Raw genomic sequence first — 56,484 nt, forward strand, 5'->3', positions numbered from 1 at the left:
GTGTTGAGGATGGTCAGCGGCGAGACGCGCTGGAAGATCCGCGAGTTCTGGCGCAACGAGAGCCGCCACAGCGAGGGGCGGATCACGACCTCGTAGTGGCTGCGCCGATGGCCGCGGTCGCCGCGACCGAACTCGGCGACGATGCCGTGAACCCGCCGCTGGGCCACGCCGTCCTGCCACATGGTGAGGCTCGCCGGGCGGTCGAGCAGCGCTTCCGGCGAGAGGTCGGCGGCGCGGCTGGCAAAGCGCACGTGAAGATGAAACGGCGACGACAGCGCCTCTTCATGGGTGAAGTCGACCACCGCCAGGTCGGCCTGACCGGCGCCGGTTAGGCTCAGGGTGAACTGCAGTCCGTTGGCCTGGGTCATGGCATCCCTCCTGGAGGCCGAATACGTTCCTGGGTTCGCCGACGCGGCATAGTCGGCGGGACAGGTAGGTTACGCGAGTTCATCACCGAGGCAAGTCGTCGGCGGCATGCGTAAGTGATCGCCTACCATACAGCCAAGCAAACACTGACACATGCCGCCGCCAGGGCCGAGGCCCTGGCGGCGAAGACGGTGCCCGCCGAGCGCGAGCATTGGCAGGGGCACCGCCGGTGGCGCGGCGTCTTAGCCTTCGATCGGGGCGCGCCAGTCGTCGGAACCGGAAGTGCCGGCGACGGTGTGCTCCCAGTCGATCTTGCGGTAGGCCAGGGAGACGTCCATCAGCTGAGTGAACTCGGCGCTGTTGGAATCCTGGGCATGGGGCATGCGCAGGTTGATGTCGACGATGGTGGCATCGGTCAGGGCGGTGGTGAAGAAGTGCTCCTGCTTGCCTTCCACGGAGGTGCGGTACCACTTCAGCTCGACCGTGGGCAGCATCTCACCGGACGCCAGGGCGTTGTACAGCAGCGGCACGGCCTTGTTCAGGGCCACGGTGAAGATGAACGGCTTGTGAGCGCGCTGACCGGACGGCTGACCGGACTGCGGATCCGTCGGCACAGTGACGATGTGCTTGAATTCCTGGACGAGCATCTCGTCTTCATGGCCTTCGACGTAGATGTTGCCCACGGATTCGGGCGTGAAGGCGCCAGCGGTGATGTTGCCCTGAGTCTGGCCTTCGATGCTGATATAACATGGGGTTGGCATGAGTCGCTTCCTTGACGATGAATTCGAAAAATCTTGCGCAATGTCCAGCGGACACCCCATATAAGGCACTTTATGTACCAAAAACAAAAATAGACAACTTAATCAAAGAGATACATAAAAACGGCACGGCATGACGTCAAGCGATCGAGCAAGATCTTGCCTGAAAGCGGGCAAAAAGTTGCCCAGCGGGCAAGATCTTGCCTGCCCCGCCCCTCTCGCTCCAGATGGATATCGAGACGCCTCGGGCCGGTTCAACTCGCCGAACGCAAACGCGTCATCAGGCCGGAGAGCGCTGCCTCGAGCTCCAGTTCGGGCACGGCCTGCCGCAGGGCGATATGGGCGTTCGGCTGGAACCGCTGCGGGTCGTCGACGACCTCCTGGAAGGCATTGACCACCTCGACCAGCATCGACGGTTCCCCATCGACCTGCATGGCACCATGCACCAGCAACGCCATGTCGCGGCTACCCTTCACGCGGCGCCAGCGCTGGGCAGTACCGACCAGCTTGCGGCCGGCGATGCGCACGTTGAAGCGACCATCGCAATAGGCACCGGCCACCTCGCCGAGATCCGCCTCGGCCACGCCCAGAGAGGCCAACCAGTCACACCAGGGGTCGCCCAGGCGGTGATAGCCCCACTCGAGATGCGCCGCCGAACTGCGTACCTCGCAGCGCACCACCAGAGCCAGATTGACCACCATCGGCCCCTGAGGCACCGGCGTACCCCCGGTGGCACGGAACAGCACCGGCCAGCCCTGCCCCTCCAGGCGTGACCGCGCCTCGGCAAAGCCTTCGAGACGAGCGTGACGACGCGGCATCACCAGAGCCCGGTCATGCGGCGACCATGCCAGGCACGCCAGATGGCTCTCGCCCCGACACACCGCCTCCAGCAACGCTTCTTCGGCGGCGAGGCCCTCTTGCACCGAGGGGCGGTACAGAACCGTGTCGCTCGTCATCATATCGCTCGCTCCAGGGTGAAGCGCCCAACTTACGTCGTCGCTTGCACGTGGCGCCATCGCTGCCCAGGCAAATTGCTGCTATCCGCAGGGTCCGAGCTCACCACCTTGGTCGAACCTCATCCCCATGACCTTTACGTTAACGTAAACCTGTCTTAGTCTTGGCATCATCACCTCGATGAATGATCGGGTGCGCCTCGTGGCGCGCCATCAGACCAGCGGAGTTCACCATGCACGCGCCCTACCAGCCCCTCGACTTCGGTCTCGATGACGAACTGAACATGCTGCGCGACCAGGTTCACGCCTTCGCCCGCGATGAGATTGCACCGCGCGCCGCCGAGATCGACGCGAACAACGCGTTCCCCGACGACCTCTGGCAGAAGTTCGGCGATATGGGCCTGCTCGGCATCACCGTGCCCGAGGAGGACGGCGGCAGCGGCATGGGCTATCTCGCCCACTGCATCGCTATGGAAGAGATCTCGCGGGCCAGCGCCTCGGTGGCGCTCTCCTACGGCGCCCATTCCAACCTCTGCGTGAACCAGATCAAGCTCAACGGCAACGCGCAGCAGAAAGCCAGATACCTGCCCGGCCTGATCAGCGGGGAGCACGTCGGGGCACTGGCCATGTCCGAGCCCGGCGCCGGTTCCGACGTGGTCTCCATGAAGCTCAAGGCCGAGAAGCGCGGTGACCGCTATGTGCTCAACGGCAACAAGATGTGGATCACCAACGGCCCCGATGCCGACGTGCTGGTGGTCTACGCCAAGACCGACCCGGACGCCGGCTCCAAGGGCATTACCGCTTTCATCATCGAGAAGGGATTCGCCGGCTTTTCCACGGCACAGAAGCTCGACAAGCTGGGCATGCGCGGCTCCAACACCTGCGAGCTGGTGTTCGAGGACTGCGAAGTGCCCGAGGAGAACGTCCTCGGCGAGGTGAACAAGGGCGCCCGGGTGCTGATGAGCGGCCTCGACTTCGAGCGTACCGTGCTGGCCGCCGGACCGATCGGCATCATGCAGGCGGCCATGGACGTGGTGGTACCCTACCTTCACGAACGCAAGCAATTCGGCCAGTCCATCGGCGAATTCCAGTTGGTGCAAGGCAAGGTAGCCGACATGTACACCACCCTGAACGCCTGCCGGGCCTATCTGTACGCCGTCGCCGGCGCCTGCGACCGTGGCCGCACCTCACGCAAGGATGCCGCCGGGGTGATTCTCTACTGCGCCGAAAAGGCCACCCAGATGGCACTCGACGCCATCCAGCTTCTCGGTGGCAACGGCTACATCAACGAATACCCCACCGGGCGATTGCTGCGCGACGCCAAGCTCTACGAGATCGGCGCCGGCACCAGCGAGATCCGCCGCATGCTGATCGGCCGCGAGATATTCAGCGAATCGGCGTAACCCCAGCCACGAGTAACGAGCCACGGGCTACGGGCCGCTCGAAGCTCGAAGCTCGAAGCTCGTCAGAGGATATTCCATGGCAGTCCTAACGACCCAGATCAACCCACGCAGCGAGGGTTTCCAGGCCAACGAGGCGGCGATGCGCGCCGAAGTGGGCCGGTTGCGCGAGCTGACCGCGGCGGTTCACCAGGGGGGCGGCGAGAAGGCGCGCGTCCGGCATGAGTCGCGCGGCAAGCTGTTCGTCCGCGACCGTGTCGATCACCTGCTCGACGAGGGCTCGCCCTTTCTCGAGTTCTCGGCGCTGGCCGCCCACGAGGTCTACGACGGTCCGGTGCCCGCCGCCGGTGTGGTCACCGGCATCGGCCGGGTCTCCGGCGTGGAATGCGTGATCGTCGCCAACGACGCCACGGTCAAGGGCGGCACCTACTTCCCGCTGACCGTGAAGAAGCACCTGCGCGCCCAGGAGATCGCCCGCAAGCATCGCCTGCCCTGCCTCTACCTGGTGGACTCCGGCGGTGCCTACCTGCCGTGCCAGGACGAGGTCTTCCCCGACCGCGACCATTTCGGGCGCATCTTCTACAACCAGGCCACCCTCTCCGCCGAGGGCATTCCGCAGATCGCCGTGGTCATGGGCTCGTGCACCGCCGGCGGCGCCTATGTACCGGCCATGGCCGACGAGTCGATCATCGTCCGCGAGCAGGGCACCATCTTCCTCGGTGGTCCGCCGCTGGTGAAGGCCGCCACGGGCGAGTCGATCAGCGCCGAGGACCTGGGCGGCGCCGATGTGCACGCCAAGGTCAGTGGCGTGGCCGATCACTACGCCGAGAACGACGCCCATGCCCTGCAACTGGCGCGACGCTGCGTGGCTCGGCTCAACTGGCAGAAGCGCGGTCAACTGGCCATGGCCGAACCCAGGCCGCCGCGCCTCGATCCCGAGGAGCTCTACGGCATCGTCGGCACCGATCTCAGAAAGCCCTTCGAGGTTCGCGAAGTGATCGGCCGCATCGTCGACGACTCCGCCTTCGACGAATTCAAGCGCACCTACGGCGACACCCTGGTCACCGGCTTTGCGCATATCCACGGCCACCCGGTGGGCATCGTCGCCAACAACGGCGTGCTGTTCTCGGAATCCGCCGTGAAGGGCGCGCATTTCATCGAGCTGTGCGCCCAACGCAAGATCCCGTTGGTCTTTCTGCAGAACATCACCGGCTTCATGGTCGGCTCCAAGTACGAGCACGAAGGCATCGCCAAGCATGGCGCCAAGCTGGTCACCGCCGTGGCCTGCGCCCGCGTGCCCAAGTTCACCGTACTGATCGGCGGCAGCTTCGGCGCCGGCAACTACGGCATGTGCGGCCGTGCCTATGATCCCAACCTGCTGTTCATGTGGCCCAACGCGCGCATCTCGGTGATGGGCGGCGAACAGGCGGCCGGCGTGCTGGCCCAGGTCAAGCGCGAGCAGCTGGAGCGCGAGGGGCGCGAGTGGTCCGCCGAAGAGGAAGCTGCCTTCAAGCAGCCGACCCGCGACCAGTACGAGCACCAGGGCCATCCCTACTACGCCAGCGCGCGACTCTGGGACGACGGCGTCATCGACCCCGCCCAGACCCGCGACGTGCTCGGCCTCTCGCTCGCCGCCGCCATGAACGCCGAGATAGAAGACACGAAGTTCGGCGTGTTCAGGATGTAGGCGCGCTTCGCGCCAGAAACGAGTATCGAGCGACGAGATACGAGCAGCTCGAAGCTCGAAGCTCGAAGCTCGAAGCTCGAAGCTCGAAGCTCGAAGCTCGAAGCTCGAAGCTCGAAGCTCGAAGCTCGAAGCTCGAAGCTCGAAGCTCGAAGTCAGCAGGATACCGATATGACCACAGAGACCTACTCCACCCTGAACATCGACCCCCACGCCGTTGCGTGGCTGACCCTGGATCGCCCCGAGGTCCTCAACGCCTTCGACGATGCCTTGATCGGTGAGCTCAACGAGCACCTTCAGCATGTTCGGGAGGCCGCCGAGCGTGGCGAGATTCGCCTGCTAGTGCTGGGTTCCGAAGGCAAGCATTTCTCCGCCGGGGCGGATCTGGGCTGGATGAAGCGCATGGTCGACTACGACCTCAAGGACAATCTGGCCGACTCCCGCCAGCTCGCGGCGCTGATGCACGGGCTCGACACCCTGCCCTGCCCCACGCTCTGCCGGGTGCAAGGTGCAGCCTTCGGTGGTGCCGTGGGCCTGGCCGCCTGCTGCGATATCGTCATCTCCTCGGAGAAGGCTAAATTCTGCCTCTCCGAGGTCAAGATCGGCCTCTCGCCGGCGGTGATCAGCCCCTATGTGCAACGCGCCCTGGGCGAGCGACAGATGCGCCGCTACGCGCTGACCGCCGAGGTCATTGATGCATCCACCGCCGAGACCCTGGGGCTCGCGCACCGTGTGGTCGAGCCGGATGCCCTGGACGAGGCGGTCGACGCTATGGTCGAGACACTACTCGCCACCTCGCCGCAATCCAGCCGCGCCACCAAGGCGCTGCTCGCTGAGGTTGCACGCGAGCCCGACAGCGCCGCGACCCGCGAGCGTACCTGCCAGGTGATCGCCGAGCTGCGCGTCAGCGACGAGGGCCAGGAAGGCCTGGCCAGCTTCTTCGACAAGCGCCGCCCCCGTTGGGCGCCCGAACCACCCTCCACCACGGAGCGCTCCTCATGAGCCACGCCTTCGATACCCTACTGGTGGCCAACCGCGGTGAGATCGCCTGCCGCGTGATGCGCACCGCCCGCCGCATGGGCCTGCGCACCGTGGCCGTCTATTCCGACGCCGATGCCGGCGCCCGCCACGTGCGCGAGGCCGATGAAGCCGTACGCCTCGGCCCGGCCGCCGCCCAGGCCAGCTATCTCGACATCCAGGCGGTGATCGCCGCCGCCCGGCGCACCGGCGCCGGTGCCGTGCATCCCGGCTACGGCTTCCTCTCCGAGAATGGCGATTTCGTCGCCGCCCTGGCCGAGGCCGGCATCACCTTCATCGGCCCGCCTGCCTCGGCCATCGCCGCCATGGGCGACAAGTCCGCCGCCAAGGCCCGCATGCATGACGCCGGCGTACCGCTGGTGCCCGGCTACCACGGCGACAGCCAGGACGACGCCCTGCTCAAGGCCGAGGCTGACCGCATCGGCTACCCGGTGTTGCTCAAGGCCAGCGCCGGCGGTGGCGGCAAGGGCATGCGCGTGGTGGAATCCACCGAGACCTTCCAGGCCGCGCTGGATGGCTGCCGTCGCGAATCCCGCGCCGCCTTCGGCGACGATCGCATGCTGATCGAGAAATACCTGACCCAGCCGCGCCATGTAGAGGTGCAGGTGTTCTGCGACAGCCAGGGCAACGGCGTCTATCTCTTCGAGCGCGACTGCAGCGTGCAGCGCCGCCACCAGAAGGTGCTGGAGGAGGCCCCCGCCCCGGGCATGACCGAGGCCCTGCGCCGCGAGATGGGCGAGGCCGCCGTGCGCGCCGCCCGCGAGATCGGCTATGTGGGCGCCGGCACGGTCGAGTTCCTGCTGGATGCGGATAACAGCTTCTTCTTCATGGAGATGAACACCCGCCTCCAGGTAGAGCACCCCGTCACCGAGATGATCACCGGCCAGGACCTCGTCGAATGGCAACTGCGCGTCGCCATGGGCGAGGCGCTCCCCATGGCGCAGGAGGCGTTGACCATCACCGGCCACAGCTTCGAGGCACGTCTCTACGCCGAGGACCCGGCGCAGGACTTCCTGCCCGCCACCGGCACCCTCAGTCGCTTCGAACTGGATCTCGCCGGCGCCGGGCTCGAGCCGGCCCAGGTACGCCTGGACAGCGGCGTGTCCAGCGGCGATGCCGTCTCCATGCACTACGATCCGATGCTGGCCAAGCTGATCGTCCACGGTGATGACCGCGAACAGGCGCTCGCCACCCTCAACCGCGCCCTGGCCGCCCTCGATATCCAGGGCGTGACCACCAACCGCGACTTCCTGCAACGCCTGGCGACACACCCTGCCTTTCGCGCTGCCGAGCTGGACACCCGCTTCATCGAGCACCACGAAGCGGAACTGTTCGCGCCACGGCACTATACGGCCGAGGAATACGCCAGCGCCGCCCTGGTCGGCCTCCACCAGCTCGGCCAGGAACGCGAGAGCGACTCCCCCTGGGACCGCCACGACGGCTTCCGGCTCAACGCCGAGCACACCATCCGCATCGCCCTCTGCGACCCCAGCCGAATCGACGACGGGGACGCCGTGGTCACCGTCGAGGGCAAGCGGGCGGCCCCCGGCGCCCCCTGGCGCCTGCGCATCGGCGAACAGACCTTCGACGCCACCCTGCAACCGCTCGACGGCGACGCCGTGGCGGTAACCCTGGACGGCCACCGCCGCCGCCTGCAGACTCGACTGGTCGGCGAAGGACGAGAACGCAACCTGGTGGTGATGGTCGACCCACGGCGCGAAACCCGGCTGTTCTGGCGCCGCATCGACGCCATCGACCACGGCCGCCAGGAAGCCGAATCCACCCTCACCGCCCCCATGCACGGCACCGTGGTGACCCTGCTGGTGCAACCCGGCGAACGCGTCGAGAAAGGCATGGCGCTGATGGTCATGGAAGCCATGAAGATGGAACACACCCTGACCGCCCCCGCCGACGGCCAGGTCGAAAGCTTCCACTTCCAGGCCGGCGACACCGTCGGGCAAGGCGACGTGCTGCTGGAATTCGCGGCAGACGAGTAACCACCGTGCCCCTGGCAAGCAGCGTCCAAGGTAAGCGGCGCCGGGAGGCAGGCCGTAGCGAAGGTCATTCGCCATGGATGGCGAATGTAGCGTCCAGGGAAGGATTCACAGCGCCTTCGCCAAGGCCTGCCGCCGGCCGCCGGATCAGCCGCTGCTCTGGATTCTCTCGAATGATTGGAGCTCTGCAATGGCATTCCCCAAGCAAATCCGCCTCGTCGACGTCGCCCCCCGCGACGGGCTGCAGAACGAACCCGAAGCCATCGACACCGACACCAAGCTCGAACTGATCGACCGCCTCGCCGATGCCGGCCTGCGACATATCGAAGCCGCCAGCTTCGTCTCCCCCAAGTGGGTGCCGCAGATGGCCGATCACCGCGAAGTGATGACCGGACTCAAGCGCCGCCCCGGCATTACCTACTCCGCCCTCACCCCCAACCTCAAGGGGCTCGAGGCAGCACTGGAATGCGGCGTCGAAGAAGTCGCGGTATTCGGTGCCGCCAGTGAGGCCTTCTCGCACAAGAACATCAACTGCTCCATCGCCGAATCCCTGGAACGCTTCGCCCCGGTGCTCGAGCGCGCCAAGGAAGCCAATGTTCGCGTACGCGGCTACGTCTCCTGCGTGCTCGGCTGCCCCTACGAAGGCGAGATCGCCCCCGCCAAGGTCGCGGAAGTCGCCAAGGCCCTGTTCGAGATGGGCTGCTTCGAAGTCTCGCTGGGCGACACCATCGGCACCGGCACCCCGCTCAATGCCAAGCGCATGCTCGAGGCCGTCGCCCGCGAGGTTCCCATGGACAAGCTCGCCGCCCACTTCCACGACACCTACGGCCAGGCACTCGCCAACCTCTACGCCGTGCTCGAGGAAGGCATCGCCGTGATCGACAGCTCCGTCGCCGGCCTGGGTGGCTGCCCCTATGCCAAAGGCGCCGCCGGCAACGTCGCCAGCGAAGACGTCGTCTACCTGCTCGACGGCCTGGGCATCGATAGCGGCGTCGACCTCGACAAGCTCGCCGCCACCGGCGACTGGATCATACAGGCCATCGGCCGACCCAACCGCTCCAAGGCTGGCGTTGCCACTGCCACGAAGCTATCTGACACATCCGGCTGACTACCAAAAGCACACATTGTGCTATCCTCACCTTATGAAGCCGATCACATGGAACACCGTGAAGAACCAACGCCTACAGGAGGAAAGGGGTATTTCCTTCGAGGCGGTGGTCTTCCACATGTCGGCGGGTGATCTTCTTGATACACTGGAACATCCAAACCAGAAGCGTTACCCAGGCCAGCAGATCCATGTGATCGACATAGAGGGGTACGCATACCTCGTACCTTTTGTCGAGTCGGATGATGAAATCTTCCTGAAGACCATTATCCCGAGCCGAAAAGCGACAAAGGCCTATCTGGGAGGTGGCAAATGAGCAAATTGGACAAGGAAGAGCGCGAGCTACTGGAAGCTTTCGAAGAAGGCGAGCTAAAACGGGTGCCGGACGCCGAACGTACACAGCAACGGCATCAGCAGTATGCAGAGGCCATGTTCAAGAAAGATGCACGCATCAACATTCGCCTTTCCTCCAGGGACCTTCGAGGCCTCCAGAAAAAGGCGCTGGCAGAGGGTATTCCCTACCAGACACTGGTTGCCAGCATCCTCCACAAATATGTGGAAGGTCGCCTGCACGAGGACTGATCGCCAGCGCCAAAACGCAAAGCCCCCGAGCCAGGTTGCTGGCTCGGGGGCTTTTCACTGTGGGTGCCTATGAAGTTACCTAATGAACATCAAGCCTCGGCGACCGCCATCTCCGCCTTGGCGGCCCGGTGGGCATGCAGCTTCTTGTAGCTCTCGATCAAACGCTGGTGCCGCTCGAGACCTTCCAGCCGCATATTGGTCGGCTCCAGGCCATGGAAGCGCACCTCGCCGTTCACCGAGCCGACCACGGCGGCCATGGTCGCTTCGCCGAACATGCGCGTGAAGTTGTAGAGGTAGTCGTCCAGCTCGAGTTCGTCGTTCAGGGCGATTTCCAGCACCGCGTTCACCGCCTGGTAGAAGAGCCCGCGCTCGACGGTGTTGTCGTTGAACTGCAGGAACATCTCGACCCGCTCCAGGGCTTCCTCGTGCTGGCCGAGCGCCAGGTTGATCAGCAGTTTCAGCTCGAGGATGGTGAGCTGCCCCCAGACGGTGTTCTCGTCGAACTCGATGCCGATCAGGGTGATGATGTCCTCGTGGTCATCGATCTGGGTCTCTTCCAGGCGCTCCAGCAGATCGCCCAGTTGCTCGTCGCCCAGCTCGTGGATGTGCAGGATATCCTCGCGGAACAACAGCGCCTTGTTGGTGTTGTCCCAGATCAGATCCTCCACCGGGTAAACCTCGGAATACCCCGGCACCAGGATGCGGCACACCGGCGCGCCCAGGTCCTCGTGGACAGCCATGTAGGCTTCCAGCCCCAGTTCCTCGAGGATACCGAACAGGCGCTCGGCCTCCTCTTCGTTCGTGCCCGAGAAATCCCACTCGACGAACTCGACATCGGCTCGGGCACTGAAGAAACGCCAGGAGACCAGCCCCGAGGAATCGATGAAGTGCTCAACGAAGTTGTTCGGCTCGGTGACAGCGAGCGAATTGAAGGTCGGCGGCATGAAGTCGTTCAAGCCCTCGAAGCTACGGCCCTGCAGCAGCTCGGTCAGGCTGCGCTCCAGCGCCACTTCGAAGCTGGAATGCGCACCGAAGGACGCGAAGACCCCGCCCGTGCGCGGGTTCATCAGGGTGACGCACATCACCGGGAACTGGCCGCCCAGGGAGGCATCCTTGACCAACACCGGGAAGCCCTGCTTCTCCAGCGCCTCGACGCCCTCGAGAATCTCGGGGTACTTCGCCAGCACCTCATGCGGCACGTCCGGCAGCGCGATCTCTTCCTCGATGATCTGCTTCTTCACCGCCCGCTCGAAGATCTCCGACAGGCACTGCACCTGCGCCTCATGCAGGGTGTTGCCGGCACTCATGCCGTTGCTGAGGTAGAGGTTCTCGATCAGGTTCGAGGGGAAGTAGACCACCTCGCCATCCGACTGGCGCACGAACGGCAGCGAGACGATGCCGCGCTCCACCTTGCCGGAGTTGGTGTCGATCAGGTTGGAGCCACGCAATTCGCCATCCGGATCGTAGAACTCCCGGCAGTAGGCATCCAGAATGCCCTCCGGCAACTCGTCGTTCGGCCCCGGCTGGAACCACTTCTCGTCGGGATAGTGCACGAACTCGCTGTTGGCGATCTCCTCGCCGAAGAACTGATCGTTGTAGAAGAAGTTGCAGCTCAAGCGCTCGATGAACTCGCCCAGCGCCGAGCACAGGGCGCTCTCCTTGGTCGAGCCCTTGCCGTTGGTGAAGCACATGTTGGAGTGGGCATCGCGAATGTGCAGCGACCACACATGCGGCACGATGTTGCGCCAGGAGGCGATCTCGATCTGCATGCCCAGCGACTCGAGAATGCCCGTCATGTTGGCGATGGTCTGCTCCAGCGGCAGATCCTTGCCTTCGATCCAGGTGCTCGCCCCCTCCTCTGGCTCGGCCATCAACAGCGCCTGGGCATCCTCGTCCAGGTTCTCGACCGTCTCGATCTGGAACTCGGGCACGTTCTGCACCACTCGCTTGACCGAGCAACGCTCGATGGAACGCATGATGCCCTGGCGATCCTTGTCGGACAGATCCTCCGGCAGCTCGACCTGGATCTTGAAGATCTGCTTGTAGCGGTTCTCCGGGTCGACGATGTTGTTCTGCGACAGCCGGATATTCTCGGTGGGAATATCGCGCGCATTGCAGTAGACCTTGACGAAATACGCCGCGCACATCGCCGACGACGCCAGGAAGTAATCGAAGGGGCCAGGCGCCGAGCCATCGCCCTTGTAGCGGATGGGCTGGTCGGAGATGACCGTGAAGTCATCGAACTTGGCCTCCAGCCGGAGGTTGTCGAGATAGTTGACCTTGATTTCCATTGACAAAGCACCGGATTCGTGGTTTCGGTCGGCCGTAGCGCGTAGGCCGCCATTATCCAGCTTTTGAGGCACCTCGTCTTGGGGCCGGAGCAAAAACCCACAAGGTGACGGGATATGCAGGCGGGTATGTTAGTGGTTATCGGGGTTACCAGGCTCTAACGTCTGGGCTCAGCCGCTGCTTTGGAGCGACAGCGGAAAACCGGTCGGCTGAAGCCCTTTGTTAACGATATAATGTCAAAATCTTTCGCAAAGTCAACCTTGCAATGGCTAGTAAAAAGACCGTCGTTGCTGAGATTGAGATAGCAGCAGTCAAAATCCCGCCGAGCGCCGCATCACCCATATTAGTTGGATTAAGGTAGAAAAAAATTACAGAGATTGAACATAAGATGCAGATTATCAATGATCCGTAAAAACGATGTTCTAGCATCCAATAGTAAGGCCACTCATAAAGGAGCTTATTTTCTTCTTCATCTCCAGGCCTAATAACTCCCATGCCAAGCTGATAGCTAATAGCTACAAAAGAGAATGGGAGCACACTAACAATATCAGGAATATTTGAACCCTCCTTTATTTCCGCTGTTATATTTACAAAAATTTCAGGATACTCGCTAAAGAAACAAAAAACCAAAACTCCAATCAAAAGCTCCGGAGAAATCAAAACCATTCTCTTTAGATCCACTATCTTTGAGACTATCATTAATGCTCCATGTGTCTTTCTTCCCGAATCCTCTCGAGGATTTCTACTGTTTTGCGATATAGATCTTCGGGCTCAGGATCCCTAACAAATGAGAAATTCCTTACGGTCTCTGATGTTCTAATAACAATGAAATCTTCGCCCTGCTTGCCTCTTACATACCCCTTTCCATAACCGTCTGCAGCCATCAAAATCGCAGCATCTCCAATGGGAAGAGGGTCAGGCTCGTAAGGCCTATCCACTGCCTGATCAAGCATTCCCTGCACATGCTCTGCTAGATCGGTGTCGATAGGCGTTCCCTGCCCACTATCCTCTTCAACTTTCATTCGTTCCGTCCGTCGTTGCTCGAGATATTTTTTCAACTTTTCCCATAGCGGACCAAACATCGGATTTGGAGGCGAAACTGATGCAGATACGCGATAAATACCATCCAGCGATTGCAGCTTTCGCACAAAAGAACGAAGATCGGCTATCGGGTCTACAGCGCATTCTGCAAGCATTTGGTGATGAGAAGCATTAACTACTTCTGCCCATCGATTCATGAAAGCGGAATACTCGATTTGATTAGATATATGAAGAAAGGCCACCCCCTGGTATTCAGGCACATAGACGAAAGGGCTGGAGGCAATGGTGATGTTCGGCTCACTCTGCCGAACTTCTGTTCTTTTTTCCGGATCAACCACAGATACTTCGCCCTTCGGATCATATTTCACCAGACGACCGAAAAAATAAGCAGTTCGACCGTCGATAAACTCCCGAACATCGACAAACGTCCAAGAACACCCGTATCTCGTAACACTATTCGGGGATCGCAGCGCAGCTTTGACGTGATCAGTATCGAGCGCCCCTGTTTTTACAACGCGCCCAAGATAGTAAGTCCCTTTTTTCGGCATAATCCCCTCAAATTCCTACTTTTTACAATCTGTTCGGACAGGCTCGTTAACGCTTGAGTTAAGCGGTGACTGCATGGCTTTGTTATGTGTTACCTGATCCATCCAGAAGATCAATTACCACTTTCTCAGACTCTGTTAACAATTGATCGCTATTTGTTAGCTCCTCCAGCAACCTGTCGATAGCGTCAACGGAAATCCGCTTCGCCTTGTTCAATGTAGTAGTCATTCTCGGAAGTCCTGCTATTGATTCGCGAAACTCCACTGTAGTCTGCTTAGACGTTGCAATTTTGCTATGTAAGGTTTGAAGTGCCCCCAATCCACTTCTTATATCTTCGGGATCATTTTCTAGATCTACAGACATGATTGCAGCTTTGATGAATAAATTCATCCCGGTATTCATGGCATCATTGTACAGGGGTAGCTCTGCCTCGATCCTTGCCGTAAAATGGTTCATATCAGAAGCAGCCATAGATATTAGCCGTTTCGCTTCCTGGGGATCTGCATTGCCCTTTGAGTCTCTTGGTAGATCCTTTATCTCAGCCGTTCTTTCTGTAATTTTGGCCCCCAGTTCTTCAATGGAAGCCGCGATTCTTTTTGTGATCTCAGTAAGCTCTAAAAACTTATCTTGAAAACCCTCCATTAAGTCCAAAATACCGGCATCGTCATATTCAATAGCTGCGACTTCTTTCTCATTGCTCGTAGCCTCATCCCTCGCAGCTAAAGTTGACTGTGATTTGAATGCTTGAACTTGCCTCGTCAAGTGAAGACGGATTAGCTTTTCAAACTGATCGATTCCCGCAAACTTCCAATACAACCCACCTTCGGCACCCAGCGAATTTTTAAATGCGTTCACTTTTACAAGTTGATCTGGATCTAAGTGACTAGGAGGTATTGGCTCATCCTTAAAATAAACCATCAAATTAACAGAACTCTTGTCAGTGTCGTAACGCGATTTAGCGCGCTCAAATTCCTCAACAGTACCAGACCCCGCTCTTCCAGTCGGAGTTCCGTACCGACACCACATGATTCCAACGAACAAATCGTAGTCTTCAGGTATTTGCTCATTGACTAGGTCTTGAGCGTCTACTCCAAATCCGGGGTAGGCGTGAGTTTCCCAGCGGACCAGATCAAGCCTTATACCAAGCTCTCGACTCCAAGTAATATTCAATTCTCGGATCACGTCTTCCAGTCTTCCGCGTTCGGCTTCTACGTCGCTAGGTGAAGCCACGAACACCGTCAACACATGTTCTTGTCTCGCCACATCGCCTCCTTATTTAGAACATAACGGCCTAATCAGCCGACACGTCAGCGGTCGGCTGCATTTGATTGTTAGGGTGTAGACGTCTTTCCATTGTGAAATTAACCAAAGTTACGCCATGCCTTTTGACTTCATCTCTCTGAATTATAGAAAAACCACGATTTTCAAAAAATGGCCTTGCTACGTAAGATGCTTCAACATACAAACGCTCCAGCTTTAGTGACATGGCTTGTTTAAGCAGGTACTCAAACAACACAGAAGCCACCCCGCAGCCCTGGAAATCAGGATGTGTCTAGATATAATCAATATGGCCATCCGGGTCGAGCTCTATAAAATCGGCAATGCGATTGTCGATAATAGCTATAAATGGCTTCTTTTCTTTCAGACGCTGCGACCAACGCTCATAGTCCGGAGGCGTCGGCTCCCATACTTCCTGTTGCTCAGGCGAATATACCGAAGGATCGATGCTATGCACCGATTGATGGAACAGATCCGCAATCTCTTTCGCTCTTTCTTCAGAGTAAATTTTGACTTCCATGAGACTCCCAACGCCCACAGCACGGGAAAATTTGTAGTGCAGCGGAAAATTTGTCCCTGTGCTTGTGATTGTTAGGGCTTTGGTAACTACAGATCATCAAGACTCTCCGTAATTTTATTTTCCATATAGGAAACAAGCTCTTTCATGTCCTCATGCTTATCCTCCCACCTATCTTCAATCCTTCCTAGGTAGCCTTCTCGGGCATACTTCAACAACCTTGCATGCTCAAGAGGAACCTGATTTTCAGCCCACGCCGTGGCAACATCCTTCGGAGCGATTTCACCAGTAGTCGCGGTCAGCCACATTCGCGACAATGTCAAAACCACATTTCGCTCATCGCCCACGACCTCGGTTAATAGATTGGGTAAAGAATCACGGATGGCCTTTTGGATATCAGCTAGTAGAACCGGCTCAAAAGTCTCAGAAGCATCGCCTCCATACAATGGCAAGCTATTATCGAGTACTTTTTTCAGAACAATGGTTAGGTCGGGATCGCGTGCAGGTTCCGGCACACTTCCAGTCTTGAACTCCTCTCGCAACCACTCTCCGTAGATAAACTCAGCCCGAGGCGGGAATCGCCAAGGAACAACATCAGACACCGTTACCACTGTCAGCTCTACCGGCCTAGTGCCTTTCGGGTTCTCGATCGCACCGGATACCTTCATCAGCCGAGCAACTAAAGATTTCCTTTGCAGAAAGGTAGGCGAATGATTGACCACGACCATGATGTCAACGTCACTGTCACGCTTAAGGCCACCAACGATAGCCGATCCGAAAAGGTAGACACCGACGATCGCATCACCAAACACGGCTTCAACGACGGACTGGGCCTGCTTTGCTTCTTCTGGGATATCTGGCTCTACCATATCTCTCAAAATTCCTTTCGTCCTAACATCTTGCCCACCGGAAAATTGGGAGCGCAGCGAGTAATTTCTCCGAGTGCAGCAACTTGTTAGCCACTGGCTGACACCTTATGAAGTGCCGCTGCATATCTTTCCATAGCACTCACTAGCGATAGCAAGTAGCCTTCTTCGATGATCAAGTGCAATCTAGCAAATACTTCAGCATCCAAGTTATCACTGGCCCTAACTACTTTCAGGTGCTTGGCATGCTTGACCTCATCAAGATGACCGGCATTGTGTGCGACTATGTTTCTGATCAACTGCGCCTCGACTATTTTCTTCCATGAATCGCCATCCGAAGGAAACGGGATACCAACTGCCTTTTTCAAATAAGTCTTGGCTCGATCGATGCCGCTGCCTTTGATATCAGTTAATGCGACATCCAATGTATTTTCCGCCTTGAAGCTTACGCACAGTTGATTGAGGTAGTCTTCAAATAACGAGACAATCATTATCAGTTGTGACTGCCGTTGATATTGAGGAAATTCTTGATTGATGTTTGCCGCCAAGTCATTCCTGTAGCCGTACCTATCCCAGCTCAGCGATTCGTGCTCATTGACTAATGATCGCTCATATGACGATGACTCTTCTCGCCATTGACGTTCAGACAGCTCAATGAAAATCTGCATACTTCCAAGCTTCTGTATGAAATAGCTTGATACTTGCACCGGGGATAATTTCATCCTGCTCCTCTGACTGGCTTTGTTAAGTGGTTATTTCAGCATTAGCCTTTGCCTTCATCAAGAAATATGCACCATGATTCGCTGCATTTAGCCCGCCATCGTGGACCGTACCTAGATCGCTTGGAGTAACATTCCGCGTTGGCCATATTTTGTTATTTGTAGTTAACTTATCCAAATTCAACTTATTTAACTCAAGAAACAAGCAGTCTTCTTTTTCACCTCTTGCAACACCGTCTGCCCAATAAGCCATCGAACTAGCAATAATGTCTGCAACCTGTAATTGAGGATGCGATTCAGAGCTTGAAAATTTCAAACCCTTTCCTCTTAAGGGTAACTTAAACTTCCGTCTGTCATAACCAAGCTCTATAGAACTTTGGATCCAATCCATAAACTGGGAAAACATAACTTTTTGTTTTTCAATACTATGGGAATCATCATGAATGATATAAAACCCTTTTGGATGCACGTTTCCCCAGCTTACACATTGTGATAATAATGCTGGTATTGATGGGTCAAGTGATGTCTTATCGATCCCATTCAGCGCATCATGCACATAATTTCGAGTATGCAGGATCAAATTAAGATCTTCTTTAAAATCTTCATTAATTGAATTTTCTTTAAGGACCTCTACACTCTGATAAAACAAACTTATTGATTCTTCAGACTGTTCTTTAACCATGTTAACGAACGATTCATACATAGCCTGGACTCGATCCTGACCACAAAACGCAGGCATGCAATAGAACCACATATTTGAAAGCCCTATGCTTGCTCCATTTACATATAAATCATGGCCATTTAGGTGGAGCATGTGTTCAATTAGGAGGTCAACTATCTTAGTAGTCACCATAAAGCTTTTATAAAAAAAGCTATACTTTCACATAATCTTTATTTATAAGTCGATGGCTCATTAGCCTTACAATTCCATCTTGCCCAGACTTCCGGCGCTTTAAATTTTTGAAATGAGCCTCTAAAGGTGATTTTGAGCCTGTCAGTGCAAGCAACTTCTCAGCTTCGCTATTAGAATATTTACAGCCCGAGAGCGTGAAAATCGGTTGACTTTCGTCAACTATATTATGACCAGTATTTCCAGACTCATCCAAGTAGATAGTTGCTATCTTGGATTTTTCAGCATTAGCTTTGGCCCTAGAAGCCCTCAGCTTATCTCTTTTATTTGCTAACTTCTTTTTCCTATTAGTTTGACTATTACGACTCATTCAATTCCCCTGTGAGGTCACTTAACGTAAAGGTAACCGGCGCCGGAGCGACAGCGGAGGGAACCAAAAGCGCCACGCTTTTGGCGTCCGGTTGACCGCTTGGTTAGAGCAGGCCTGCACGGCTTAGCCCCTGGTGCACGGCATCGACGAATTGATGGAACTCTTGAGTCTGGCGCGCTCTTCCAGCTGCATTGAGAGACTCGAAGAAAGTATTCCTCAGTCCACGGGATAGCTCTAATTGGACACCAGCTCCGTTCGTTCCGCGATTGCAGATATTCAGTGGCGATTTCCCTTGAAGGTTAGGGTTTTCATGTTCTCGCACAGTAAAGCCTGCATCTAAAAGTGCGTTGTTTATATGGGAGCGAAGCATCATGTCGGCACCGCCGGTAAATACCGTAGCCTCTTGGCTGTTTTCTCCATGTATCGCCACCGCAGTACGAGCCCCCGCGACTACTTCGATACAACGAGGTTCATCGAAGTTTGTGCTGGTAATATGCAACTCCCTGTTCTGCGTTGCCTTTGTGCCCTCAAAAACCGCGAAACTAAGTTGATTACCAGCAATAGCGATGGCCAACTCTGATGTGCCCGGCTCAATTGCCCCTCCATGAGGTGCGATTGAAGCCACCATCGCCCCTTCTCGCAACGCCACCCGAACGCGGAAGTCACGTCCTTCGGTTTGCTCTGCTATTAGCGCTTCAAAATTCGAGTATTTATCCATCAAGTCGCTCTAACAGATATTAGATAGCACACTCGTTTATTAACTTAAACGAGCACGCGCGTTTAACGATCTTATTCATTTTACTATATTCCGCATAACTATATGATCTTGAAAGAAAATATAAGCACCCCTGCAGCCTATCCAAAACTCGCGTGCTTGCGCGTTTTTCGGAAACCAATAAAACTGTACATACACCCATATAAAGAGCAACGGATATGGCATGGATATGCACAGCAGGTCGCCGAAGCTGATGGATCGGGTCAAGGCGACCATGAGGGTGAAACGCTACAGTCCCCGCACCGAGCAGACTGACTGCTACTGGATTCGCTTCTTCATACGATTCCACGGGGTGCGCCATTCCGTCAGCATGGGAGAACCTCAGGTCCACGCTTTCTGGAGCACCTGGCGATCCAGCGTCATGTCGCAGCGGTCACCCATAACCAGGCACTGAATGCCCTTGGCTTTCTCTATTGCTATGTGCTGGGCAGCGAGTTTGCGGGTGTTCGTGGCCCTCTGGGATGAGTCGGCTGGGGCGCGGTCACGCTACCGCCACCTACCCTGCACGTCGCGATGGCGCTCCCTGCGGTAGTCTCCGGCGTATTTTGATTATGTCGTTATCACGGCGATCTCGGCCACCTTGAATTTGAGCCTAATCAACCGGGCATATAAGTGCAAAGCGGGGATGGGCGGGATGCAGGCCGCTCCCGCCCATCAAGCATTTCGGTAATGTGCTATGGCTATACCTTGACCGAGTATTTGAGGTCTCGTGCTTCGTCGCCGGTCATGCCTCGGAAGCCCCAACAGTGCGGAGGTTGTTCCTTGAGCGTCACTTCCACATCCACGGGGGCAAGACCTACCTCAGCCTCCAGGCGCTGAAAGATCGCCTTGATCAGGGCTTTCTGGGTCTCCGCCGAGCGTCCCTGCATCATATTGATCTCGATGGCCGTATAGGCCGGCGTTCGGCCACCTGGGTAGTAGAAATCCTCGGCGTCCATCGGAATGAAACGATGTGCCCTCTTGTCCTCCGGCATTCCCAGTACCGACTGCATGCAGCCATGGATAACATCGGAGAGCTGGGCCTTGATGGGATTCAGGTGTTCCTTGATGCCATAGATGACTATCACGATGTCTCCTGTACGGTATAACGCCGCCTTCGTCGGGGAAGATGCCCGGCGGCCATATCACATTATGGTCGTGCCAATGCCTCGAACACGCGTGCCACGGCTTCGGCACCGGGGTCGACGATGCCTTCCAGCGCGCTCTCCGGCACATAGGCCGAACGCCCCGCCTTGGCCGTGGTCAGCGAGGCGGTAGCTAGTGCACCGGTGCGCGCCGCCTGGGCGGCTTCCGCCAGCGTATTGCCGTGTTGCAGCGACTCGATCGCCGGCACCAGGGCATCGAGCATGGTGCGATCCCCGGGTCGAGCACCGCCGTATTGCTGCATCTTCCTGACACCCGCCGCGAGCGCGTCCCCTGGATTGTCACCGCGCCCCAGTGCGCCGCCTGCCGCCGTGAACAGGATCGAGAGCAGTACGCCGCTGGAGCCGCCCATGTCTCGGGCCAGTAGCTGGCCGATACCCGTGAATAATGGAGACAGGGAGCCAGTGTCCAGGCACTGGGCATCGAGTGCCTTGGCGATGCTGTCGGCGCCACTCTGCATGCTGGCCCCGGCATCGCCGTCACCAGTCTTGGCATCCAGGGCGTCCAGCTCCTCGCGCGACTCGCGCAATGTCTCGATCACCCGCCACAGCACCGCTGATGTCTCGCTATTCTGCGGAGCATCGTCGGCCAGGGCGTCGTGGCCCTGGGCCGTGTCGGGTGTGAAGGTGGGCGCCTGGCGCACGCCATGAACGCCCGGCCAGGCGGGAGCGTTCGTCGGTGCCGTGAGGGCAGCCAGCAGTTCGGGCGTGCCGGGCACCAAGGTGACAGAAAAACCGTGCATGTCGAGCGAGGTCATCAGCGGCGCGGGGCCGATCAAATGACTGACCCGCTCCTCACCCAGCTGGCGTAACAGGCACTCGGTCAGCACGCCCATCTCCTGGGACGAGCAACTGCCCAGGTTGTTGAGCATGGTCACCCAGGCGGTGTCGGATGACGAACCAGGGGCAGACACAGGCGCCACTGCCTGGAGCAACGGCTCCAGCACCAGGCGCATCGCGTCATCCGCACTTTGAGGGTCGACCGCACGGGTTCCAGGTTCGTTATGAATGCCAAGCCCCAGCTCGGGGGAACGCGTTGACGCCGGCTGACCGGGCTGTGCGGCGGGTTTGAGCGCCATGCCCAATGACCCCATCCGTTCGCAGAGTGCCCGAGTGCGCTGTTGAATCTCGGCAAGCGACGCGCCCTGGCTTGCCAGGTAGCCGGCCAGCTTGTGTACCAGCAGTGTGCCGGCAATACCGCGTGGCTGCGGCGCTTCGGCGATGGCGACATCATCGGCGACGATCACCATCTCGACATTGAGCCCTTCGCCGCGGGCACGCTCGGCCGCCAGGCCAAAATTCAGCCGATCGCCGGTATAATTCTTGACCACCAGCAAGCAGCCGGCATCGCCACAGACTTCACGGATGGCTGCCAGAATCGGCTCGACGCTGGGCGAGGCAAACAGATTGCCGGAAATGACCCCGGTCAGCATGCCATCGCCGATAAAGCCGGCATGGGCGGGCTCATGGCCGGCACCGCCACCGGATAGCACGGCCACCTGCCGGCTGCCCTCTCGCTGTCTGTCCCAATCGCCCCTGACCAGAATCCGCAGACCACTTTCCGGCTCGGCAATGCGCAGGTCCGCGGTAGCAGCCGCTACATGAAGAATGTCGTCGACGACACGCTCGGGCGCGTTATAAAAGCGTTCCATAAGTTCTCCGCGGGACCACAAGGACGAAATACGTTAAAGCTACCAGTTTATGCATGATCAAACACGATATCCCATGACAATCTCGGCATGACCGGTATTTTCATCGACCTGCTCGCCAAGCGAAACAAAGCCGTGATTCTCATAAAACCTGACGCTTGGCGCATTCTCTCTGTAGACTGTCAGGCGCAGCTCCTCTCTTCTGCCCTTGGCATCATCCAGCAACGTTGTTCCGATCCCTTGTCCCTGCAGGCCGGGATCCACGAAGATGGCCGCCAGGGTGTCCTCGAACAAGCTATAAAACCCGACGACTCGATCATTGCGCTCATAGACGAACGTCTCCGAAGCGGGGATATACCTGTCGCGCATCTCACCGACTTTCGACTCCCAGAACTCTGGATCGACAAACCCATGGGCCTTAATTGATGCTGAAAGCCAGATATCCAGGACTTGATCGATATCCTCTTCCCGATACGTGCGAATCATATCGCTTCCCTACCCCCTGAAACTCAGCATACTGTCAGACAACATCAAAAACTCTTTCACTTGTAACCCTGATTACCATGCCACCACTCCCGCCCGGAGGGTTGATAATTCACTGCTGCAGGCAGTCGCTGGGGCGGTGAACGTTTCCGTCACCGAGTCGGGTGAGGCCGTGTGGGGCGGAGATGCGGAAGAAGCGCTCGACGACATCGGCCTGGGTAGGCGCGGTCACCAACGAGACGATGACGAACACCGGCAGGTTGAGCATCAACCCCCAGAAACCGGCGTGGATGCCCAGCGGGTGCTTCCACAGAGTGGTGAAGACCACGGTCACCACGAAGCCGGCGATGATGCCCGCCAGCACGCCCAGCCTGGAGGCACGCGGCCACAGGAACATGCCGATGAAGGCCGGCATCACCTGGGTGGCGAAGCCCAGCCCGACCAGCAGGATCATCACCAGGCTGCCCGGCTCGGCGATGGCCAGCGGGGCGATCACCAGGGCCATCAGCGGCAGGATCATCCAGCGCGCCAGCTTCCCGGTGAAGGCATCGGAGAGGCCAAACAGCGGCTGCAGCACGTCCCGGCTCCAGGAGAGCGCCACCGAGTGGATGAACGGCTCGCTGGAGGACATCGAGGCGGCCAGGGTGCCGGCACCGAGCAGCCCGACCAGCACGACCGGCAGGTGCTGCATGGCGTACTCCAGCACCACGGTGTCGGCGCGGGCCAGGTCGGGCAGCGCGAAGATGCCGATGAAGCCCACCACTACCATCGGCAGGATCACCACGTAGTAGGTCGGCAGCCAGGTGGCGCTGCGCCGGATGGTGCGCGCCGAGGAGGCACTCATCCATTGGGTCCACACCGGCGGCATGAAGGAGAACATCGAGACGATGACGGAGGTCGTCCAGAAGCTGAAGCTCATGTCGCCGCCAGCGCCGGGCAGGGTCAGGAACTCGCCATGCTCGGCCTGGAGTCGCGTGAACAGCGCGCCGACATCGAGCCCACCGGTAGCGCTGTGCAACGCCCAGAGCCCCACGGCCCAGGCCACCACCAGCATCAGCACGCCCTGGAAGGCGTTGGTCCGGCCGATGGCGCGCTGGCCACTGACGAACAGGTAGACGGCGATGCAGGCCAGCACCAGCGGCACGCCAAGCCATATCGGAATCGCCCCGCCGCTCATCACGTTGAGGATGTAGGCGGAGCCGATAGTCTGCAGCACTGCGTAGGCGATCGAACCGATCGACATCACCAGCGATGCCAGGGCGCCCAGCAGCGGGCTCTGGTAGCGGTCGGCAATGGCACTGGCCTGGGTCACATGGCCGAAACGCTCGCCGAACTGCCACACCTTGGGGCCGACGTACCAGGCCACCAGCGCCAGATAGGCGAGATAGACGGCCACGTAGAATACCGGCACGCCCTTGGAATAGGCCCAGCCCGGCGCGCCCATGAAGGTGTAGGCGCTGACGCTGCCGGCGGCGATCAGCAGGTAAAGCGTTACCGGGCCCATGCTGCGCCCGGCCACGCCCCATTCCTCAAGGCTGTTCATACGCCGCCCGCCCCGGGCGCGCAGGCCGATGAACATGGCGATGGCGACATAGGCCAGGGTGATGAGCAGCGGCCAGGGGCTAGTCATGGTGGTCCTCCTTGCGCTCGAGGACACGATTGGCGATCAGCATGACGGCGAAACAGGCGAAGATCACCAGATAGCTCCACACCACCAGCAGCGGCAGGCCCAGCACCAGCACGGCGCGGTTCACCCAGCCGATGACCGGCCAGATGCCGGCCGCCACCACGGCGACGAAGACGATCAGCAGCACCCAGCCGGCGCGACTGGTGGGCAGGACGACAAGACGAGACATGATGCGGATCTCCCACGATGACGAGACGAGACAGTTGACCGAGAAGCTTACTGCGCGACGGGCGGTGACGGCCAACGCGGTTCGAGCGCCAGCCGCGTCTCCAGGGCCTTGGCCAGTTTGAGCACGCGATGATCGGCAAAGCGCGGACCGATCAATTGCACGCTGAGCGGCATGCCGTCACGGGAGAACCCGCCGTTGAGTGATAGCGCCGGTTGCTCGCCCATGTTCCATGGCACGGTGTAGGCGATGTGCTCGAAGGGTTGCTGCGGATCATTGGTCGGCGAGACCCAGTCGGCGGGAAAGGCAACGTTGGGCGTGGTGGGCGATATCACGGCGTCGACATCGTCGAACACCGCTTCGGTGGCACGGCGCATGGCCAGGGTCTGCTCGAAGCCGCGCACCGCCTCGACACCACTGATCCGCCCGCCGTCGTCGGCCCAGGCGAGGATCGCCGGCAACACGCGCTCGCGCTGTTCGGGCGTCAGCGCTTCCAGGGCACTCCATTGGCGGGTGCGCCAGAAGCGATCCAGGCCATCGAGCATCGCTCGGGTCAGCACCGGCGCCAGCGGCACCAGGGTGGCGCCTGCCGCCTCGAGATGCGCGGCGGCCTCTTCCACGGCACGGGCGATCTCGTCGTCCAGCGGCAGACCGCAACCGGCGTCCAGCATCACACCGATGCGCAGCCCCGAGACGTCGCACGCGAGGTCCGTCCAGTCGATCGACTCCGGCGGCAAGCGCGTGGCGTCGCGGCGGTCGGTGCGCGCCAGGGCCGTCATCATCAGGGCGACGTCGTCGACGCTGCGGGTCATCGGGCCGGCACAACGCCCCACATAGTAGGGATCGATGGGAATGCGTCCCTGCGTCGGCTTGAACCCCACGACTCCGCACCAGGCCGCCGGCAGGCGTACCGAGCCGCCGATGTCGGTGCCCACGTGCAAGGGGCCATAGCCGGCCGCCGCCGCGGCCCCTGCCCCGGAACTCGATCCCCCCGTATTGCAGTCGAGCCGCCAGGGGTTGCGCGTGGTCCCGTGGAAGGAGGAGCGGCCCGAAGAGAGCATGCCGAAATCCGGGCAAGTCGTCTTGGCCAGCAACAGCGCGTCGTCCTCGGCCAGTCGCGCCGCCGGCGGCGCATCCTCAGCGGCCGGTGCCTGCTGGCCCAGGCCTGTGCCATTGGGTATCGACGTGCCACGCGTCGCAATCAGTTCCTTGAGAGTGACCGGCACGCCATCCAGCGGACCACGAGGCTCTCCGCGCACCCAACGATCGCTCGAGGCGCGCGCCGCTTCCAGGAAGGTTGCCGGGTGGTACCCGTAGAGCGCATTGATATGAGGCTCCCAGCGGTCGATGTGCCGGACCAGCGTCTCGGCGACATCCAGCGGCGACAGCCTCTTTTGGCGATAGGCATCCAGCAGTTGAGTGGCAGTCATCAGATGGAGAGCAGTCATGGGCGATTCCACGTCTTGTTATTGGTGCCCTCAGCTTGGCGTCGCCTGGTGTCTATCGCCATCACAATCATGGTGCCAGGGTGTCCACTTTTTGTGTGCACTCCTTCAAGGCTCACTCAATGTTTGAAGCGATGCGGCCAGCAATCCGAGGCAGGCTTCGGTGGCAAAACTGCGCTGCCGATACCGGTGGAGATAAAGGTCCAGCCGGGTATGTTCGAGCTCGCCCCAGGCCAGGGGCACGCTGACCAGCTGGCCGTCCCGACACTCCCGGGCCACCGCCATGGGCGGCAGGATCAACAGCCCGGCGCCCGACATGGCCAGTGCCTTCTGGGTTTCCAGAGAGGCCGTGTGAAAGATGGGCTTGAGCGTCACACCCTGGCGTCGTGCCGCCTCGTCGAGTGCCTGCCGCACGCCATAGCGCTCATCGGGCAGCGCCAGGGGATGGTCGGCCAGTTCGGCCAGCCGCAACTCGGCCCTCCCCGCCAGCGGATGGCCGGGTGCCATCACCGCATGGTGTTCCAGGCGACTGCTGGCGAACGGCAGGATGTCGTCGTGGCGCGGCATGAAGAAGGTCAGGCCGATATCGGCATCGCCACTGCGCAGCGCCTCGACGACTTGGCCGGCACTGGCGATCTGAATATCGAACTGCAACTGCGGGTGACGTTGGCTGAGTTCCCCGAGCACCGGCACGAGCAGCCCGGAGACCACGCCTTCGGCCACTCTCAGGCTGACCTTGCCGGTACGCAGGCCCTTGAGGTCGCTGATGTGCTCCTGCACCCGCTCGAGATCGCGCAAGGTGCGGCGCGCCTGGACCGCCAGCAATTCCCCCGCGGCGGTCAGGCGAATGCCACCAGGACCGCGTTCGATCAACGGCGCCCCGAGCTGGTGCTCCAGCAGGTCGATCTGGCGGCTGATGGCCGTCGGGGCGATATGCAGTCGGGCCGCCGCCTCGCGCAGCGAGTGGCTGCGGGCCACGGTGTCGAAGTAGCGCAGGGCTCGCCAGTGCATGGCTCAGACCGGAGCCGGGAGGTCGCGCTGCATGATGGTCACTACCTCGCCGCGGTATTCGCGCTGCTCGACGTCCTGCCAGCCCAGCCGGCGGTAGAGTGCCTGCTGGTCCGGCGTGTAGAGGTAGAAGCGCTCGACGCCGTGCGCTCTAGCCTCTTCCTCGACCCGGCGCACCAGCCGTGAGGCGATGCCGCGACCGCGCCATTCGGGCAGCACATAGACCGAGGCCAGCCAGGGTGTCAGTTCGCGACGGTCGCTCATGTCGTCGACGACCAGGCTGGCCGTGCCCACCGGCCGCTCACCGTCCATGGCGGCAAATACCGAAGGCACCCCGGCCAGGCCGCAGTCGCCGCGAAAGTGCCCGACGGCAGCGGCGAAATCGCGGCCGGAATGCAGATGCCCCCATTCGGCATGGATCCAGTCAGCCAGGGTGGCAACATGAGACGAGTTAGCGTGGATGCGGACGAGAGGCAGGCCTGAACCCATGGCGAAAAAATCCTGTCAGCGATGCGTGGCGATGCCGGTGTTCCCCTGGTACAGGGGCGGCACGGCGAAACGCCACAGTATCCCCATTCTCGACGCCGCTCGCCAGGGTTGGAGCCGCCTCTCAGCCACTGGTCAGCAGTTTGCCCCGCTCCCATGGTTCAGTCACTTGCCTGCCGATGCCACGACGCCCTCACTTCGTGGGTACCGAAGGCGCCGGCCTCGACACCAACCACGCGGCCACCGAGCCCAATAACACCACGATGCCCCAGCGCAGCCAGCCTTCTCCCAAGTGCAGCAGAATCATCACCATACTGGCGAAGAGCATCCCCACGGCAACGAACTTGGCACGCCGGGGGATAGCTCGCTCCGTCTCCCAGCTTTCCAACAGCGGCCCGACGTAGCGCCGTGAGCGGATCCAAGCCTCGAGACGAGGCGATCCTCGAGAGGCACAATACACCGCTGCCAACATGAACTCGGTGGTGGGCAGCAGCGGCAGGAACAATCCCAGCAAGCCGATTCCAAAGCTCAGTGACGCCAATACGACCCACCAGATCCGTGCCAACTCCATCTCCCCTCTCTCGACTGGCATGATACCCATGCCATGTTTCGTCTCATCCCCAATAACGATCGAACGAGTACAAATCCTCACACGGCAAGTCGACATCCATCCCCCAATGACGCCCACGCCGCCAGGTAACGGTTCAGCTTCTGAAACCCGCCGCCACCCGATCAATATCGCCATCATCGAGCACCCCCGCATGCCAGCGCAAGGACAGCCAGGCAAGCAGGTAGTCGTAACGGGCCCGAGCCAGATCCCGCTGTGCCTCGAATCGCTGCTGCTCGGCATTGAGCGCATCGAGATTGGTGCGCTCCCCTCCCAGGATGCTGCGCCGGGTGGCCTTCAACCGGGCATCCGCGGCCGCCACGGCATCCCGGAAAGCCCGGATGCGCCGTTGGCTGCTCTGCAAAAGGCGGTACTGACGTTCCACATCGTTGAGCAACGCTGCCGTGGTCGCATCCAGTTCGTGGCGAGCCTGATCAAGCGTATCCTCGGCTTGGCGACTGGCCGCCAATACGCGGCCTCCGGTATACAACGGCACCTCGATCTCGATACCGACGCTATCGGTGTCGTAGCGCTGGCCCACCTGAGTTTCGGTGCTCGAGTCGCTGATCTGACTGCGGGCGAACAACTGCACGGTGGGCAGGTGTCCAGCGCGCTGCTGATCGAGGCGTCGCCGAGCCGCCTCCAGCCGATACCGCTCGGCGGCGAGTTCCGAGTTGCGCGCGAGCGCCCACTCCCGCCAGCGACCCAGCTCGGGGACTTCCTCATCCATCACCGGTGACGTCGATCGCAACGGCGCCAGCTCTCCCCCCTCGGGGAGCCGACCCACTAGCGTACGCAGTTCGTTGCGAGTCACCTGGCGTCGATCCTGCGCCTCGATCAGGCGTGCCTGGATGACTTGTGACTGCGCCTCGATCTCCAATTGATCGGTCAGGGTTCCTTCCCCGCTCGCCACGAAGCGTTGGCTGCGCCGCGTCTCTTCACGCAATGCGCGGAGATGAGCTTCGGCCAGCGCCACCTCATCCTGGGCATACAGAGCGTCCGTATAGGCCTGCAGCACACGAACCGCCAGCGCCTGGCGGGCCCGTTCCCGGCTCAGGCCGGCCGCCTCGGCCAGCGCCTGGCCCTCACGGTACTGGGCGTAAGCCGCCGCATCGAACAGTGGCTGGGAGAGGGTGAAACTCGACGAATAGCTGGTGTAGTCCAGTTCCCGCGAGGAGTCGCCCAATGCCGTGCTCCGGCGGACTTTCGAGTCATTGTGCGCTCTCGAATACCGGTAGTTCAGATTCGGCAGCAACGCCGCACGGCCCAGTGCGCGCTCATGTCGACCGGCCGCACTCTCGCTCTGCGCCGCCAGCCAGGTCGGGTCATGGCGCAATGCCCGGTCGTAGGCCAGACGGAAGTCCAGCGCCAGTGCCGGCAACGAAGCATGGCAGCACAGAACCAACAACAATCCTCTGGACAAGACACGCGACAGCCGGCTCATGCATCCCCCCAGGCCGTACGCACACGGTCCCACAATGGCTTGAACAGGTAGTTGAGCAGGCTGCGTTCGCCGGTGCGCACGAACGCTTCGACCGGCATGCCCGCCTTGAGCGCGGGCACCCCGTGGGCGGAAAGAGTCTCGGCGGAAACGGCGAACCTCAGCCGGTAATAGGGCATGTCCGTTTGCTCGTCGACCAGGCGATCGGCGGAAACCTGGGTCACTTCGCCGGGCAGTCGCGGCGTGCGCGAGCGGTCGAAGGCGGTGAACATCAACTCCACCGGCAGGCCAGGATGAACCCGATCGACCCGCTCCACCGGCAGTTGCCCTTCGACGATCAGTGGCTCGCCATCGGGCACGATCTCCATCAAAAGCTCGCCGGGCTGGGCCACGCCGCCCTCAGTGTGCATCGTCAAGCCAACTACCGAGCCCGTGGCCGGCGCGCGGATGCGCGAGTGCTCCAGATCGAAGGTGCTTGTCGCCAGTTTTCCGTCCAGTTCGTCCGCACGCAGGGTGGCTTGGCTCAGCGCCTCGCCAACCTCTCGCCGGTACTCGTCTTGGCGCTGGGTATGGCGCAGTCCGAGTTCCGCGATACGCTGGCGCGTCTGAGTCAGATTGCCGCCATCAGCGGCAACCTGTGCCTGCAGCTGGGCATAGTCAGCGTCGATCTCCAGCACCCGATTGCGAGGCACGTAACCCTCGTCAGCCAGCTGCCGCAGGTTATCGCGCTGTTCGCCGAGCGCGGCCAAGCGTACCCGCTGCTGGGCCAGCGAGGCCTCCAGCCCGGCAGCCTGGGCACGTTCTCCCCGCAGGCTGGCGGCGATACCGTCGAGTTCGGCCTTCAATGCCGCGCGACGGCTGGCGAACAGTTGGCGTTGCTGGGCCAATTGTGTCGCAACGGCGGCATCGGGATTCGCCGTCAAGGCCTCGGGGAAGATGACCTGGTCATGCCCATCGCGTTCGGCCTCCAACCGGGCGATCTCGGCCAGGGCCGCGGCATGCTGGGTGCGCAGCATTTCGACCTCGCTACGCAGCCGGGTACTATCCAAGTCGACCAGCACCTGCCCGCGCTCGACCCGGTCCCCTTCGTTCACCCGCAACCGCTCTACCAGACCACCGACAGGATGCTCCACCGCCTGGCGGTCGCCCGACACCACCACCGTGGCCGGCACCGCGATGCCATTGTCCAGCGGCGCCCACGCCGCCCAGGCGACGAACAGGGCGAATCCGCCGAGCAGCATCCAGGCAGCAAGGTGACGCGGCCGCCGCCGTCGGCGTTGCATGGCCAGCGCCTGCCAGTCGGGGGCCTCGACGGGACGCGACACGGCTGCCTGCTCCCCCCGGCTCATGATTGGGCTCCCGTCGCCATACTGGCGACCCGGTAGGGGCTATGCGTCATCAGCGTCTCGCTCCCGGCCCCTGTCGGCGTTGAGGGGGTAGAGGCCGAGCGCATCACTTCCTCGGTGGTGCCGAAGCGCTGCTGGCGCCCTTCCTTGAGCGCCAGCAGATGAGTCGTGGTCTTGAGTACCTGTGGGCGATGGGTAATCAACACCGTGGTCACGCCTCGTTCGCGCAGCCATGCCAGCGCCGCCTGCAGCGCCTTGTCGCCGGCGTCGTCGAGATTGGCGTTGGGTTCGTCCAGCACCACCAGCGCCGGCGGCCCGTATAGCGCTCGGGCCAGGGCGATGCGCTGGCGCTGGCCACCGGAAAGCCCCCGGCCACCATCTTCCAGTGGCGTATCGTAGCCCTGGGGCAGCGAGAGAATCAGTTCGTGTACCCCGGCCGCCCGTGCCGCCTCGATCACCTTGTTCGCATCGGGTTCGGCAAAACGGGCGATATTGTCCGCCACGCTGCCGGCGAACAATTCGACCTCCTGCGGTAGATAGCCGATGCTCGGCCCCAGGCGGGTCTTGTCCCATTGGCCAAGTTCGGCACCATCCAGGCGCAACTTGCCGACCCGGGGCGTCCAGGCGCCCACCAACAATCGTGCCAGGGTCGACTTGCCGGAACCGGAAGGCCCGATCACGCCCAGGCACGCGCCCGCCGCCAAGCGAAAATCGATCTGCACCAGGGTCGGCACCTTGCCGCCCGGCGGTGCCGCGCTCACGCCTTCCAGCGCCAGTTCGCCGCACGGCGGCGGCAGCGCCATACCGGGCTGACGCGGTGGATGAGCCTCGAGCAGCGTTGAGAGTCGTTGTTGTGCCAGACGCGTCGAACTCCACTGGCGCCAGGCATTGATCACCTGATCGATCGGACTCAACACCCGCCCCATCAGGATCGACCCGGCGATCATCATTCCCGCGCTGATGTCGCCGGCAACCGCCAGCCACGCCCCCAACCCCAACACCAGGGATTGCAATGCGATACGCAGGCTCTTGGAGATCGCGGTAACCAGCGCGGTGCGTTCGCTGGCCAGCCCCTGTAGCGCGACGTAGCCATCGTGGGGGTGGCGCCAGCGCCGAGCCAATGCCGTCAGCATGCCCATCGACTCGATCGCCTCGGCATGGCGTAGATGCCCCTCGGCGGTGGCAGCAGCGGAAAGCGACAGTCCGCCCGCTTGCCGCAACAGTGGCTGCGATAGTCGTTCGTTGAGCCATGCCAGCGTGATCAGCACCAGCGCGCCTACCAATGCCAGAGCACCAATCCAGGGGTGGAACAGGAACATCACCAACAGGTAGCACGGAAACCAGGGGGCATCGAAGAAGGCAAACACCGCATTGCCGGTGATGAACTGGCGTAACGAGTCCAGGTCGCGGGTAGCCTGCCCGGCTGCCGCCTGCCCTTGGCGCAGGCCACGCTCGAAGGCGGCAGCATAGACCCGGTCGCCGAGATGCTCGTCGAGTCGCTCGCCGATCTGGATCACCGCCAGACTACGCAGGTACTCCAACGCCCCCATCAGCGCCAGCAACCCCAGCGCCATCGCCGTCAACAGCCACAGCGTGGTGGTATTGCCGGACGCCAGCACGCGGTCGTAGACCTGCAGCATGTAAAGCGGCGGCACCAGCATCAGCAGGTTGATCACGCCGCTGTACACGCCGATGCCGAGGAAGCCGGCACGGTAGCTGCGCAGCGCCTGGCGGATATCGTCACCCGGCGGTTGGTGCGAAGGATGCATCGTGGCGTGCTCCCGAAAAACAGTATAAAGACACAGCAAACCGCCAGGGCGATTCGCATCGATCTGAGCCAGTTATCCTCGGGTCACGGTAATTGGCTTGACATCGCGTGCGTGGCGATGACAATGCCGAACGCGGTGCCCGGTAGGGCACCGCGAAGTACACACTTGAAGTACACACTTGCGGCAAGGTGGGAGATGCTTCCGACTCTCCCCTTTGCCTTTTTTATTGAATGGCGCTGCTCAGGCGGCCAGAGCCAGGTCGGCGTCGCTGGCGGCAGAAACGCCGATCACGTCGCTGTCGATGCCGGCATCCTCCAGCACCGCCAGCAGGCCACCGTCGTTGGTGGTACCGGCACTATCCTCGGCCCCCTCCACCGAACCGTTCATCAGCCCCCAGATGACATCGTGAACCGTATTGTCACGACCGCTGTTCTCGGACACGATCGGATCATCGAAGGTAAAGGTGATGAAGTCGTCAGCGACGGTGCCATCATTGTTCAGGCCACCGCCTAGAGTCAGCCCCTCCAACGTGCCGGTCAGCGAGTGAGCACCGAAGTTATAAGAGAGGTCGCCAGTGGCCGAGAAGGCAAAATCGCCATCGTTGTTGGCCATGGCATAAGTATCGCCTTGAAGCGTCCCGGTCGTATCGACACCATTGGTGTAGAACCCGCCGGTATTGGCCGGATGCTCGCCGTCCACGCCTTCGTCCTCGAACGCCAGCAGCAGCGATTCCAGGCTGCCGGAGACGAAGGTACCCGGGAAATTGCTTTCATCGTAGGTGTAAGAAATGCTCATGATTCCAACTCCTGACTTGGTTTACCACTGATTGACCGCCGACGGTTGATCGCCAACGGACGTGGGCACCCTGCCCACTCGCTCCACCGAGTGCTCTGGCCCCGGCGAAACCTCTGGCGATGGTTTCCCATCGCACGAAACCTTCGCGCTGATGTCTCCTCGACGTTTCGAGGCCTCTCTCAGAACTGCACTTCCAGCCCTGCCATCACCGTGCGCCCTGGCGCATAGGTGCGCGAGAAGATATCCGAGTAGCCGGTGACATAGCTTTCGTCGCGCAGGTTATTGACCGTGCCACGCAGTATCACATGCTCGTTGAAGCGGTAGCTGGCGTAGAGATCCCATACTGTATAGCTGGGCCAGATCGCGGTATCGAAGCCCTCGGGCTTGCCTTCAGCGCTGTAGGTCAGGCGGGTACCGATATCCAGCTTGCGGTCGAACAACCGGGTACCCAGCACCCAGGTGGCACGATCCATGATCGAATTGCGCGCGCTGTTCATGCCCAGAGAAGCCGCTTCACCACCAATAGCGCATTGCGTTTGATGATCGAGTTTTTCCTCGTAGGAGTCGTAGCCCTCTGCAATGGCATCGTTATGGTAACCCGAGTAGTTGCCATCCTCGTCGGGCTGGTCTTCCTTGATCTGATGGCTGCCGAGCGGATAGGTCTTGAAACAGAAATCCTGATCGCCGTTGAGCACATGGGTATAGGCGAGCCGCGTGTACCAGGGGCCAGCGTCGTAATCCAGCTCCAGCTCGATGCCCTGGAACTTCATCGGCGCCAGGTTATTGACGAACATGGTATTACCGAGCCCGCCAACCTGCCCTGGCAGAACATTGGCCATATTGGTGATCAGATAGTTGTCGACCCGGGTATCGTAGTAGGCCACCTTGGACAGCAAGCGGTCCTGCGGGGTCAGCAGTCCTTCGAAGGCGGTGTTGAAGCCGGCTTCCCAACTACGCGATGTCTCGGGCTCGGCATAGGGGTTGGGATACATGGAGGCAAAGGGATCGCCGGGGTGCTGCCCTTCCATCAGAGACTCGGTCAGGCCCGGTGGACGCCAGGACTTGCCCCAACCGGCGAAGAGCTCCAGCCAGTCAGTGGGCCGATAGGCGGCGGCCAGGGTCGGTAACCAGCGGTCTTGATGTTCGTCGATATCGTACTCATACATCCCCGGATTCGACTGCCACTCGGGATCGTAGAGACCACGGTTATAGATGATGTCGTAGGTGCCATCATCACGCATCTGCTGCTGAGTCGCTTCGTCGAACCTTGCGTCGAACTGCTCTTGACGGGTCACATAGGCCCACTCCGTGCCAGGCACGGCGGTATTGCCCTTGAGCCGGTAGTCGTCGTAGCGCAGCCCGGCGCTCAAGGTCCAGGTCTCGTTTTCCCAGGTCAGGTTGCCGAAGGCGCTGGCGAGATCCCGCTTGCCGTTGGGCTGCAGGGTGCTCTCCGCGCTGTCGACGGCACTTCCGTTACGGGTATCGGCGCTCTCGGAATCGCCGCGATCCTGGAAGTACTCCAAGCCGTGGTCGAAGGAGAAACCGTCGATGCCCGCCAGCGTGAAGCGGCTGGTGTTCTCCAGGAGGAATCCGTAGGTCTTGATCCGAGTATCGGTTCGCGACCCCAATCCGGCGTCACAGGCAGTGATCCAATATTCTGAACTTGGCGATTCGCAGTAGCCGTTGTCCCAGGCATAGTCGGACATATTGAGACTGCCGGCCATCACCGGCTCGCCAGCACCGGCGTTGCGATGGTTCTTGGTATCGACGAAGTAGAGCTTGGCGTGCAGATCGAACCAGGGCGAATCGGGTTGGTAATCGTAATCAAGACCGAAGGATTCCGATTCGGCCCGGGCATCGCCGTAGCGGATATAGGAGTCGTCCTCGTCGATAATCTCGCCGGTTGCGGGATTGGTGATCCGGCGGTCGGAAGTATTGTTGTAGTCGAGTTCGCTGTGCAGCCAGGTGAACTCCAGTGCCTGGTCGGCGGGTAGCCCGAGGCGGGCCTTGAACAGTTCGGAATCCTGGGTGGTATCGGTGAACTTGACCGTGCTGAGTTCCTGTTCACCTTCCAGCGGGTTGTCTTGAACACCTGCCGTCAGCCAATCGTAGCTCTGGTGGCGCTTGCCAGGGGCGTATTCGCCGAAGCTGCGCCGACTCTTGGCGGCGAGCAGCTCCAGGTTGTCGCCGAAGCGGCCGGCCATCGCCGTGCTGCCGATGAAGTGCACGCCGTTGGCATCGCCACCGACGCCGGTGGTGCCGCGCAGGCGCACGCCGACATCGTTGCCGGGCAGGATGATGTCGTCGTAGTTGATGGTCTGGAAGTCGGCGCTGCCGGCAATGGCGGTGGCGCCATGCACCCCCGAGCTGGGCCCCTTGTCGATCTCCACGCTGCTCAACAGTTCGGAATCGACGTAGAAGTTGCCGTTGCGCTGCTGGTGGGCGTTCTCGTTGAAGTTCTGGCGCATGCCGTCGATCATCATGTTGACGCGGCCGAAGTCCTGCATGCCACGGATATTCACCGACAGGCCGGGATCTTGGGCGCTCACTGCGCTGTACACGCCTGGCGTCTCTACCAACATGTCGGCGGCGTGACGTGGCGGCATGCGGTCGATTTGCTCGCGGGAGATCACGCTGACCGAGTTCGGGGTACGATAGGTCCAGTCATGACGGTTACCCAGTACTGTCAGCGTACTCAGCGACACTTGGTCGCCAACGGTGGTCACTGTCTGCGGCTCGACAAGCTCGACAGTACGCTCGTTACGATACTCAGCCGCTAAGCTGGCACCCGTCAGCAGTTCGCGAAGGGCCTGTGCGGCGGTCATTTCGCCACGAATGGCAGGCGCCCGCCCTTCGATCGCCTGACCATCCGCACGCAGCACTGCAATGCCGGTGATCGCGGTGAACTCGCCCAAGGCGTCGAGCAAGCGCTGTTCGGGTAAATCGAAAGTGTGGACCTGTTGGGCGAGAGGCGCGTCAATGTCTGCGCCGCCAGCTTCCTCCTGGCCCCGCGCCTTCAGAACGACGACGACCATCAACAGTAAGACGATCCATGCTCGCCCAAGCCATTTACGGGTTCGGGAGTGTCCCTCGCTCCCCTGTTCGATCCTGCGGTTGTCGTATCGCATTTGCATGAAGCCCCATTATTATGAGAATGACTATTTTTCTCATTCTCATAACGTATGAGCTTCCTGCGTTCCTCATCTCGTTTTGTTCGGATTCGCGATGATCGGCCTACATGGCGCTCATCGTGCTGCAATGGCCAATGAATGAACGAAATCGAAGGCATCACGCGCGCCATCGATCACCGCTTGCTGTTCGGCATGGGTAAGCGACACCGCGTCGAGGCATTGGGTGAACTGTCGCCAATGAGCCCCTCGACCGGTTTCAGCGGCAGCCAGGTGACGCGCGCCGCATCTCTCGGACAGCCCGAGCCTGGCCGCCTCCTTGAGCAAGAAGGCGGCACCTAGATTGGAGCCCTCGTTGACATACAGCCAACCTAGCGAGCTCGCCAGTGGCAGGGATGAAGGAAGGTCGCCATGTCGGTTAAGCGCTGCCATATCGATATTCATGTCCTGGCAGTCGCGACTGACCGCAGCATAACGGCTACGTTGCGGCAGATCGGGAATCCATGCCACGAGCGCTGCCTTTTCATAGAGGGGAGAGGTATAGCGCTGAAACAGATACTGCACCTTCAGAAATTCGACGTAGCCAGCGCGAGTCGCAAAGGGCTGCAAGTCTCTGATGGCCTGATCGACTCTTTCATGTTGATCCTGGGTCGCCTGCTTCAGTCGTTTGCTCAGCGACAGCCCGGACGACATCTGCGTCATATCGTTCATTTCCTTTCCTCATCCTGCATAAAGGGATCAAGGACGTCGAAAAGATTCGACGCTCCCGGAAAGGAGAACGTGTCAGCAGGTGAAATCCCGTAAACCGTCAGGCCTCATCACGGTCAGCGGGAGGGGACAGCCAAATGATGGCACCGGGAATACGCGTCACCTGGACCCCCAGGCTGGTCTTCAATGCCGACAGGATCGCATCAGGATCGTCGATCGGGAAACTGCCCGACAAGCGTACGTCGGCAGTTCGCTCTCCTGCGCTGATCACTCGTCCTGATAGCATTCGCTCCAGTTGTACAGCCACTTCCGCCAACGAGGCTCGATCGAAAATCAATCTGCCATGATGCCAGGCGAGTTGCGCCGAAGCGTCCAACCCCTGTGGCGTTCCCAGCACACCGTCAGTCGCCACGACCTGTTGATCGGCTCCCAGGACAGTGCCCTGAACGGGGCCGTCGTTCCCCTCCACGGCGACCCTGACCTGACCTTCCTCCACCGTCACCGCGACAGCATCGCGCCCTCGTTCCACGGCGAAGCGCGTCCCCATGACGCGGGCATGTACCATGCCGGTAACGACGCTAAACGCACGCTGTCCATCGGCCATGACGTCCACCCACAGTCGCCCCCGCCGCAATGTGAGCTCTCGTGACTCCTTTGATATGGCGACGTCCACCGCACTATCGGCTCCCACGAACAGCCGTGACCCATCGGCCAACGTAACCTCCCGGGTCTCGCCTGGACGCGTGGCGATATCGGCCGACAGTCGGTCGATCAACCCGGGATCTCGCCATACGCCTGCCACCACGAGCATCGTCATCAATACGCAAGCGGCCGCTGCCCATGCCGCTCTGCGTACCGGACGCGAACGCCGGGACGAGCGAGCACTTCGCCGCGCGGCCATCAGTCGAGCGGGAGCTTCGATCTCCTGCCAAAGCCATTCGGCATCGCGATAGGCACGAGCATGACGCGAGTCCCGATCCAGCCAAGCCTGAAAAGCGCGCCGGTCCTCTTCGCTGGCACCATCATCCTTGAGGTGCAGATACCACTCCATCGCCTCATCGGCGGCCGCCTCGTCGGGCGCTTGGTCATTTGCTGAGGGAGTCAACCCAAAGCCTCCTCACGGTCTGCCCAGCTACGTTATCTCGCTTATTCAATACAACGCCGTACCACGACACTGTCCTCAACTCATATCCTGGCGCCGTTGCCATTCCCGGCAGATACGCATGGCCGACATCATATCTTTTTCCACGGTACTGACCGAGACACCCAGGGTCTTGGCAATGGCCGCATAGGTTTCACCATCCACCCGATTGAGCAAAAATACACGTTGTGCCCTGGACGGCAATGTCTCCAGCGCTTGAACCAGGCTCTCCCAGCGCTCCACTGTCTCGGCGACGGTTTCAGGATCGGGCGACGTATCGTCCATCTCGCTGTTCTGCCCACCCTGCTGATAGCGTTGCCTCACCCGCTGCGCGCGCAAATAATCGAACGCCAGATTCTGAGCGGTGCGATAGAGCAATCCCCGAGTATCGTCACCCTGCGGACGTCGCCATAACTTCAGGAAGGTCTCCTGAGCGAGATCCTCGGCAAGCGCATCGTTGTGTACGATGCGCTTGATCCGGTTGACCAACCGAGAGCGTTCGCTCAGGAACATCTTCAGCAGGGAGTGCGGTGGATTAGCCATAGAACAGGGAGGATCGCTTTTTGCTAGCGGTATCAGGGCTACATAATCTTACAAATGATATTAATTATCAATGACATTTGATATATCATCGCATGCCCTGGCTATATCGTCCCGCATGCCAAGGTCTGCCGTCATGGCCAATCCCCGAGGCCCGGCGTCATCCTCACAGCGCCGGGCCGAAACATGCCCTCACCCGCCATCCGCGGCGCGTTCCAGGTCGGCGATGATGAGTTTTTCCATTTGCATCATCGCCTCCATGGCCCGCCGGGCACGCTCGGGATCGGGGTCGTTCAACAGCTCGTGCATCCGGGTGGGCACCACTTGCCAGTGGAGCCCCCAGCGGTCCTGAAGCCAGCCACACTGAATCTTGCGACCGCCCTCGCTCAGGGATTCCCAGTAGCGATCTACCTCGGCCTGGTCGGCACAGTCGATATGCAGCGACACCGCCTGGGTGAAGGGCACATCAGGGCCACCGTTCAGGCCCGCGTAACGCGCGCCGTCCAGGGTGAATTCAACGAGCAGGACCTCACCGACCGACACGCTCGGCGTATCGGTCGGCGCCCGTACCACCCGCTCGATGCGGGAATCGGGAAACACGGAAACGTAGAAGCTGGCTGCCTCTTCCGCCTGGCCATCGAACCACAGGAAGGGAGTGATCCGGTGCATGAAAGTCTCCTCCCGGCAGGCAAGCCTGCCGCTTGATGGATCTGATGAGCTTGATGGAACTGATAAAACAGCAAGACCGGCTATTCGTCGAAGATGACCTCGAATCCTCCATAGATTAGCCGCTTGCCATCGAAGGGCATGGGATTGACGTCAGGCTGCAGGCGCGGGTCTTCCATGATCTTGGCCATGGCCTGGTCGCGCACCTCGCGAGAAGGCCAGAGCAGCCAGGCAAAGACAACGGTTTCATCCGGCTGACGCTTCACGGCCATGGGAAAGGAGGTGACTTCGCCCTCGGGCACGTCATCGCCCCAACACTCCACCAGCTTGAGGACACCGTGCTCCTTGAACACCGCCGCGCAATCGCGGACATGCTGCAGGTATTTTTCCCGATTGGCAGTGGGAACGGCGGCCACGAATCCATCGACGTATGTCATGTTGTGCTCCCCTGTTCGACATTGAAATGACGCGCGACGACAGACATTGCCGTCGCTGCTTTCATAGGTCGTTTCAGGAGCGAGCAAATCGACATTGCCCGGGGACCGATATATGCCCTTGGGGGTACTGTGCCACCAAAGGACCTCGGCTAGACTGACGGTTTTCGATCATCAGGCGAACGCCCCATGTCATCCGCTCTCGAGCAACGCGCCCTCAAGGTATCCATCGTCATGACCCTGCTGGTTTCAAGCCTGGGGGTCACTTTCGGTTTGCTGGCAGGGTCTCGGTCGATTCTCTTCGATGGGGTCTTCTCGACCATCGACGCGGCCATGTCGACGCTGGCGCTGGTGGTCACGCGGTTGATCGCCCGGGAGGTCAGCCAGCGCTTCCAGCACGGCTACTGGCATCTGGAACCACTGGTGGCGGCACTCAACGGTGCCATCCTGCTGTTGCTGTGCTTCTATGCCTTTCTCAATGCCGTCCAGGGGCTGATGACCGGCGGCCATGACCTGGCCTTTGGCCTGGCGAGCGTCTATGCCGTGGTCGTGGCCACCGTCTGTTTCTCCATGACCGCCTATCAACGCCGTCTCAATCACCGTGTCGGTTCGGAGTTCGTGCGCATCGACATGCATAGCTGGCTGATGGCAGCCCTGATCACCAGTACCCTGCTGGCGGCCTTCGTCTTCGCCTGGATCCTCCAGCGTACGCCCTACGCTCATCTCACGCCCTACGTCGATTCGTTGCTGCTGGCGATCCTGACGGTGGCCTTCATGCCGGTGCCCATCGGCATCGTTCGTCGGGCCATGAAGGAGGTGTTCCTGATGGCGCCAAGCGCCATCGATCGGGAGGTGCATGCCGCCATGGCACCGGTGATGCAACGCGAAGGGCTGCTCGAGTACAGCAGTCATGTGGCCAAGAGCGGTCGTGGCCACTTCATCGAGATCCACATCGTCACCACGCCCGAGTTCGCTGTCGAGCGTGGTGTGGTCGAGCTGGACGAGATCCGCGAGGCAATAGCCACTGGACTCAGCATTCCCGCCGAGCATCGCTGGTTCACGGTGTCGTTTACCGCCGATAAGCGTTGGCTCTGAGGAACATCGGTGCACGGCCGCATGTCGCAGGCCATGAAAGGCCATGCAATGAACGGGAGCCAGGATGCCGACTTTCCATAATGATGCCACCCTGCCAACGCCCACCTTTCCCGGCAGCCATGTGGTGCTGGATGACCGCTATGTGTATCTCTCCGGCCTGACCGCGGCGGACATCCAGGGCAGCGAGGCGATACTCGGCGACGTGGGCCAGGAGACCCGCTGGATCATGCGTCGCGTCCAGCACCTGCTTGATTCAGTGGACTGCGGACTTGCCGACATCGTGCGGGCTGACGTGCACCTCACCAGCCTCGAGAAGATCCACGAGCTGGATGCGGCCTACGCCGATTTCTTCGAATCGCCGCATTACCCTGCCCGCACCTGCACCCAGTCCCCAACCCTGTTGGACGGCGCCAATGTCGAGATCACTCTGGTGGCACGTCGTTCGGATGACGACGACCTCGCCGTCAACCGAGGATAAAGAACACGCAGGCCGCGGTGAGCGCGCCCATGGTGCCGTTGAAGATCCGCCATGCGCGCGGCCCCTTGAGCCAGCGTCCGATGGCGGTGCCGAAGCCCGCCCACAGGGAGATGCAGGGCAGCCCCACCAGTTCCGCGAAGCCGGCCAGCAAGAGCGCGTTGACGACGCTATTGCCGTCTTCCGGCAGAAAGCTCGCCATCAGCGTCAGCCCCATGACCCAGGCCTTGGGATTGGCAAACTGGAAGGCCGCCGCCTGCCAGAAGCCGAAAGGTCGCCCCTCGGCATCGCCGAACTCGGGCGGCGGCGCGGTGGCGATCTTCCAGGCCAGATACAACAGATAGAGGCTGCCGATCACCCGCAGCGCCGTCTGCACCAGCGGATAGCGCTCGAAGAGGATGCCCAGTCCCAGGGCAATGGCGGCAAACAGCACGAAGCATCCACCGAGAATCCCCAGCACATGCGGCATGGTACGGCGAAAGCCATAGTTGGCGCCGGAGGCGGTCAGCATCACGTTGTTGGGGCCGGGCGTGATCGTCATCGAGACCATGAACAGGGTCACGGGCCCCAGGTAGGCCAAGGTATCCATCTTTATTGTACCCATACAATTTTATGAAAACGGGTTAACTTTCCTCATTTCTCTGAGCATAATGAGGACAAATTTGGCGTCAAAGGTTTTATTGTCACCATGACAATCTGGACACCCAAGCTTCCCGAAGACGGCCCGCGCTACCGACGCATCGCCGACGCCATGGCCGAGGCCATCACCCGGGGCGAGTTGGCACAGGGAGAGCGACTGCCGCCTCAGCGCCGTCTCGCCGACAAGCTCGGCGTGACCATTGGCACCATCACCCGGGCCTACGCCGAGGCCCAGCGTCAGGGCTGGGTCGAGTCACGAGTCGGCAGTGGCACCTATGTCCGACACAGGGAGGCGGAGTCGACGGCCACGTTCCGCGCCGGCCAGCCAGTCGAGAACGGTGTCGTCGATATGAGCATGAGTCTGCCTCCTCCCCATCCGCTGCGCCCGCAAGGGCTACGCGACACCCTGCTTGCCCTGGCCGACGATCCAGCGAGCCTGCAACGCGCCGTGGACTACCAGCCGGAATACGGCCTGGAAAACCATCGCCGACAGCTAGCCGAGTGGCTCGGCCGCCTGGGCATGTCGGCCGAGCCCGAATCGCTGGTCATCACCCAGGGTGGCCAGCATGGCCTGACACTTGCCCTCCAGGCTCTGACGCGCCCGGGCGAACTGGTCGCCGCCGATGCCCTCACCTATCCCGGCTTCATCGGCGCAGCCCGACAGGCGCATCTCAAGCTGCTGGGTGTGCCTCTGGATGAGCACGGCATGGATATCGAGGCCCTGGGCCGGCTGTGCGCCCGCCAGCCGCCACGGCTGGTCTACACCACACCGGAGCAGAACAACCCGACCGGGGCCTGCCTCACCGAGGCGCGTCGGGAACGACTGGTCGCCCTGGCCCGCGAGCACGATTTCTGGCTGATCGAGGACAACGTCCAGTATCTACCCGAGGCCGACCGAGGCACGCCGTTGATCGAACTGGCCCCGGAGAGAACCCTGCGCATTTTCAGTACCTCCAAGGTGCTGGCCGGCGGTCTGCGAATCGGCACCCTGGAGCTTCCCGAAGCGCTGCTGGGGCGAATCGGTAGTGCCCTGCGCGCCCAGACCTGGATGGTGCCGCCGCTGATGGTGGAGACGACCTGCCGCTGGATCGCCAGCGACGCCAGCCGCCGCTTGCTCAACTGGCAGACCCAAGAGCTCGAGGCCCGTCAGCGCCTGGCCCGGGAGCGACTGGCGGATTACCCGACCAGCGGCCGCGAGCGCTCCTCCAATCTCTGGGTGACCCTGCCCACCGGCCGGCGGGGCAGCGAAGTCCAGGAACTGCTCACCCAACGCGGAGTGCGCGTCTCGACACCGGAGCCCTTCTGCGTCGGCAGCGAACCGGCCCCCCAGGCCCTGCGCCTGTGCCTGGGCCCCCCGGCAAGCCGGGAAGAGCTCGACCGGGGGCTCCGCATCATCCTTGAGACGTTGGCGGAGCCGCCCTGCTCTCCCTGGCACACCATGTGACGCGGCAGCCCACCTTCCCCCGGGCCTCTCACCCTGATTCAACGACGACGGTCGGCGCATGGACAGTGAGCCAGCGCCGCCGTGGTGGCATTCGGGCACGTCCGGCAGCCGGCTCAGTCCCCTGCGCTGCGTCACATCCCTCACTCGAGCCGGCTTGCTCAGACCCCGAATCCCCCCTACACATGAACTAAGCACCAGGCAGCGATAAGATCTCGGCCCCTTGCCGCAACCCCACGCATCGGTCGAAACAACGCCATTGGCACAGGGACGCATCTGACGTGGCAGGCGAACCGGAAACAAGGCGTGCAAACGACGCCGGGCGCCCCACCCAAGGTGCCCGGGGCATGCTGCGTTTTCTCGGTCTGGTGGTTCTCGGCGCATTGATCGGCGGCCTGGCGGCGCTCGCCGCCGTGGGCTTCGTCAGCGCGGTGCTCTGGCTCAACGATCTGCTGCTGATCTCGCCCCGCGGGCGCATGATGTTCGCCCACCCCGAGGCGCTTGCCATCGCCACCGTGCTGGTGCCCGCCCTCGGCGGCCTGGTGGTGGGACAACTGCACCGCGCTATCCGCGAGCGTCGCCCTCATACCCCTGCCGACGTGATTGCCGCCGTGCAGACACGACGCGGGCGCCTGCCGGCGCGAGCCGGCTTCCTGTCGGCAGTATCGGGGCTGGTGTCACTCGGCGCCGGCGCCTCCGTGGGCCAGTACGGGCCACTCGTCCACCTGGGGGCCACCCTGGGCTCGCTGGGCGCCAAGCTGCTCAAGCTGGGGCGCTCCGACGATAACGTGACCATCGCCTGCGGCGTCGCGGCGGCCATCGCCACGGCCTTTCATGCGCCGCTGGCCGGCATCGTCTTCGCCCACGAGGTGATCCTGCGCCACTATGCCCTGCGCGCCTTCGCCCCAGTGGCCGCCGCCGCCATCGTCGGGCACGTCATCGCCACCAATGTGCTGTCGCAAGGCGCGCTCTTTCATGTCGCCGACACCGCCGTACCCCAGCCTTGGGAATTCGCGGCGTTCATCGTCATCGGCGGGCTTGGCGCCCTGGTGGCCGGGGCCTACATGCATGCCATTCTCGCCGTCGGCCGCTGGGCCGCTCGACTGCCCGTGGTGCCCTCGCTGCGCCCCGCCCTGGCCGGTGCGGCCCTCGGCCTCGTCGCCCTCTGGGTACCGGACATCCTCGGCATGGGCCAGGAGACGCTGCGCTTCGCCACCATCGAGGGAGCCTTCGGTGGTTTCGAACTGGTCATCGTCCTGGTGCTCAAGCTCACCGCCACGGCACTGTGCATCGGCATGGGCTTCGGCGGCGGCGTGTTCAGCCCGGCGCTGGTGATCGGCACCCTGTTCGGCGCCTTGTGCGGCACCCTGATCGGCGATACCGGCCTGGCCGGCGACACCTTTGTCTTCTATGCCGTATGCGGCATGGTCGCGGTGACCGCCCCGGTGATCGGCGCCCCCCTGACCAGCCTGCTGATCGTCTTCGAACTTACCGGCAGTTATGTGCTGACCACCGCCGCCCTGGCCAGCGTGACCCTGGCCAGCCCCATCGCCGCGCAGCTGTTCGGTCGTTCACTGTTCGATATCCAGCTCGCCAACCGTGGCCTGGACCTCTCGGCGGGTCGCGGCCGCGCCTTGCTGCAAAGTGCCAGACTCAAGCACCTGCTGAGCCAGGACTGCGTGACGCTGAATCCCCGCGACAGCATCGATGACGCCGTGGCCTCCCTGGGGCACCACGGTCACGGCGAGGCCTATCTGGTCGACGACAAGGGTCGCTATCACGGCAGCGTGACGCTGGCCGACCTCGAAGTGATGCGCGGTCGCGGCCAAGGCCAACGCCGGGTGCGCGACTGCCCGCGCACCCCACGCCCGGTTCTGGGCCCGGAGGCCTCGGTGTGGAGCGCCATGCATCAACTTCAGGATGTCACCGGCGAGGCGATCGCCGTGGTCGACGACAAGGCCGACGATGCCTTTCTCGGCGTGGTCTACGAGTCGAGTATCGCCCGCGCCTACCTGCAATACAGCGAGGAACTGCGACGGGAGGAACATGGCACGGGTTGATCACGGTATGCGACGCGCCTGCATGGGAGCCTTGGTCGGCTTGACGATCATGCTCGCGCCTTCCACATACGGCGATGAGCCGGCAGCGGCAGCACTGACCGTGCTCAGTTGGGGCGGTGCCTACGAGCGTGCCCAGCAACGCGCCCTGTTCGATCCCTTCACCGAGGCCACGGGCACTCCGGTGGAGGTCGAGCAGTACGACGGCGGTATCGCCGAACTCCGCCGGGCCGTGGCCGAAGGCGACGTGGCCTGGGACTTGATCGACATGACCCGCAGCCAGGCCAAGGCCGCCTGTGCCGAGAACCTGCTCGACCCATTGCCCTCCGAATTGCTGGCTCCTGCACCGGACGGCACCCCGGCCGAACGCGATTTCATCGATGGTGCCCTGAACCGCTGCTCCATCACCCACTCGGTCTTCGCCACCGTCGTCGCCTATCGCCGCGATGCCTTCCCCGGTCGGCGCCCCACCTCGATCGCCGATCTCTTCGACCAGCAACGCTTCCCCGGCCCCCGCGCCCTGCAGCGCACTCCCGCGGTCAACCTGGAGTGGGCGCTGCTTTCCTACGGCGTTCCCAAGGAGGAAATCTATCGCTTGCTCAGTACCCGTCGCGGCCTATCGCTCGCCTTCGAGCGGATCGACAGCCTCGAGAATCTGCACTGGTGGAAAGCCGGCGATACCCCGGTACGGCTACTCGCGGAGAACGAGGTGGTCATGGCCTCGGGCTACAACGGGCGCTTCTTCGACGCCATGATCAACCGCGACCTACCCATCGAGATCCTCTGGGATGGCCAGGTCCAGGAGCACGAAACCTGGGCGGTGCCCCGCCATGCCGCCCATCCCGACATCGCCCGCGACTTCATCCGCTTCGCTACCTCCAGCGAACGCCAGGCTGCCCTGGCCCGGCTCATCCCCTACGGCCCCTCGCGTCACTCGGCGACCCTGCAGGTCACGACCCACCCCGACAGCGGCGTCGATATGCGCCTGCACATTCCCACCCACCCACTGAACACCGAACGCGCCATCACCAAGGACGACGACTGGTACGCCCGCAGCCATACCCGCATCAACGACTACTTCCAGGATGCCCTGCTTGATGACCGCGAGGACAGTGGGGACCGGTAAATCGGTGCCTTCCCCCCCACCTTCATACCATCGCCGCCTTACTCCTCTCTGCCGATCGGTACCTCGTCTTCGGATCGCCCTTTGTTGTCGTCCTCTCCTGGTGGCCCAAACCAGCCAAGCGACAGCCGCCTTGATCCATCATTATCTCGATGATATTTTGAACCTGCATTTTAATTTTATAGAACCATCGATCCCGGAGGCCGCATGGAGATTCGTCAGGCGATCCACAGCGAACACGCCAAGACTCTCGACACCCAAGGACTTCGTGACCAGTTCCTGATCGAGGAGCTGTTCGTCGATAATCAGCTCAAGCTGGTATACAGCCACATTGACCGCATCATCATTGGAGGCGCCCAACCCGTAGAGGAACCCGTGACCGTCCCCACAGCTCTGGGCAAACAGACCGGGACAGGCTTCTTCCTCGAACGCCGCGAACTCGGCACCATCAACATAGGCGGCCCGGGGAGCGTCGTCGTCGATGGCACTCGACATGAAATCGATACCCACGAAGGCCTCTATATCGGCAAGGGAAGCCGTGACATTCAGTTCGAAAGCCAGAACCCCGATAAACCGGCCGCTTTCTACATGACTTGCGCTCCTGCCCACCAGACACATCCAACCCGCAAGGTGACGCTGGAGGAAGCATCCCCCCAGACCCTGGGGGACACGGCAAACAGCAACCGTCGCACCATCTACAAGTACCTGGTACCGGATGTTCTGCCCACCTGCCAACTCCTGATGGGAATGACGCGACTCGAAGAAGGCAGCCTGTGGAACACCATGCCCTGCCATACCCATGAGCGACGCATGGAGGCCTACTTCTACTTCGACATGGCCGACGACAGCCTAGTCTTCCACATGATGGGGGAACCGCAGGAAACCCGACATCTGGTAGTGCGCAACCGCCAGGCTGTCCTTTCTCCAAGCTGGTCGCTGCATTCCGGCGTGGGCACCGGCAGCTACACTTTCATCTGGGCCATGGTCGGCGAGAACCAGACGTTCTCCGATATGGATCATGTCGCGATGTCGGATCTGCGCTGAGCCAGAGGAGGCCTATCCATGAGTCAGATGAGTCAGCTTTTCAACCTGAGCGGCAAGACCGCCATCGTCACCGGCTGCAATACCGGCCTGGGCCAGGGCATGGCGCTGGGCCTGGCAAGCGCGGGATGCAACATCGTGGCCGTGAACCGTCGCTCACCGGAAGAGACCCAGCGACGTGTTGAAGCAATGGGCGTGTCGCTCTTGCCCGTGGAGGCCGACCTGGCCAGCACGACGCCGATCGACGATATCCTCGCCCAGGCCGAGGAACACTTCGGTGGCGCCGACATCCTGGTCAACAATGCCGGCATCATCCGACGCTCGGATGCACTCGACTTCACGGAGAAGGACTGGGACGACGTCATGGACGTCAATCTCAAGAACCTGTTCTTCCTTTCCCAGGCTTTCGCCCGCTCCTGTATCGAAGGCCAGCGGCGCGGCAAGATCATCAACATCGCCTCGATGCTGTCCTTCCAAGGCGGTATCAGGGTCCCTTCGTACACAGCTTCGAAAAGCGGCGTCCTGGGATTGACTCGGCTGATGGCAAACGAGTGGGCGTCACACGGCATCAACGCAAACGCCATCGCCCCTGGGTACATGGCAACCAACAACACGGAGGCACTGCGAAACGATCCCGAGCGCAGCCGCGAGATCCTGGGTCGAATACCCGCTGGACGCTGGGGGGAACCCGAGGATCTGGCCGGTGCTGCGGTATTCTTGGCCTCGGATGCCTCGAACTATGTTCATGGCCATACACTTGCAGTAGATGGAGGATGGCTGGCCAGGTAGGGCCTGCATAAGAAAGGCCGGACGCAGCCGGTCGGCTGTGTCCGGCGGAACTCATGACGGCAATCTTCCATCAATTTGTTTGGGAATGGGCCTCGAAGGAATACTCATGGAACCCTTGACCTGCAGAAATACGCCTCCCGGCCTCATGCAACAAGCGTATATATTCGGCTCGTTTCTTTGCGTCATAGCGCACCACGGGGAATGACAAGCTCAAGGCCGCCACCGCGTGACCGAAGCGATCAAAGACCGGGACGGATAGGCAACGAACGCCAAGCTCGGCTTCTTCCCGATCTTCTGCAACACCTTCTTTCCGGATCTCTGGCAACTCACCCATGACTGCCTCTACGCTGGTCAAGGTGTGTTCGGTATGGGCTACGAAATCCACGGATTCCAGGACCTCCCTTGCCCGCTCCTGATCCATCCACGCTAGAAGAACCTTCCCCATTGCAGTGGAATACACCGGGTTGCGACGCCCGATACGTGACTGCATGCACAGGTTGTACTGAGAGCTGTACTTGTGGATGTACATGATCTGCCTTGGATCATCATCCAGAACCCCCAGGTGGATTGCCTCGTGGGTCTGCTCGGAAAGCTTGCGCATCTCCACATCGGCCAGGCGCGTCAAGTCGACATGTTGCAGTGCCGAAGAGCCCAGCTCGAAAAGCTTCAGGGTCAGGGCATATTTCTCCGACTCTTCCTCCTGACTGACATAGCCCAGCTCCTTCATCGTCTGCAGGAAGCGATAGGCGGTGCTCTTCGATGTAACAGCACGCTGGGAAAGCTCGGACAACCCGATCTCCCTTTGCTCGGCCAGCCCCTCGAGAATCCCGAACACCTTCATGACGGCGGCTACGTTATCGGGTTTTTGCGACGTGGCCATAGCTCCACACCTCGTTTCATAAAAATTGGAATGATGGTCTGAATTTAACGCAAAACGCCTCCTGTCGCCACCTGTCTGCTTGCATCACCCTGATCCATGGGGCCTTCGGTATCGACCAAAGTATTAAAGAAACGCCATTTCATTTTTATAGGAACATTGTTACTTTTTTAGTGGCCCATAGGATTGAAAAGAAAAACTCCTTCTCTTTCCGATACGTTGGACCGGTAAGAACAAGCCCTTATGGCCCGATCATGACAGTTCACAAAAAACCAACAATGGAGATGACATGCGAGCCACACACCAGTTGAGATGCTTCATCGGCACCGCCACTGCCTGCATGACGATGCTGATGGCAGGACAGTCTCTCGCTGCCGAAGATATCCTGACGATGAAGCTGGAACATACCACTAATAGCCATGCCCTAACCCTGCCCAAGGTGGCTGTCACCCGAGTCTTTGATGACACCTCCTCCCTGACCCTTGAGAAATCCTGGTACTGGCAGGAAGGTGTCCACGAGAATGGCTGGCCAAAACACGATGAAGGATTTGTCAACTACGCCTTTCCTTCCTATGGTCTGGGCGAAGATAACAGGTGGTCCTTGACACCACAGTTAGGTGCAAAATTTCGCTCGAATGTGACTCGTGCCTTGGCGGCGATCAAAGTAGGGTATCAAGGAAATGGCTGGAGCCTTTCCGGGCGTTATCGTTACGAACAAGAAACGACTCATAAAACAGCCAAAGAAGGCACGGCCGGAAGGATAGATCTATATGCCAGTTATGATATCAACGATGACTGGATGCTCCTATACAACCCCCATTACCACTTCAAGCATGAAGACGACTCACCTGATTTTGGCACCGGGGATCGTGATTATCTTGAGCAGGAATTTCTTGTTTTTCACAAGCTCGATGCCAAAAACACGCTCTTCGGCGGTTATATTCAACGGGACAAGAATAGCGACCAGGCATCAATGGATCCCGGCCAGCGCAACAGTTCCTGGCTGATTGGCTATCAGCACAAATTCTAACCATTTCAGGCATGGGAAAGTTTTCCCATGCCATAATCGATCGAATTTAGAGAGCAAGATGACTCATCAAACCTGACAGATCAACACAACATCATTAGCCAGGAGAGAAAGCATGCAAAAAGTACGCACAGCAATTGATCGAAGCATCCAGTTCGTTTGTTGCTTTCTATTCATGGTGATGGTGGTAACAGCCAGCTGGCAGGTGATCAGTCGTTATATCCTCAACAGTCCCAGCACAATATCAGAAGCTTTTCTTCGCTGTTCCTTGATATGGCTTTCCATGCTCGCCATCGCTTATGTTGCGGGCCAACGAGAGCATGTCAGCTTGACACTATTCACCGACAAGCTGACCGGATCCTGGAAAATGGCTTCCGACCTTTTAACCGAACTACTTTTTATTGTTTTTTCCATCTTTATCATGATACATGGCGGCTTTCATGCCGCATCCAACACGATGTCACAACTATATCCCATGCTGAACATTCCGAAAGGCTTTATTTATCTATCTCTACCTGTGTCCGGCTGCATAATCGTTGCATATAGCATTATCAACTGCTTGAGAATATTCCAAAACTCACAGACGATCAGGAGTCAACAATCATGATACTGGACGCAGGCCTTGTTCTCGTCTTGTCTTTCCTTGGGCTTCTTGTCATTGGAGCGCCAATTGGAATCTGCATCGTAGCTTCTTCGGCTATAACGATACTCCTGGAGCTTCCAGCAGATATTGCCATTTTCACAACGGCTCAAAAAATGGCATCAAGCCTTGATAGCTTCACACTGCTGGCCGTGCCTTTCTTCATATTTTCCGGGGTTCTCATGAACAACGGGGGTATCGCCCTTCGCCTGGTCAATTTCGCTAAACTATTCAGTGCCAAAATTCCTGGGTCGTTGGCACACACAAACATTGTGGGCAACATGATGTTTGGAGCGATTTCAGGGTCGGCGATTGCCGCCTCGACCTCCATCGGGGGAGTCATGGTCCCCATGAGCGAGAAGGAAGGTTATAGCCGACCATTCTCGGCATCCGCCAATATCGCCTCTGCCCCTACGGGAATGCTGATCCCTCCGACAACCTCTTTTATTCTCTATGCATTGGCCAGTGGTGGAACATCAATATCTGCTCTGTTTGCCGGTGGCCTCGTAGCTGGCTGCCTATGGGGAGCAGGATGTATTCTGGTCGCTCTGATCGTTGCCAAGTACAGGAACTACACAGTCAAGTTGGACTTGCGCGATAACTCCATCAAGACCGTCATTTTTCAGGCGCTCCCCAGTCTTTTTCTTATTGCCATCATCGTCGGTGGTATCGTATTTGGCATCTTTACGGCTGTCGAGGCATCTGCCATTGCTGTTATCTACACTATATTCTTGACCGTCATCGTCTATCGAACCATTAATCTACGCTCCTTCATCGTTTCATTGATCAAAGCAACCGAGACGACTGGCGTGATCATGTTCCTTCTCGCGGCCTCTTCTGCCATGTCGTTCGCCATGTCCATCACAGGATTGCCCACGGCAATCAGCTCCGCCATTCTAGGGTTTTCCGATAATCCAGCTACCGTATTGCTAATCATCACGGCCTTGCTTCTTATCATCGGATGCTTCATGGATATTGGCCCTGCCATCTTGATCTTCACGCCGATCCTCCTTCCCATTACATCGGCGATTGATATTGATCCAATACATTTCGGAATTATCATGGTATTCAACTTGTGCATCGGAACTATCACTCCTCCTGTGGGAACTGGACTTTTCATTGGTGCCGGCATCGCCAAGGAAAAGGTCGAAAACTTGCTTATTCCTCTTTTACCTTTCTACCTTGTCATTCTTTCAGTCCTGCTACTCATCACTTTCATCCCGGGAATCACATTATTCCTTCCTGTCATGATGGGACTCTAGTTTAAAAACCCGAAAAGGCGACAATCACATGAAGACATTCAACGTCAAGCACAGCCAACTTCTGAGGCAAGCAGAGCGCTTCATCTCCAAGAATGAAGTCACTGAATTGATCAGAAAGACTATCGATAACCTGGTCAATATACAGGATGAAACTGGTGAATTTCTGCTTCATCTGGATGATGGTCGAACCATAGACACAAAAGGATGGGCTGGTTGGGAATGGACCCACGGCATCGGTCTGTATGGTATCTACAAGTACTATGAACAAACCGATGACAACGAGGCATTGGCCATCATCGACTCCTGGTTCCATGATCGCTTTGCCGAACGGTTGGCAACCAAGAACGTCAATACGGTATGTCCCTTTCTCACACTCGCTTACCGCTACGAGGAGACAGGTCGCAAGGAGTGGTTACCGTATCTGCAGGCCTGGGCGGATTGGGTCATGCACGATATGCCCCGTACCGACAAGGGCGGACTGCAGCATGTCGTCTACAACAGCGAGAATCATCAACAACTTTGGGACGACACCTTGATGATGAGCGTGCTGCCGTTGGCCAAGATCGGGCAACTCCTTAACAGGCCAGACTATGTGGAAGAGGCGAAATACCAGTTCCTGGTACACGTCCAGTATCTCATGGATAGGGAAACAGGCGCCTGGTTTCATGGCTGGACGTTCGAAGGCAACCATAATTTCGCCAGGGCACTCTGGGCGCGTGGCAATAGCTGGTTGACAATCGTCATTCCCGAATTTCTCGAGCTTCTCGATCTTCCTCCCAACGACCCTATTCGACGTTTTCTCATCCAGGTTCTGGAGTCCCAGGTCGAGGCACTGGCCAAGTGGCAATCGGAATCAGGATTGTGGCATACGCTGCTTGACGACCCATCCTCTTACCTGGAGGCATCAGCAACAGCCGGCTTCGCTTATGGCATGCTCAAAGCCGTCAGAATGCGCTATCTCGACGCCTCCTACTACGACATCGCCGAGAAGGCTATCAAGAGCATCATTCACCACATCACCCCTGATGGAGAGTTAGAGAAAGTCTCTTTCGGAACCGCTATGGGAGATGATCTTGACTATTACCGAACGATCCCCCTGACATCCATGCCCTATGGCCAGGCCATGGCAATCCTGTGCCTCTCAGAATACTTGAGGACATATTTATAACGTTCACCTGGCCCGTTGGGCCTCGAACTCACCAACAAGTTCAAGAAAGGAGCCGTCATGACTAAATCAGCTCATACAAAGGCATTTTTGGCCGCCACGCTTACCGCCCTCTCACTTGGAGTATCAGTGGTTCATGCCGAAAACAACGTTAACATCAAACTCGCATATGCCCAAAACTCTCAACCTGTAAAGGATGCGCTATCCAAGTTCGGCTCACTCGTCGAAGAAAAATCAGGAGGCTCAATAAGCGTCACCTACTTCCCCGATAGCCAACTAGGTGGAGAAAGCGAACTCGTCGAGCTTCTGCAGACCGGTGCAATCGATATGACCAAGGTATCCGGCGGACTTATGGGAAGCTTTTCACCACTCTACAGCGTCTTCTCCATGCCTTATTTATTCGATGGAGAGAAGCACTTTCATGATGTAATGAATAACCCTGACATCATGGATGACGTATACCAGTCGACAAAGGGCCAAGGATTCGTGGGTGTTGGCTGGTATGACTCGGGACAACGAAATTTTTACACAACAGATGAACCAATCAACGAAGTCTCTGACCTGGAAGGTAAAAAAATCAGGGTCATGCAGAGCGAAAAGGCCGTCAACACCATGAAGCTACTTGGGGCTTCGCCCGTCGTGATGTCCCAGGAGGAAGTGTACACCGCACTACAACAAGGTATTCTTGATGGTGCGGAAAACAATGAATTCGCATTGACTACAGCACGCCATGGGGAGGTGGTCAACTACTATACCCTCGATGGCCACACTCGAATCCCCGACATCATCCTTTTCAACAATAACACGCTTTCCAGCTTGACGGAGCCACAGCGTGAAGCCGTCATGTCGGCTATCGATGAATCGACTCAATTTCAGCTTGAGCAGTGGTCTCAATCCGTCGAGGAAGCGAGGAAAAGCATCAAGAATGACTTTAACGTCGAGATCAATGCAGTGAATATTTCACCTTTCCAGGATGCTGTACAACCGATATATGACGACCTAAAGAGCCATCCAGAACAATATTCACTTTACCAAAAGATAAAAAACACCAGCAGCAACCAGTGATTTTTCCCTAGAGATATTGCCAAAATGCCTGGCAATATCTCTTCAACAACACACAAAACATCGACGTGAAGAAAATGAGCACAACCTTGAACATAGGAATCAGGGCACACGACCTGCCCAAGCAGCCCATGGAAGGCCTGATAGAGGATATCGCTCGCCGAGGACTTGGATCAGTACAGTTAGCACTGAACAAGTCTTTCGACCTTGACATAAAGCCTGGGACATTAAATCCAGGCATGGCCTACTTGATTGGATCAGCATTCCGGCGCCACGATATTCAAATTGCGGTTCTTGGCTGCTACGCCAACATAATTCATCCGGATCCCGAAGAGCGGCACTCTGCATTATCGAGATTCAAAGAGCACATCCGGTTTTCTAGAGACTTTGGATGCGGAATCGTTGGGACTGAAACCGGCAATGTCAACCCAGACATCATATACACTCAAGAAAACTTTCATGAGAAGCCCTTCCAGGATGTTTTATCAAGTGTAAGAGAGCTGGTTGAGGAGGCCGAAAAATTCGGTGTCATCGTAGGTATCGAACCGGGTGTCAATCATCCCATATACTCCCCCAAGACCATGAAGCGCTTGCTTGATGAGGTGCAGTCCAACAACCTTCAGGTGATATTCGATCCGGTCAACCTCATGACTGCGGAGAATCACGGGCGACAGCATGAAATATTGAGTGAAGCCTTCTCATTGTGGGGAGACCGCATAGCGGTCATCCACGCCAAGGACTTCATCATATCGGAAGGACGCTTGGTTCCCGCTCCCGTGGGGAAAGGACTGATGGACTATGAGTTCATCATTCAGCAGCTTAGTCCTCACATCAATATCATTCTGGATGAAACAAGCCCCGAGCATATCGAGGATGCCATTCATTTCCTGAAATCCTGTGAATCAACTCATTAAAATCTAACGCGTCCTGACATCACCTGCACTGGAGCGGGCCAAGGACAGGGCATACCTATCCCTGTCGTATGGTTTCCCCTATCCTGCGGCGGATATCAGTGCAACCAAGGGAAAGCCATCATGTGGGACCAGCAAGAGATTCGCCTCGCGCCGCGTTCGCGGGGCTTTCACTTGATCACCGACGAGGTCATCGAGGCTGTTCCCCGAATAGCGAGCTTGCAGGTTGGTCTGCTGCACCTGCAGCTACTGCATACCTCGGCCTCGCTGACTCTCAACGAGAACGCCGACCCCGATGTGCGCCACGACATGGATGCCTTACTGCGCGACCGAATACCGGGAGATCTTCCCTATTTCCGCCATACGCTGGAAGGGCCGGACGATATGCCCGCCCATGTCGCGGCGAGCCTGTTCGGTACTCAACTGACCCTGGCCGTGCGTGACGGTCGCCTGGCACTCGGTACCTGGCAAGGTGTCTGGTTCGGCGAACATCGCGACCATGGCGGGCCTCGGCACCTGATCGCCACCCTCAACGGGGAGTGCAATGCCAGGCATCGTCACGGGTACCATTGGCGCTCCGGCGACCGCGGCTAGGCGACCTCATCGCGAAGCGGTAAAATAGGCGACTTTGTATCGGCAGACGTTTCAGGGTGAAGCCTCGACATGCCGATCCCTACATTGCTCACGGCCTGCCCCGGCGCGGGTCGCGCGCAACGCTAAAGAGCCCGCTCGTGAAACTGCTCGACATTCCCTTCGATGATCGCCGACGCCGTTATCTGGTCTTTCGCCCGTGGGACCTGCCGGATCGCCTGCGACTGGCCAGTACCTCCACTACCGCAGCTTTCGAGGCCATGGGCAGCAGTCGCTTTTATGTGTCGCAAGACCAGCGCATTCTGGCCAAGGTAGTGCCGGATAAATTCAGCAAGAGGCAGCGTCCGCTGAAGTGGCTGTTCCACGACTACCTCGAGAAACGCTGGTTAATGCAGTCCGACGCCCGCAAGGAGTTCCTCAGCCTGCGCATCCTGCAGCGCGCTGGCCTGCGCGTTCCCAATTGCCATGGTTGGGGCGTATCCTTCAACCCCGCCAACCGGACTCCCTCACTGCTGTT

At 59.7% G+C, this 56,484-nt stretch carries 56 protein-coding genes and 2 pseudogenes (1 of these 58 only partly in view); 23 read left to right on the forward strand and 35 right to left on the reverse strand.

Going from position 1 to position 56,484, the window contains the following annotated elements; genetic code table 11:
- The 3 genes from FZZ93_RS14470 to FZZ93_RS14480 all read right to left on the reverse strand — a co-directional run.
- Positions 1-368: contractile injection system protein, VgrG/Pvc8 family (locus FZZ93_RS14470; RefSeq protein WP_281290379.1), on the reverse strand; the 368-nt coding region annotated here is incomplete at its 3' end.
- A gap of 240 nt (positions 369-608) precedes the next feature.
- Positions 609-1,127: an Hcp family type VI secretion system effector gene (locus FZZ93_RS14475; RefSeq protein WP_149323028.1), complete on the reverse strand. Its 519-nt coding sequence runs from the start codon at positions 1,125-1,127 to the stop codon at positions 609-611.
- A gap of 251 nt (positions 1,128-1,378) precedes the next feature.
- The gene (locus tag FZZ93_RS14480; protein WP_149323029.1) at positions 1,379-2,083 is read right to left on the reverse strand and encodes a lipoyl protein ligase domain-containing protein; all 705 of its coding nucleotides are present in this window, start codon (positions 2,081-2,083) and stop codon (positions 1,379-1,381) included.
- A gap of 227 nt (positions 2,084-2,310) precedes the next feature.
- Between FZZ93_RS14480 and FZZ93_RS14485 the strand changes: the two genes are divergently transcribed.
- The 7 genes from FZZ93_RS14485 (at position 2,311) to FZZ93_RS14515 (ending at position 9,880) form a co-directional block, all read left to right on the forward strand.
- Positions 2,311-3,480, forward strand: coding sequence for an isovaleryl-CoA dehydrogenase (locus FZZ93_RS14485; protein WP_149323030.1), 1,170 nt, complete (start codon positions 2,311-2,313; stop codon positions 3,478-3,480).
- Positions 3,481-3,556: 76 nt separating this feature from the next.
- Positions 3,557-5,164, forward strand: coding sequence for a carboxyl transferase domain-containing protein (locus tag FZZ93_RS14490; RefSeq protein ID WP_149323031.1), 1,608 nt, complete (start codon positions 3,557-3,559; stop codon positions 5,162-5,164).
- 168 nt (positions 5,165-5,332) lie between these two features.
- Positions 5,333-6,163 (forward strand): enoyl-CoA hydratase-related protein, encoded by an 831-nt coding sequence (locus FZZ93_RS14495; RefSeq protein WP_149323032.1) that lies wholly within the window; start codon positions 5,333-5,335, stop codon positions 6,161-6,163.
- Positions 6,160-8,196 carry an acetyl/propionyl/methylcrotonyl-CoA carboxylase subunit alpha gene (locus FZZ93_RS14500; protein WP_149323033.1) on the forward strand — a complete coding sequence of 679 codons (2,037 nt, stop codon included), beginning with the start codon at positions 6,160-6,162 and terminating at the stop codon, positions 8,194-8,196. Before FZZ93_RS14495 ends, FZZ93_RS14500 begins: the two co-directional genes overlap by 4 nt.
- A 187-nt stretch (positions 8,197-8,383) precedes the next feature.
- Positions 8,384-9,301, forward strand: a complete 918-nt coding sequence (locus tag FZZ93_RS14505; RefSeq protein WP_149323034.1) for a hydroxymethylglutaryl-CoA lyase — start codon at positions 8,384-8,386, stop codon at positions 9,299-9,301.
- 58 nt (positions 9,302-9,359) lie between these two features.
- On the forward strand, positions 9,360-9,614 hold the full coding sequence (locus FZZ93_RS14510) for a BrnT family toxin (RefSeq protein WP_223111793.1): 255 nt from the start codon (positions 9,360-9,362) through the stop codon (positions 9,612-9,614).
- The gene (locus FZZ93_RS14515) at positions 9,611-9,880 is read left to right on the forward strand and encodes a hypothetical protein (RefSeq protein ID WP_064702621.1); all 270 of its coding nucleotides are present in this window, start codon (positions 9,611-9,613) and stop codon (positions 9,878-9,880) included. Before FZZ93_RS14510 ends, FZZ93_RS14515 begins: the two co-directional genes overlap by 4 nt.
- A gap of 89 nt (positions 9,881-9,969) precedes the next feature.
- Here the strand turns inward: FZZ93_RS14515 and FZZ93_RS14520 are convergent, their stop codons facing one another.
- From FZZ93_RS14520 to FZZ93_RS14560, 11 genes and pseudogenes are all read right to left on the reverse strand, one after another.
- Positions 9,970-12,171 (reverse strand): OsmC domain/YcaO domain-containing protein, encoded by a 2,202-nt coding sequence (locus tag FZZ93_RS14520; protein WP_149323036.1) that lies wholly within the window; start codon positions 12,169-12,171, stop codon positions 9,970-9,972.
- Between the two features lie 220 nt (positions 12,172-12,391).
- Positions 12,392-12,835, reverse strand: coding sequence for a hypothetical protein (locus tag FZZ93_RS14525; RefSeq protein WP_198410707.1), 444 nt, complete (start codon positions 12,833-12,835; stop codon positions 12,392-12,394).
- Positions 12,836-12,867: 32 nt separating this feature from the next.
- Positions 12,868-13,758: a DUF4747 family protein gene (locus tag FZZ93_RS14530; protein ID WP_149323037.1), complete on the reverse strand. Its 891-nt coding sequence runs from the start codon at positions 13,756-13,758 to the stop codon at positions 12,868-12,870.
- An 82-nt stretch (positions 13,759-13,840) separates the two neighbouring features.
- Positions 13,841-15,019 carry a DUF4062 domain-containing protein gene (locus tag FZZ93_RS14535; RefSeq protein ID WP_149323038.1) on the reverse strand — a complete coding sequence of 393 codons (1,179 nt, stop codon included), beginning with the start codon at positions 15,017-15,019 and terminating at the stop codon, positions 13,841-13,843.
- A 28-nt stretch (positions 15,020-15,047) separates the two neighbouring features.
- Positions 15,048-15,293: pseudogene (locus FZZ93_RS18570) on the reverse strand (GNAT family N-acetyltransferase); the annotation flags it as partial.
- 15 nt (positions 15,294-15,308) lie between these two features.
- Entirely contained in the window at positions 15,309-15,554 is a 246-nt protein-coding gene (locus FZZ93_RS18575) for a GNAT family protein (RefSeq protein ID WP_246146229.1), read from the reverse strand.
- A gap of 86 nt (positions 15,555-15,640) precedes the next feature.
- Positions 15,641-16,429: an aminoglycoside adenylyltransferase family protein gene (locus FZZ93_RS14545; protein ID WP_149323039.1), complete on the reverse strand. Its 789-nt coding sequence runs from the start codon at positions 16,427-16,429 to the stop codon at positions 15,641-15,643.
- 77 nt (positions 16,430-16,506) lie between these two features.
- On the reverse strand, positions 16,507-17,139 hold the full coding sequence (locus FZZ93_RS14550; RefSeq protein WP_149323040.1) for a hypothetical protein: 633 nt from the start codon (positions 17,137-17,139) through the stop codon (positions 16,507-16,509).
- A gap of 22 nt (positions 17,140-17,161) precedes the next feature.
- The gene (locus tag FZZ93_RS18435) at positions 17,162-17,818 is read right to left on the reverse strand and encodes a hypothetical protein (RefSeq protein WP_223111791.1); all 657 of its coding nucleotides are present in this window, start codon (positions 17,816-17,818) and stop codon (positions 17,162-17,164) included.
- A gap of 190 nt (positions 17,819-18,008) precedes the next feature.
- Entirely contained in the window at positions 18,009-18,356 is a 348-nt protein-coding gene (locus tag FZZ93_RS18440) for a DUF3800 domain-containing protein (protein WP_223111792.1), read from the reverse strand.
- A gap of 103 nt (positions 18,357-18,459) precedes the next feature.
- On the reverse strand, positions 18,460-19,074 hold the full coding sequence (locus tag FZZ93_RS14560) for a poly-gamma-glutamate hydrolase family protein (RefSeq protein ID WP_109637456.1): 615 nt from the start codon (positions 19,072-19,074) through the stop codon (positions 18,460-18,462).
- 250 nt (positions 19,075-19,324) lie between these two features.
- Here FZZ93_RS14560 and FZZ93_RS18670 point away from each other — a divergent pair.
- Positions 19,325-19,596, forward strand: a pseudogene (locus FZZ93_RS18670) (site-specific integrase).
- A gap of 215 nt (positions 19,597-19,811) precedes the next feature.
- Here FZZ93_RS18670 and FZZ93_RS14570 read toward each other — a convergent pair.
- From FZZ93_RS14570 to FZZ93_RS14660, 19 genes are all read right to left on the reverse strand, one after another.
- The gene (locus FZZ93_RS14570; RefSeq protein ID WP_149323041.1) at positions 19,812-20,198 is read right to left on the reverse strand and encodes a tautomerase family protein; all 387 of its coding nucleotides are present in this window, start codon (positions 20,196-20,198) and stop codon (positions 19,812-19,814) included.
- 62 nt (positions 20,199-20,260) lie between these two features.
- Positions 20,261-21,925, reverse strand: coding sequence for a dihydroxyacetone kinase subunit DhaK (locus tag FZZ93_RS14575; RefSeq protein WP_149323042.1), 1,665 nt, complete (start codon positions 21,923-21,925; stop codon positions 20,261-20,263).
- A 57-nt stretch (positions 21,926-21,982) separates the two neighbouring features.
- Entirely contained in the window at positions 21,983-22,408 is a 426-nt protein-coding gene (locus tag FZZ93_RS14580) for an N-acetyltransferase (protein ID WP_149323043.1), read from the reverse strand.
- A 109-nt stretch (positions 22,409-22,517) separates the two neighbouring features.
- Positions 22,518-24,035, reverse strand: coding sequence for a sodium:solute symporter family protein (locus FZZ93_RS14585; RefSeq protein ID WP_149323044.1), 1,518 nt, complete (start codon positions 24,033-24,035; stop codon positions 22,518-22,520).
- Positions 24,028-24,261, reverse strand: a complete 234-nt coding sequence (locus FZZ93_RS14590; RefSeq protein ID WP_149323045.1) for a hypothetical protein — start codon at positions 24,259-24,261, stop codon at positions 24,028-24,030. The genes FZZ93_RS14585 and FZZ93_RS14590 overlap by 8 nt, the downstream gene beginning before the upstream one ends.
- 47 nt (positions 24,262-24,308) lie before the next feature.
- Entirely contained in the window at positions 24,309-25,706 is a 1,398-nt protein-coding gene (locus tag FZZ93_RS14595) for an amidase (protein ID WP_149323046.1), read from the reverse strand.
- Positions 25,707-25,811: 105 nt separating this feature from the next.
- Positions 25,812-26,714 carry a LysR family transcriptional regulator gene (locus tag FZZ93_RS14600; protein ID WP_149323047.1) on the reverse strand — a complete coding sequence of 301 codons (903 nt, stop codon included), beginning with the start codon at positions 26,712-26,714 and terminating at the stop codon, positions 25,812-25,814.
- Between the two features lie 3 nt (positions 26,715-26,717).
- A complete protein-coding gene (locus tag FZZ93_RS14605; RefSeq protein ID WP_149323048.1) occupies positions 26,718-27,200 on the reverse strand; it encodes a GNAT family N-acetyltransferase in 483 nt (160 codons plus the stop codon).
- Between the two features lie 190 nt (positions 27,201-27,390).
- The gene (locus tag FZZ93_RS14610) at positions 27,391-27,798 is read right to left on the reverse strand and encodes a YbaN family protein (RefSeq protein WP_246146230.1); all 408 of its coding nucleotides are present in this window, start codon (positions 27,796-27,798) and stop codon (positions 27,391-27,393) included.
- 103 nt (positions 27,799-27,901) lie between these two features.
- Positions 27,902-29,248, reverse strand: coding sequence for a TolC family outer membrane protein (locus tag FZZ93_RS14615; RefSeq protein WP_149323049.1), 1,347 nt, complete (start codon positions 29,246-29,248; stop codon positions 27,902-27,904).
- Entirely contained in the window at positions 29,245-30,594 is a 1,350-nt protein-coding gene (locus FZZ93_RS14620; RefSeq protein WP_149323050.1) for an HlyD family type I secretion periplasmic adaptor subunit, read from the reverse strand. The genes FZZ93_RS14615 and FZZ93_RS14620 overlap by 4 nt, the downstream gene beginning before the upstream one ends.
- Entirely contained in the window at positions 30,591-32,360 is a 1,770-nt protein-coding gene (locus tag FZZ93_RS14625; RefSeq protein WP_149323051.1) for a type I secretion system permease/ATPase, read from the reverse strand. The genes FZZ93_RS14620 and FZZ93_RS14625 overlap by 4 nt, the downstream gene beginning before the upstream one ends.
- Before the next feature lie 240 nt (positions 32,361-32,600).
- A complete protein-coding gene (locus FZZ93_RS14630) occupies positions 32,601-33,155 on the reverse strand; it encodes a heme acquisition protein HasA (protein WP_149323052.1) in 555 nt (184 codons plus the stop codon).
- 179 nt (positions 33,156-33,334) lie between these two features.
- Positions 33,335-36,190, reverse strand: a complete 2,856-nt coding sequence (locus FZZ93_RS14635) for a TonB-dependent hemoglobin/transferrin/lactoferrin family receptor (RefSeq protein ID WP_187774543.1) — start codon at positions 36,188-36,190, stop codon at positions 33,335-33,337.
- A gap of 210 nt (positions 36,191-36,400) precedes the next feature.
- Positions 36,401-36,994, reverse strand: a complete 594-nt coding sequence (locus FZZ93_RS14640; protein ID WP_149323054.1) for a biliverdin-producing heme oxygenase — start codon at positions 36,992-36,994, stop codon at positions 36,401-36,403.
- 97 nt (positions 36,995-37,091) lie between these two features.
- Entirely contained in the window at positions 37,092-38,096 is a 1,005-nt protein-coding gene (locus FZZ93_RS14645) for a FecR family protein (protein ID WP_149323055.1), read from the reverse strand.
- Positions 38,097-38,171: 75 nt separating this feature from the next.
- Positions 38,172-38,675, reverse strand: coding sequence for an RNA polymerase sigma factor (locus tag FZZ93_RS14650; RefSeq protein ID WP_149323056.1), 504 nt, complete (start codon positions 38,673-38,675; stop codon positions 38,172-38,174).
- 189 nt (positions 38,676-38,864) lie between these two features.
- Positions 38,865-39,341, reverse strand: a complete 477-nt coding sequence (locus FZZ93_RS14655; protein ID WP_149323057.1) for a VOC family protein — start codon at positions 39,339-39,341, stop codon at positions 38,865-38,867.
- A gap of 80 nt (positions 39,342-39,421) precedes the next feature.
- Entirely contained in the window at positions 39,422-39,775 is a 354-nt protein-coding gene (locus FZZ93_RS14660; protein WP_065240406.1) for a DUF1428 domain-containing protein, read from the reverse strand.
- A gap of 186 nt (positions 39,776-39,961) precedes the next feature.
- On the opposite strand from FZZ93_RS14660, the gene FZZ93_RS14665 reads away from it, so the two are divergent.
- On the forward strand, positions 39,962-40,867 hold the full coding sequence (locus FZZ93_RS14665; RefSeq protein WP_149323058.1) for a cation diffusion facilitator family transporter: 906 nt from the start codon (positions 39,962-39,964) through the stop codon (positions 40,865-40,867).
- A 64-nt stretch (positions 40,868-40,931) separates the two neighbouring features.
- Positions 40,932-41,345 (forward strand): RidA family protein, encoded by a 414-nt coding sequence (locus FZZ93_RS14670; RefSeq protein WP_149323059.1) that lies wholly within the window; start codon positions 40,932-40,934, stop codon positions 41,343-41,345.
- Here FZZ93_RS14670 and FZZ93_RS14675 read toward each other — a convergent pair.
- Positions 41,332-41,931, reverse strand: a complete 600-nt coding sequence (locus FZZ93_RS14675; RefSeq protein ID WP_013332712.1) for a LysE family translocator — start codon at positions 41,929-41,931, stop codon at positions 41,332-41,334. The two genes, FZZ93_RS14670 and FZZ93_RS14675, sit on opposite strands and share 14 nt — an antisense overlap.
- A 99-nt stretch (positions 41,932-42,030) precedes the next feature.
- On the opposite strand from FZZ93_RS14675, the gene FZZ93_RS14680 reads away from it, so the two are divergent.
- The 5 genes from FZZ93_RS14680 (at position 42,031) to kduD (ending at position 48,432) form a co-directional block, all read left to right on the forward strand.
- Positions 42,031-43,425 carry an aminotransferase-like domain-containing protein gene (locus FZZ93_RS14680; RefSeq protein WP_149323060.1) on the forward strand — a complete coding sequence of 465 codons (1,395 nt, stop codon included), beginning with the start codon at positions 42,031-42,033 and terminating at the stop codon, positions 43,423-43,425.
- Positions 43,426-43,769: 344 nt separating this feature from the next.
- Positions 43,770-45,482, forward strand: coding sequence for a chloride channel protein (locus tag FZZ93_RS14685; RefSeq protein ID WP_149323061.1), 1,713 nt, complete (start codon positions 43,770-43,772; stop codon positions 45,480-45,482).
- Entirely contained in the window at positions 45,469-46,605 is a 1,137-nt protein-coding gene (locus FZZ93_RS14690) for an extracellular solute-binding protein (protein ID WP_246146231.1), read from the forward strand. Before FZZ93_RS14685 ends, FZZ93_RS14690 begins: the two co-directional genes overlap by 14 nt.
- Before the next feature lie 204 nt (positions 46,606-46,809).
- On the forward strand, positions 46,810-47,646 hold the full coding sequence (gene kduI / locus FZZ93_RS14695) for a 5-dehydro-4-deoxy-D-glucuronate isomerase (RefSeq protein WP_149323062.1): 837 nt from the start codon (positions 46,810-46,812) through the stop codon (positions 47,644-47,646).
- Positions 47,647-47,673: 27 nt separating this feature from the next.
- Positions 47,674-48,432, forward strand: coding sequence for a 2-dehydro-3-deoxy-D-gluconate 5-dehydrogenase KduD (gene kduD / locus FZZ93_RS14700; RefSeq protein WP_149323104.1), 759 nt, complete (start codon positions 47,674-47,676; stop codon positions 48,430-48,432).
- Between the two features lie 70 nt (positions 48,433-48,502).
- On the opposite strand, the gene kdgR is transcribed toward kduD, so the two are convergent.
- Positions 48,503-49,312 carry a DNA-binding transcriptional regulator KdgR gene (kdgR, locus tag FZZ93_RS14705; protein ID WP_149323063.1) on the reverse strand — a complete coding sequence of 270 codons (810 nt, stop codon included), beginning with the start codon at positions 49,310-49,312 and terminating at the stop codon, positions 48,503-48,505.
- A gap of 286 nt (positions 49,313-49,598) precedes the next feature.
- Here kdgR and FZZ93_RS14710 point away from each other — a divergent pair, with 286 nt between their 5' ends.
- The 8 genes from FZZ93_RS14710 to FZZ93_RS14745 form a co-directional block, all read left to right on the forward strand.
- Complete coding sequence (locus FZZ93_RS14710; RefSeq protein WP_149323064.1) at positions 49,599-50,339, forward strand: oligogalacturonate-specific porin KdgM family protein; 741 nt, start codon at positions 49,599-49,601, stop codon at positions 50,337-50,339.
- Between the two features lie 112 nt (positions 50,340-50,451).
- On the forward strand, positions 50,452-50,943 hold the full coding sequence (locus FZZ93_RS14715) for a TRAP transporter small permease (RefSeq protein WP_149323065.1): 492 nt from the start codon (positions 50,452-50,454) through the stop codon (positions 50,941-50,943).
- The gene (locus tag FZZ93_RS14720) at positions 50,940-52,238 is read left to right on the forward strand and encodes a TRAP transporter large permease (RefSeq protein WP_149323066.1); all 1,299 of its coding nucleotides are present in this window, start codon (positions 50,940-50,942) and stop codon (positions 52,236-52,238) included. Before FZZ93_RS14715 ends, FZZ93_RS14720 begins: the two co-directional genes overlap by 4 nt.
- Positions 52,239-52,266: 28 nt before the next feature.
- Positions 52,267-53,406: a beta-galactosidase BglB gene (gene bglB, locus FZZ93_RS14725; RefSeq protein WP_149323067.1), complete on the forward strand. Its 1,140-nt coding sequence runs from the start codon at positions 52,267-52,269 to the stop codon at positions 53,404-53,406.
- A 57-nt stretch (positions 53,407-53,463) separates the two neighbouring features.
- Complete coding sequence (locus tag FZZ93_RS14730; RefSeq protein ID WP_149323068.1) at positions 53,464-54,468, forward strand: TRAP transporter substrate-binding protein; 1,005 nt, start codon at positions 53,464-53,466, stop codon at positions 54,466-54,468.
- A 74-nt stretch (positions 54,469-54,542) separates the two neighbouring features.
- Positions 54,543-55,379 (forward strand): sugar phosphate isomerase/epimerase family protein, encoded by an 837-nt coding sequence (locus tag FZZ93_RS14735; RefSeq protein ID WP_187774544.1) that lies wholly within the window; start codon positions 54,543-54,545, stop codon positions 55,377-55,379.
- A gap of 120 nt (positions 55,380-55,499) precedes the next feature.
- Positions 55,500-55,970 carry a secondary thiamine-phosphate synthase enzyme YjbQ gene (locus FZZ93_RS14740; protein WP_149323069.1) on the forward strand — a complete coding sequence of 157 codons (471 nt, stop codon included), beginning with the start codon at positions 55,500-55,502 and terminating at the stop codon, positions 55,968-55,970.
- A 137-nt stretch (positions 55,971-56,107) separates the two neighbouring features.
- Positions 56,108-56,484: the 5' portion of a lipopolysaccharide kinase InaA family protein gene (locus tag FZZ93_RS14745; protein WP_149323070.1), read on the forward strand. The gene runs 340 nt beyond the window's last position; 377 of the gene's 717 nt are visible here — the first part of the coding sequence; the start codon lies at positions 56,108-56,110; the stop codon falls past the right edge of the window.

The organism is Halomonas eurihalina, assembly GCF_008274785.1.
GTDB classification, from domain to species: Bacteria; Pseudomonadota; Gammaproteobacteria; order Pseudomonadales; family Halomonadaceae; genus Halomonas; species Halomonas eurihalina.

What these genes read in the sequence shown, in the direction of transcription:
- FZZ93_RS14490 (WP_149323031.1), top strand. Translation starts at nt 3,557, where the DNA reads ATGGCAGTCCTAACGACCCAGATCAACCCACGCAGCGAGGGTTTCCAG.
- FZZ93_RS14505 (WP_149323034.1), top strand. Translation starts at nt 8,384, where the DNA reads ATGGCATTCCCCAAGCAAATCCGCCTCGTCGACGTCGCCCCCCGCGAC.
- FZZ93_RS14475 (WP_149323028.1), bottom strand. Translation starts at nt 1,127, where the DNA reads ATGCCAACCCCATGTTATATCAGCATCGAAGGCCAGACTCAGGGCAAC.
- FZZ93_RS14600 (WP_149323047.1), bottom strand. Translation starts at nt 26,714, where the DNA reads ATGCACTGGCGAGCCCTGCGCTACTTCGACACCGTGGCCCGCAGCCAC.
- FZZ93_RS14575 (WP_149323042.1), bottom strand. Translation starts at nt 21,925, where the DNA reads ATGGAACGCTTTTATAACGCGCCCGAGCGTGTCGTCGACGACATTCTT.
- FZZ93_RS14625 (WP_149323051.1), bottom strand. Translation starts at nt 32,360, where the DNA reads ATGCATCCTTCGCACCAACCGCCGGGTGACGATATCCGCCAGGCGCTG.
- FZZ93_RS14550 (WP_149323040.1), bottom strand. Translation starts at nt 17,139, where the DNA reads ATGAAATTATCCCCGGTGCAAGTATCAAGCTATTTCATACAGAAGCTT.
- FZZ93_RS14610 (WP_246146230.1), bottom strand. Translation starts at nt 27,798, where the DNA reads ATGGGTATCATGCCAGTCGAGAGAGGGGAGATGGAGTTGGCACGGATC.
- FZZ93_RS14665 (WP_149323058.1), top strand. Translation starts at nt 39,962, where the DNA reads ATGTCATCCGCTCTCGAGCAACGCGCCCTCAAGGTATCCATCGTCATG.
- FZZ93_RS14735 (WP_187774544.1), top strand. Translation starts at nt 54,543, where the DNA reads ATGAGCACAACCTTGAACATAGGAATCAGGGCACACGACCTGCCCAAG.
- FZZ93_RS14585 (WP_149323044.1), bottom strand. Translation starts at nt 24,035, where the DNA reads ATGACTAGCCCCTGGCCGCTGCTCATCACCCTGGCCTATGTCGCCATC.
- FZZ93_RS18435 (WP_223111791.1), bottom strand. Translation starts at nt 17,818, where the DNA reads ATGGTTAAAGAACAGTCTGAAGAATCAATAAGTTTGTTTTATCAGAGT.
- FZZ93_RS14480 (WP_149323029.1), bottom strand. Translation starts at nt 2,083, where the DNA reads ATGATGACGAGCGACACGGTTCTGTACCGCCCCTCGGTGCAAGAGGGC.
- FZZ93_RS14615 (WP_149323049.1), bottom strand. Translation starts at nt 29,248, where the DNA reads ATGAGCCGGCTGTCGCGTGTCTTGTCCAGAGGATTGTTGTTGGTTCTG.
- FZZ93_RS14690 (WP_246146231.1), top strand. Translation starts at nt 45,469, where the DNA reads ATGGCACGGGTTGATCACGGTATGCGACGCGCCTGCATGGGAGCCTTG.
- FZZ93_RS14655 (WP_149323057.1), bottom strand. Translation starts at nt 39,341, where the DNA reads ATGCACCGGATCACTCCCTTCCTGTGGTTCGATGGCCAGGCGGAAGAG.
- FZZ93_RS14650 (WP_149323056.1), bottom strand. Translation starts at nt 38,675, where the DNA reads ATGGCTAATCCACCGCACTCCCTGCTGAAGATGTTCCTGAGCGAACGC.
- FZZ93_RS14605 (WP_149323048.1), bottom strand. Translation starts at nt 27,200, where the DNA reads ATGGGTTCAGGCCTGCCTCTCGTCCGCATCCACGCTAACTCGTCTCAT.
- kdgR (WP_149323063.1), bottom strand. Translation starts at nt 49,312, where the DNA reads ATGGCCACGTCGCAAAAACCCGATAACGTAGCCGCCGTCATGAAGGTG.
- FZZ93_RS14560 (WP_109637456.1), bottom strand. Translation starts at nt 19,074, where the DNA reads ATGGATAAATACTCGAATTTTGAAGCGCTAATAGCAGAGCAAACCGAA.
- FZZ93_RS14590 (WP_149323045.1), bottom strand. Translation starts at nt 24,261, where the DNA reads ATGTCTCGTCTTGTCGTCCTGCCCACCAGTCGCGCCGGCTGGGTGCTG.
- FZZ93_RS14680 (WP_149323060.1), top strand. Translation starts at nt 42,031, where the DNA reads ATGACAATCTGGACACCCAAGCTTCCCGAAGACGGCCCGCGCTACCGA.
- FZZ93_RS14710 (WP_149323064.1), top strand. Translation starts at nt 49,599, where the DNA reads ATGCGAGCCACACACCAGTTGAGATGCTTCATCGGCACCGCCACTGCC.
- FZZ93_RS14525 (WP_198410707.1), bottom strand. Translation starts at nt 12,835, where the DNA reads ATGGTTTTGATTTCTCCGGAGCTTTTGATTGGAGTTTTGGTTTTTTGT.
- FZZ93_RS18575 (WP_246146229.1), bottom strand. Translation starts at nt 15,554, where the DNA reads ATGGAAGTCAAAATTTACTCTGAAGAAAGAGCGAAAGAGATTGCGGAT.
- FZZ93_RS14520 (WP_149323036.1), bottom strand. Translation starts at nt 12,171, where the DNA reads ATGGAAATCAAGGTCAACTATCTCGACAACCTCCGGCTGGAGGCCAAG.
- FZZ93_RS14640 (WP_149323054.1), bottom strand. Translation starts at nt 36,994, where the DNA reads ATGAACGATATGACGCAGATGTCGTCCGGGCTGTCGCTGAGCAAACGA.
- FZZ93_RS14620 (WP_149323050.1), bottom strand. Translation starts at nt 30,594, where the DNA reads ATGAGCCGGGGGGAGCAGGCAGCCGTGTCGCGTCCCGTCGAGGCCCCC.
- FZZ93_RS14495 (WP_149323032.1), top strand. Translation starts at nt 5,333, where the DNA reads ATGACCACAGAGACCTACTCCACCCTGAACATCGACCCCCACGCCGTT.
- kduI (WP_149323062.1), top strand. Translation starts at nt 46,810, where the DNA reads ATGGAGATTCGTCAGGCGATCCACAGCGAACACGCCAAGACTCTCGAC.
- bglB (WP_149323067.1), top strand. Translation starts at nt 52,267, where the DNA reads ATGAAGACATTCAACGTCAAGCACAGCCAACTTCTGAGGCAAGCAGAG.
- FZZ93_RS14715 (WP_149323065.1), top strand. Translation starts at nt 50,452, where the DNA reads ATGCAAAAAGTACGCACAGCAATTGATCGAAGCATCCAGTTCGTTTGT.
- FZZ93_RS14515 (WP_064702621.1), top strand. Translation starts at nt 9,611, where the DNA reads ATGAGCAAATTGGACAAGGAAGAGCGCGAGCTACTGGAAGCTTTCGAA.
- FZZ93_RS14635 (WP_187774543.1), bottom strand. Translation starts at nt 36,190, where the DNA reads ATGGTCGTCGTCGTTCTGAAGGCGCGGGGCCAGGAGGAAGCTGGCGGC.
- FZZ93_RS14670 (WP_149323059.1), top strand. Translation starts at nt 40,932, where the DNA reads ATGCCGACTTTCCATAATGATGCCACCCTGCCAACGCCCACCTTTCCC.
- FZZ93_RS14485 (WP_149323030.1), top strand. Translation starts at nt 2,311, where the DNA reads ATGCACGCGCCCTACCAGCCCCTCGACTTCGGTCTCGATGACGAACTG.
- FZZ93_RS18440 (WP_223111792.1), bottom strand. Translation starts at nt 18,356, where the DNA reads ATGAGTCGTAATAGTCAAACTAATAGGAAAAAGAAGTTAGCAAATAAA.
- FZZ93_RS14685 (WP_149323061.1), top strand. Translation starts at nt 43,770, where the DNA reads ATGCTGCGTTTTCTCGGTCTGGTGGTTCTCGGCGCATTGATCGGCGGC.
- FZZ93_RS14730 (WP_149323068.1), top strand. Translation starts at nt 53,464, where the DNA reads ATGACTAAATCAGCTCATACAAAGGCATTTTTGGCCGCCACGCTTACC.
- FZZ93_RS14660 (WP_065240406.1), bottom strand. Translation starts at nt 39,775, where the DNA reads ATGACATACGTCGATGGATTCGTGGCCGCCGTTCCCACTGCCAATCGG.
- FZZ93_RS14720 (WP_149323066.1), top strand. Translation starts at nt 50,940, where the DNA reads ATGATACTGGACGCAGGCCTTGTTCTCGTCTTGTCTTTCCTTGGGCTT.
- FZZ93_RS14530 (WP_149323037.1), bottom strand. Translation starts at nt 13,758, where the DNA reads ATGCCGAAAAAAGGGACTTACTATCTTGGGCGCGTTGTAAAAACAGGG.
- FZZ93_RS14740 (WP_149323069.1), top strand. Translation starts at nt 55,500, where the DNA reads ATGTGGGACCAGCAAGAGATTCGCCTCGCGCCGCGTTCGCGGGGCTTT.
- FZZ93_RS14675 (WP_013332712.1), bottom strand. Translation starts at nt 41,931, where the DNA reads ATGGATACCTTGGCCTACCTGGGGCCCGTGACCCTGTTCATGGTCTCG.
- FZZ93_RS14580 (WP_149323043.1), bottom strand. Translation starts at nt 22,408, where the DNA reads ATGATTCGCACGTATCGGGAAGAGGATATCGATCAAGTCCTGGATATC.
- FZZ93_RS14500 (WP_149323033.1), top strand. Translation starts at nt 6,160, where the DNA reads ATGAGCCACGCCTTCGATACCCTACTGGTGGCCAACCGCGGTGAGATC.
- FZZ93_RS14595 (WP_149323046.1), bottom strand. Translation starts at nt 25,706, where the DNA reads ATGACTGCTCTCCATCTGATGACTGCCACTCAACTGCTGGATGCCTAT.
- kduD (WP_149323104.1), top strand. Translation starts at nt 47,674, where the DNA reads ATGAGTCAGCTTTTCAACCTGAGCGGCAAGACCGCCATCGTCACCGGC.
- FZZ93_RS14630 (WP_149323052.1), bottom strand. Translation starts at nt 33,155, where the DNA reads ATGAGCATTTCTTACACCTACGATGAAAGCAATTTCCCGGGTACCTTC.